38 protein-coding genes and 1 pseudogene (1 of these 39 cut by a window edge) are annotated in these 43,801 nt (G+C 63.5%); 23 read left to right on the forward strand and 16 right to left on the reverse strand.

Translation table 11 applies throughout. The features are described from left to right. On the reverse strand, window positions 1–167 hold the start of the coding sequence (locus tag AC0969_RS15890) for an electron transfer flavoprotein-ubiquinone oxidoreductase (RefSeq protein ID WP_479625120.1). The gene continues 1,531 nt to the left of window position 1, outside the view; only the first 167 of its 1,698 coding nucleotides appear in the window; the start codon lies at window positions 165–167; the stop codon falls past the left edge of the window. Between the two features lie 142 nt (window positions 168–309). On the opposite strand from AC0969_RS15890, the gene AC0969_RS15895 reads away from it, so the two are divergent. Next, window positions 310–1,095 (forward strand): SDR family oxidoreductase, encoded by a 786-nt coding sequence (locus AC0969_RS15895; RefSeq protein WP_479625121.1) that lies wholly within the window; start codon window positions 310–312, stop codon window positions 1,093–1,095. A 57-nt stretch (window positions 1,096–1,152) separates the two neighbouring features. On the opposite strand, the gene AC0969_RS15900 is transcribed toward AC0969_RS15895, so the two are convergent. Together AC0969_RS15900 and AC0969_RS15905 are read right to left on the reverse strand one after the other, a co-directional pair. Continuing rightward, entirely contained in the window at window positions 1,153–2,190 is a 1,038-nt protein-coding gene (locus tag AC0969_RS15900; RefSeq protein WP_479625122.1) for an FAD-dependent oxidoreductase, read from the reverse strand. Between the two features lie 2 nt (window positions 2,191–2,192). Continuing rightward, the gene (locus AC0969_RS15905; protein WP_479625123.1) at window positions 2,193–2,465 is read right to left on the reverse strand and encodes an oxidative damage protection protein; all 273 of its coding nucleotides are present in this window, start codon (window positions 2,463–2,465) and stop codon (window positions 2,193–2,195) included. A 159-nt stretch (window positions 2,466–2,624) separates the two neighbouring features. On the opposite strand from AC0969_RS15905, the gene AC0969_RS15910 reads away from it, so the two are divergent. Beyond that, window positions 2,625–2,861 carry a hypothetical protein gene (locus AC0969_RS15910; protein WP_479625124.1) on the forward strand — a complete coding sequence of 79 codons (237 nt, stop codon included), beginning with the start codon at window positions 2,625–2,627 and terminating at the stop codon, window positions 2,859–2,861. 151 nt (window positions 2,862–3,012) lie between these two features. On the opposite strand, the gene AC0969_RS15915 is transcribed toward AC0969_RS15910, so the two are convergent. Beyond that, complete coding sequence (locus AC0969_RS15915; RefSeq protein ID WP_479625125.1) at window positions 3,013–3,417, reverse strand: tautomerase family protein; 405 nt, start codon at window positions 3,415–3,417, stop codon at window positions 3,013–3,015. A gap of 112 nt (window positions 3,418–3,529) precedes the next feature. On the opposite strand from AC0969_RS15915, the gene AC0969_RS15920 reads away from it, so the two are divergent. From AC0969_RS15920 to AC0969_RS15955, 8 genes are all read left to right on the forward strand, one after another. Then, window positions 3,530–4,450 (forward strand): LysR family transcriptional regulator, encoded by a 921-nt coding sequence (locus AC0969_RS15920; RefSeq protein WP_479625126.1) that lies wholly within the window; start codon window positions 3,530–3,532, stop codon window positions 4,448–4,450. 80 nt (window positions 4,451–4,530) lie between these two features. Next, window positions 4,531–5,556 (forward strand): sulfate ABC transporter substrate-binding protein, encoded by a 1,026-nt coding sequence (locus AC0969_RS15925; RefSeq protein WP_479625127.1) that lies wholly within the window; start codon window positions 4,531–4,533, stop codon window positions 5,554–5,556. Then, a complete protein-coding gene (gene cysT, locus AC0969_RS15930; RefSeq protein ID WP_479625128.1) occupies window positions 5,553–6,422 on the forward strand; it encodes a sulfate ABC transporter permease subunit CysT in 870 nt (289 codons plus the stop codon). The genes AC0969_RS15925 and cysT overlap by 4 nt, the downstream gene beginning before the upstream one ends. After that, window positions 6,419–7,327 (forward strand): sulfate ABC transporter permease subunit CysW, encoded by a 909-nt coding sequence (gene cysW, locus AC0969_RS15935; RefSeq protein WP_479625129.1) that lies wholly within the window; start codon window positions 6,419–6,421, stop codon window positions 7,325–7,327. The genes cysT and cysW overlap by 4 nt, the downstream gene beginning before the upstream one ends. Continuing rightward, on the forward strand, window positions 7,324–8,445 hold the full coding sequence (locus AC0969_RS15940; RefSeq protein WP_479625130.1) for a sulfate/molybdate ABC transporter ATP-binding protein: 1,122 nt from the start codon (window positions 7,324–7,326) through the stop codon (window positions 8,443–8,445). The genes cysW and AC0969_RS15940 overlap by 4 nt, the downstream gene beginning before the upstream one ends. Before the next feature lie 40 nt (window positions 8,446–8,485). Beyond that, a complete protein-coding gene (locus AC0969_RS15945) occupies window positions 8,486–8,992 on the forward strand; it encodes a disulfide bond formation protein B (protein WP_479625131.1) in 507 nt (168 codons plus the stop codon). A 44-nt stretch (window positions 8,993–9,036) separates the two neighbouring features. Continuing rightward, window positions 9,037–9,636: a TetR/AcrR family transcriptional regulator gene (locus tag AC0969_RS15950; protein WP_479625132.1), complete on the forward strand. Its 600-nt coding sequence runs from the start codon at window positions 9,037–9,039 to the stop codon at window positions 9,634–9,636. 135 nt (window positions 9,637–9,771) lie between these two features. After that, window positions 9,772–10,692 carry an SDR family oxidoreductase gene (locus tag AC0969_RS15955; RefSeq protein ID WP_479625133.1) on the forward strand — a complete coding sequence of 307 codons (921 nt, stop codon included), beginning with the start codon at window positions 9,772–9,774 and terminating at the stop codon, window positions 10,690–10,692. Between the two features lie 100 nt (window positions 10,693–10,792). Here AC0969_RS15955 and AC0969_RS15960 read toward each other — a convergent pair whose 3' ends face one another. Together AC0969_RS15960 and AC0969_RS15965 are read right to left on the reverse strand one after the other, a co-directional pair. Beyond that, on the reverse strand, window positions 10,793–11,701 hold the full coding sequence (locus AC0969_RS15960; RefSeq protein ID WP_479625134.1) for an aldose 1-epimerase: 909 nt from the start codon (window positions 11,699–11,701) through the stop codon (window positions 10,793–10,795). Window positions 11,702–11,726: 25 nt separating this feature from the next. Beyond that, entirely contained in the window at window positions 11,727–13,982 is a 2,256-nt protein-coding gene (locus AC0969_RS15965; RefSeq protein WP_479625135.1) for a sensor domain-containing diguanylate cyclase, read from the reverse strand. Window positions 13,983–14,333: 351 nt separating this feature from the next. On the opposite strand from AC0969_RS15965, the gene AC0969_RS15970 reads away from it, so the two are divergent. Beyond that, the gene (locus AC0969_RS15970; protein WP_479625136.1) at window positions 14,334–15,965 is read left to right on the forward strand and encodes an HD domain-containing phosphohydrolase; all 1,632 of its coding nucleotides are present in this window, start codon (window positions 14,334–14,336) and stop codon (window positions 15,963–15,965) included. Here AC0969_RS15970 and argA read toward each other — a convergent pair. Continuing rightward, window positions 15,958–17,307 (reverse strand): amino-acid N-acetyltransferase, encoded by a 1,350-nt coding sequence (gene argA, locus AC0969_RS15975; RefSeq protein ID WP_479625137.1) that lies wholly within the window; start codon window positions 17,305–17,307, stop codon window positions 15,958–15,960. The genes AC0969_RS15970 and argA overlap by 8 nt on opposite strands. 169 nt (window positions 17,308–17,476) lie before the next feature. Here argA and AC0969_RS15980 point away from each other — a divergent pair, with 169 nt between their 5' ends. From AC0969_RS15980 to AC0969_RS16010, 7 genes are all read left to right on the forward strand, one after another. Continuing rightward, the gene (locus AC0969_RS15980) at window positions 17,477–18,538 is read left to right on the forward strand and encodes a LacI family DNA-binding transcriptional regulator (RefSeq protein ID WP_479625138.1); all 1,062 of its coding nucleotides are present in this window, start codon (window positions 17,477–17,479) and stop codon (window positions 18,536–18,538) included. A 78-nt stretch (window positions 18,539–18,616) separates the two neighbouring features. Beyond that, window positions 18,617–19,288 (forward strand): amino acid ABC transporter permease, encoded by a 672-nt coding sequence (locus tag AC0969_RS15985; RefSeq protein WP_479625139.1) that lies wholly within the window; start codon window positions 18,617–18,619, stop codon window positions 19,286–19,288. Continuing rightward, on the forward strand, window positions 19,288–19,941 hold the full coding sequence (locus AC0969_RS15990) for an amino acid ABC transporter permease (RefSeq protein WP_479625140.1): 654 nt from the start codon (window positions 19,288–19,290) through the stop codon (window positions 19,939–19,941). The genes AC0969_RS15985 and AC0969_RS15990 overlap by 1 nt, the downstream gene beginning before the upstream one ends. A gap of 43 nt (window positions 19,942–19,984) precedes the next feature. After that, window positions 19,985–20,791 (forward strand): transporter substrate-binding domain-containing protein, encoded by an 807-nt coding sequence (locus AC0969_RS15995; RefSeq protein WP_479625141.1) that lies wholly within the window; start codon window positions 19,985–19,987, stop codon window positions 20,789–20,791. A gap of 21 nt (window positions 20,792–20,812) precedes the next feature. Beyond that, entirely contained in the window at window positions 20,813–21,604 is a 792-nt protein-coding gene (locus AC0969_RS16000; protein WP_479625142.1) for an amino acid ABC transporter ATP-binding protein, read from the forward strand. A gap of 4 nt (window positions 21,605–21,608) precedes the next feature. Beyond that, the gene (locus AC0969_RS16005) at window positions 21,609–22,553 is read left to right on the forward strand and encodes a sugar kinase (protein ID WP_479625143.1); all 945 of its coding nucleotides are present in this window, start codon (window positions 21,609–21,611) and stop codon (window positions 22,551–22,553) included. Window positions 22,554–22,556: 3 nt separating this feature from the next. Beyond that, the gene (locus tag AC0969_RS16010; RefSeq protein WP_479625144.1) at window positions 22,557–23,549 is read left to right on the forward strand and encodes a 2-hydroxyacid dehydrogenase; all 993 of its coding nucleotides are present in this window, start codon (window positions 22,557–22,559) and stop codon (window positions 23,547–23,549) included. A gap of 51 nt (window positions 23,550–23,600) precedes the next feature. Here the strand turns inward: AC0969_RS16010 and mdoH are convergent, their stop codons facing one another. The 5 genes from mdoH to AC0969_RS16035 all read right to left on the reverse strand — a co-directional run bounded on the left by mdoH (window position 23,601) and on the right by AC0969_RS16035 (window position 30,600). Then, window positions 23,601–25,730 carry a glucans biosynthesis glucosyltransferase MdoH gene (mdoH, locus tag AC0969_RS16015; RefSeq protein ID WP_479625145.1) on the reverse strand — a complete coding sequence of 710 codons (2,130 nt, stop codon included), beginning with the start codon at window positions 25,728–25,730 and terminating at the stop codon, window positions 23,601–23,603. After that, the gene (locus AC0969_RS16020; protein ID WP_479625146.1) at window positions 25,727–27,244 is read right to left on the reverse strand and encodes a glucan biosynthesis protein G; all 1,518 of its coding nucleotides are present in this window, start codon (window positions 27,242–27,244) and stop codon (window positions 25,727–25,729) included. The genes mdoH and AC0969_RS16020 overlap by 4 nt, the downstream gene beginning before the upstream one ends. 176 nt (window positions 27,245–27,420) lie before the next feature. Then, the gene (locus AC0969_RS16025; protein ID WP_479625147.1) at window positions 27,421–28,809 is read right to left on the reverse strand and encodes a sigma 54-interacting transcriptional regulator; all 1,389 of its coding nucleotides are present in this window, start codon (window positions 28,807–28,809) and stop codon (window positions 27,421–27,423) included. Beyond that, complete coding sequence (locus tag AC0969_RS16030) at window positions 28,806–29,144, reverse strand: hypothetical protein (RefSeq protein WP_479625148.1); 339 nt, start codon at window positions 29,142–29,144, stop codon at window positions 28,806–28,808. The genes AC0969_RS16025 and AC0969_RS16030 overlap by 4 nt, the downstream gene beginning before the upstream one ends. After that, window positions 29,137–30,600, reverse strand: a complete 1,464-nt coding sequence (locus AC0969_RS16035) for a HAMP domain-containing sensor histidine kinase (RefSeq protein ID WP_479625149.1) — start codon at window positions 30,598–30,600, stop codon at window positions 29,137–29,139. Before AC0969_RS16035 ends, AC0969_RS16030 begins: the two co-directional genes overlap by 8 nt. Window positions 30,601–30,761: 161 nt before the next feature. Between AC0969_RS16035 and AC0969_RS16040 the strand changes: the two genes are divergently transcribed. After that, window positions 30,762–31,982 (forward strand): winged helix-turn-helix domain-containing protein, encoded by a 1,221-nt coding sequence (locus AC0969_RS16040; RefSeq protein ID WP_479625150.1) that lies wholly within the window; start codon window positions 30,762–30,764, stop codon window positions 31,980–31,982. Window positions 31,983–32,004: 22 nt separating this feature from the next. Here AC0969_RS16040 and AC0969_RS16045 read toward each other — a convergent pair whose 3' ends face one another. From AC0969_RS16045 to AC0969_RS16060, 4 genes are all read right to left on the reverse strand, one after another. Next, complete coding sequence (locus AC0969_RS16045) at window positions 32,005–32,364, reverse strand: excalibur calcium-binding domain-containing protein (RefSeq protein WP_479625151.1); 360 nt, start codon at window positions 32,362–32,364, stop codon at window positions 32,005–32,007. Between the two features lie 291 nt (window positions 32,365–32,655). Next, the gene (locus tag AC0969_RS16050) at window positions 32,656–34,200 is read right to left on the reverse strand and encodes a methyl-accepting chemotaxis protein (RefSeq protein ID WP_479625152.1); all 1,545 of its coding nucleotides are present in this window, start codon (window positions 34,198–34,200) and stop codon (window positions 32,656–32,658) included. Window positions 34,201–34,413: 213 nt separating this feature from the next. Next, complete coding sequence (locus tag AC0969_RS16055; RefSeq protein WP_479625153.1) at window positions 34,414–36,087, reverse strand: mechanosensitive ion channel family protein; 1,674 nt, start codon at window positions 36,085–36,087, stop codon at window positions 34,414–34,416. A gap of 3 nt (window positions 36,088–36,090) precedes the next feature. Next, the gene (locus AC0969_RS16060; protein ID WP_479625154.1) at window positions 36,091–36,996 is read right to left on the reverse strand and encodes a Tll0287-like domain-containing protein; all 906 of its coding nucleotides are present in this window, start codon (window positions 36,994–36,996) and stop codon (window positions 36,091–36,093) included. 163 nt (window positions 36,997–37,159) lie between these two features. On the opposite strand from AC0969_RS16060, the gene hrpA reads away from it, so the two are divergent. From hrpA to AC0969_RS16080, 4 genes and pseudogenes are all read left to right on the forward strand, one after another. Continuing rightward, window positions 37,160–41,086, forward strand: coding sequence for an ATP-dependent RNA helicase HrpA (gene hrpA, locus AC0969_RS16065; protein ID WP_479625155.1), 3,927 nt, complete (start codon window positions 37,160–37,162; stop codon window positions 41,084–41,086). A gap of 171 nt (window positions 41,087–41,257) precedes the next feature. Next, the gene (locus AC0969_RS16070; RefSeq protein WP_479625156.1) at window positions 41,258–41,893 is read left to right on the forward strand and encodes a DUF2239 family protein; all 636 of its coding nucleotides are present in this window, start codon (window positions 41,258–41,260) and stop codon (window positions 41,891–41,893) included. Window positions 41,894–41,981: 88 nt separating this feature from the next. Beyond that, a pseudogene (locus AC0969_RS16075) lies at window positions 41,982–42,563 on the forward strand (MATE family efflux transporter); the annotation flags it as partial. Between the two features lie 154 nt (window positions 42,564–42,717). Next, a complete protein-coding gene (locus AC0969_RS16080; RefSeq protein WP_479625157.1) occupies window positions 42,718–43,488 on the forward strand; it encodes a 3-hydroxybutyrate dehydrogenase in 771 nt (256 codons plus the stop codon). Window positions 43,489–43,801 lie beyond the last annotated feature (313 nt).

Genomic DNA, 43,801 nt, shown 5'->3' on the forward strand with positions numbered 1-43,801 from the left:
GAGCCTTTTTCCAGTACCACCACCGACACGTCCGTTCCTTTCTCGGCCGCCAGCTGTTTCAAGCGGATGGCGGTGGACAGGCCTGCGGGGCCGCCACCGACCACGACCACGTCGTATTCCATCGCTTCACGGGGGCCAAACTGGGCCAGGATGTCTTCGTTTGTCATGTCGTTCTTTTCGGGTGGGGAGCGTCTGCCGAGGCAGTTACAGCGCTGTTACAAGCGGGGCAAAATCGCCGCGATTTTATGCGGACTGCGCGAGGGGGCACTGTCACAATGGGCAATCAACTACCGCGTGGAGACTCACAGCATGGCATACAGCATGGATCTTTCGGGCCGGGTGGCCCTGGTTACGGGGGCATCGGGCGGCTTGGGTGCGCAGTTTGCCCGCACTTTGGCGCAGGCCGGGGCGGCGGTGGTGCTGGCCAGCCGCCGGGTAGAAAAGCTCAAAGAGCTGCGCGCCCAGATCATCGGCGACGGCGGCGATGCGCACGTGGTGGAGCTGGATGTAACCGACTTGGAGTCCATCCAGTCGGCCGTGGCGCACACCGAGACCGAGGTGGGTTCGATCGACATCCTGGTCAACAACTCGGGTGTCAGCGTGGCCCAGCGGCTGCAAGACGTGGGTGAAGACGAGTTCGACTTCATGTTCAACACCAATGTGCGCGGCGCGTTTTTTGTGGCCCAGGCGGTGGGCAAGCGCATGCTGGCCCGGGCCAACGGCTCGGCCCCCGGCAGCTTTACCGGCGGGCGCATCATCAACATTGCCAGCATGGCCGGGCTCAAGGTGCTGCCGCAGATCGGTGTGTACTGCATGAGCAAGGCCGCCGTGATCCAGATGACCAAGGCGATGGCGGTGGAGTGGGGCAAGTACGGCATCAACGTCAACGCCATTTGCCCCGGCTACATCGACACCGAGATCAACCACCACCACTGGGAAACCGAGCAAGGCCAGAAGCTGGTGCAAATGCTGCCGCGCAAACGCATCGGCAAGCCCGAAGACCTGGACGCGCTGCTGGTGCTGCTGGCCAGCGGGCAGAGTCACTTTTTGAACGGCGCAATCATCGCGGCGGACGATGGATTCGGTGCGGCCTGATTCTGGATTTATAGAAAATACCACTCTGGCGCATATGCCATATGCGAGAGTAGCTACTTATTTTGTAGCAAGTCGGCGTACGTTCAGCGCAGCGACCAGCTTGGCCTCCAGCGCCACCGGTTCACCATGCAACTGCGCAGCCAGCAGTTCCGCACACAGATAGGCAAACGTCAGCCCGCGCGAACCCATCGCCGTACTGACCCACAGGCCCGGCGCGACGCAGCCGACGATGGGCAGCCGGTCGCGGGCGGCGCAGCGCACACCGGCCCAGGCGCTCACCTTGCCCGCCGCAAACTGCGCTTGCAGGGCGGCAGCGGTGGCGGGCAGCAGCACTTGCAGGCGTTCTAAATTGGCCTGGTCGTCGGCAGCGGTGGTGTGCGTGTGCACGCTGTCGCGCTCAAAACTGGCGCCCAGCATCCAGCGGCGGCCTGCGGGGCCGGGGATGTTGGGGATAAAGCAGCCGTGGCCATTCACCGGGAAGGCCGGGAGTGCGGGCAGCTCTGCCGCACCGCGCTCGCCCATCGTTACCTGGCCGCGTATGGCTTGCAATGGCAATTGAATTCCGCTGGCGGCGCGCACCCAGGGCGCACTGGCCAGTCCGGCGGCAATCACCAGCAGGGGCGCTTGCGCCAAGCTTTGGCCGTCGGCATCCAGCACCCGCCAACCTTCGGGAGTGGGTTCGATGCCCGCCACGTGGGCGTTGCCTTGCCATTCAATGTGCGGGTGCTGTAACCAAGCTTGCACCAGCCGGGCAGGCTGTATCCACCCGGCATGGGCATGCCATAGAGGTGTTAACGGTGTTGGGCCGATGCGCTGCTCTTGCACGCCGCTGGGTTGCCAGTCGGCATCTTCTTGCAGGAGCAGACGGGCTTGTTGCAGGGTGGCTGCTACGCCGCTGCGGCACAGGCGCGAGACGATGTTGTCGTCTTTGGATACCAGCGGGGCCAGCAGCCCGGCGGGCAGGCTAGAGGCCCCGGCGGCCGGGTGTGCCGCCGCATCCAGCACCTGCACCTGCCAGCCGCGCCGGGCCAAGCTGGCCGCCACGGCGGCTCCGGCCAGGCCCGCGCCGATGACAGTGCAGCAGGTGCGACGCAAGATCAGGCCGCAGGCGGCACGTAGCCCTGGGCCGCATCGGCGCCGTTGCCGAAGAAGTGGTTTTCCATCTGGCGGGCCAGGTATTGGCGGGCGCGCAGGTCGGCCAGGTTCAGGCGGTTTTCATTCACCAGCATGGTTTGGTGCTTGAGCCAGGCGGCCCAGGCTTCCTTGCTGACGTTTTCCCACAGGCGTTTGCCCAGGTCGCCGGGGTAGGGGGCGAAGTCGAGACCCTCGGCTTCTTTGTCGAGTTTGATGCAGTGGACCATGCGTGCCATGTGGGAACCTTGTTGTGGTGAAAAAGACAGGGCGCGACTTTAGCAATGTTTGGCGGGCGCCTGGCTTGTGGGTGCTTTACAGAACTTCATACCCCGGCAGGTCGGCCAGAAAGGATCCCACCCGTTGTAAAGCGACTGTTTCTTTTCTGGAGTCTCTGCATGCAAGTTGCCAAATTGGCGGTTCCCACGGTGTTGTTGGCCTGCGCCGTGTCGGGCTGCGTCGTTGCACCCTACGGCCACCGCGACTATGGCCAACGCGTGTACGTGGAGCCTGCGGTGGTGGTCGCCCCTGCGCCGGTGCTGGTGGTGCCGCGCCCTTATGCCCAGCCCGACTGGCGCTATGGTAGGGGCGGCCCGCACTGGCGCGACCGCGAAGGGCGTGACTACCGGCGTTGATTTCGCCACACAACCCGCCACACGGCCCGTCCGGCGCGGGCCAGTGTTTTGCCTGTGCAGCGCCAAGCTTGGTCCATTGCTTCGCGCCGCAGGGCCTGGGCCCGCACTACGGCGAGCCGGTGGAGTGCCACCCATACGTCTGGGGGCGTACTCACTGTGCGGTGACCGGGTAGGCCGCACGCGCCGCCTGGGTCTGGCCTTGGTAACCCCATGCATCGGCGGGCACCTCTTGCACCACGGTGTAGCTGGCCGGGGCCAGCGGACCCACTATCCCTTCCAGTGCGGCAAACACTTCGGCAATGAAGCGGGCTTTTTGCGCTGCCGTATTCGTGCCGTCGGTCACCTTGGCTTCCAAATAAAAGCTGTTCAGCGGTAGGTCGCCCAGGCAACTGCCGCCTATGGTCCAGTGTTGCGGGTTGGCAAACTCCACGCGTACCGCCGTCAAGGCGCGGTTTTTCCCCAGGATGTCGGCGGTCAGGTCGGTCAGCCGCTGGGCGACTTGGAGGGCGGTTCTGTCAGATGCGGGTGTGTTGAGGACGATGTGCAGATAGGGCATGGGAGGATCTGGTGGAGTGGTAACCCACTGTATTGAGATAAGCAAAGGCCGGAAACCGAAAAATTCGGCTATTGGTTTTGCATTAATTGCAAAACAAACCACAATGGCCGCCATGCAACTCCAACTTGACGACCTGGCTCTGTTCATCCGCATTGCGGAGCTGGGCACGCTCTCGGCGGCGGCCCGCGAGCGTGGTGTGCCGGTCAGTCAGCTCACCCGGGCACTCACCCGGTTGGAGGCGGCTTGCCGCGTGCGGCTACTGCACCGCAGCACCCACGGCCTGAGCCTGACGGACGAGGGCGACACCTTTTTGGCCTACGCCCGGCGCATGCAGGACACCACCGCCGAGCTGGACAGCGCCCTCAGCGGCAAGATCAGCGGCCCCAGCGGCTGGGTGCGGGTGGGGGTGAGCGCCTTGATGGCGGCATCGGTCATTGCGCCCAGCTTGGCCGGGCTATACCAGCGCCACCCGAAGTTGCACCTGGACATTGCCGCCGACGACCGGGTGGTGGACCTGGCGCGGGACGGTATTGACGTGGCCATCCGCACCGGTAGCCCGGGCAGCGACGGCCTGGTGGCCCGCCAGATCGGCAGCCACAGCCGCACCTTGTATGCGGCCCCGGCCTATTTGGCGCAGTTCGGCACGCCGCAGCACCCCGATGATTTGAAGCACCACCACCTCATCACCAGCAGCGTCAGCCTGGCGGTCAACCAGTGGGCTCCAATGGGCAATGCTGCGCTTTGGCAGGCGCACAACCATACCCGCTCGAATAATTCGGCGGTGATGACGGCCTTGGTGCAGCACGGTGTGGGCATTGCGCGGCTCACCGACCTGATGGCCGCGCCCCTGGTGCGCAGCGGTGCACTGGTGCCGGTGCTGCAAGACCACTTTGTTGGGCCGCTGACCCCCATTTACGCGGTGATGCTGCAAGAGCGCCACCGCCTGCCCAAGATTCGGGCCTGCATCGACTACTGGGCCGAGTGGCTGGCTGCGCAGGGGCTGGCGGGTTCCTATATTCCTAAATCCAGCTAACCAAACAAAAAAACAGTCGTTTGATATGTAAGCGGAAAGCCAGACAATCGGATTTAACTTTTTTACTGTCTGGTGACCGCATGCCTACCTCTGTTTTTCGCTCGAAATCTTCCCTCCGTAGCCTGTTGGCCGGTGTGTTGCTAGCCGCTGGAGGCATCGCTTCCGCCCAGCAAACCACGCTGCTCAACGGCTCTTACGACGTAGCGCGCGAGTTCTACAAGGACTACAACGCCGCCTTCGTGGCCCACATCAAGAAGACCACCGGCAAAGACGTAAAAATCGACCAGTCGCATGCCGGCTCCAGCGCCATTGCGCGCTCGGTGGCCGAGGGGCTGGATGCCGATGTGGTGACCATGAACACCTCCACCGACATCGACTTCCTGGCCGACAAGGGCGTGGTCGCCAAAGACTGGAACAAGAAATTCCCTGGCAACGCCTCGCCCACCACCTCCACCATGCTGTTTCTGGTGCGCAACGGCAACCCGAAGGGCATCAAGGATTGGGACGATCTGGTCAAGCCCGGCATGCAGGTGATCGTGGTGAACCCCAAAACCGGCGGCAATGGCCGCTACGCCTATCTGGCCGCCTGGGGCTATGCCAAGAAGAAGGGCGGCAGCGACGCGCAGGCCGCCGAATTCGTCAACAAGCTGTACAAGAACGTGCCCGTGCTGGCCCAGGGCGGGCGTGCTGCCACCACCACCTTTTTGCAGCGCAACATCGGCGACGTGCTGGTGACGTTTGAATCCGAAGTGGTGTCCATCGACCGCGAATTCGGCGCGGGCAAGGTCGATGCCATCCACCCCAGCATCAGCGTGGTGGCCGAGAACCCGGTGGCCGTGGTGGAACGCACCGTGGCCAAAAAGGGCACACAGGTCCTGGCCAAGGAATACCTAGACTATTTGTACTCCGACGAAGCGCAAGAAATTGCCGCCAAGCACGCGCTGCGCCCCCGCAATGAAGCCATCCTGAAGAAGTACGCCAGCGTGTTCAAACCCGTGCAGCTGTTTACCGTGAACGAGCTGTTCGGCAGCCTGGGCGAGGCGCAAAAAGTGCATTTCAACGACGGCGGCCAGTTCGACAAAATCTACACGCCAGGCGCTAAATGAGTTCAGCGGTTTTCAACCCCCTGGCCCGTGTAAAAACCGGCCGGGCCAAACGGGTGTTGCCCGGTTTTGGGCTCACGCTGGGCTACACCCTGTTTTACCTGTGTGTGATCGTGCTGATTCCGCTCTCGACCCTGGTGTTCAACACCTTTAATTTGAGCTGGGACCAGTTTGTGGCCGCCGTGACCGGGCCCCGGGTGATGGCCTCGTACCGCCTGACCTTTGGCGCATCGCTGTTTGCCGCGCTGGTGAACTTGGTGTTTGGCCTGCTGGTGGCCTGGGTGCTGGTGCGCTACAGCTTTCCGGGCAAAAAGATCGTCGATGCGCTGGTGGATTTGCCGTTTGCGCTGCCCACCGCCGTGGCCGGGATCTCGCTCACCGCGCTGTTGGCCGGTAATGGCTGGATCGGCCAGTACCTGGAGCCGCTGGGCATCAAGCTGGCCTTTACCCCGGCGGGCATCGTCATCGCGCTGATCTTCATTGGCCTGCCCTTTGTGGTGCGCACGGTGCAGCCGGTGCTGGAAGACGCTGAGAAAGAGCTGGAAGAAGCCGCCACCTCGCTGGGCGCCACCCGCCTGCAAATCTTCACCCGCGTGATCCTGCCGCACATTGCGCCTGCATTGCTGACCGGCTTTGCGATGGCCTTTGCCCGGGCCATTGGCGAGTACGGCTCGGTGATCTTCATCGCGGGCAATATGCCGATGGTGTCGGAAATCACGCCGCTGATCATCGTCGGCAAGCTGGAGCAGTACGACTACGCGGGGGCCACCGCCGTGGCCTTGGTGATGCTGGTGATTTCATTCGTTTTGCTGCTGCTGATCAACGCCTTGCAGGCTTGGCAGCGCCGCCATGCAGGAGCCCCGGCATGAGTGCCTTGTCTAAACCCGTGCGCCGCGCCAAAGCGGGCACCACCGAAGCCGCCTGGGTGCGCTATACGCTGCTGGGCATTGCCTTGGTGTTCTTATTCTTGTTCCTGGTATTGCCACTGGCGGCGGTGTTTACCGAGGCCTTCCGCAAGGGCGCGGGTGCCTACTTTGAAGCCCTGCGAGAGCCCGATGCCTGGGATGCCATCAAGCTCACGCTGCTGGCTACAGCCATCGCCGTGCCACTGAACCTGGTGTTTGGCGTGTCGGCGGCCTGGGCGATTGCCAAGTACGAGTTCTGGGGCAAGTCGTTTTTGACCACGCTGGTGGACCTGCCGTTTTCGGTGTCGCCGGTAGTGGCCGGGCTGGTGTATGTGCTGCTGTTTGGGGCGCACGGCTGGTTTGGGCCGTGGCTGCAAGCGCACGACGTGAAGATCATTTTTGCCGTGCCCGGCATCGTGCTGGCCACCGTGTTTGTGACCTTTCCGTTCATCGCCCGCGAGCTGATTCCACTGATGCAGGCCCAGGGCAATGACGAAGAACAGGCGGCGATTGTGCTGGGCGCGACAGGCTGGCAGACCTTTTGGTATGTCACCCTGCCCAACATCAAATGGGGCCTGCTGTACGGCGTGATTTTGACCAACGCCCGGGCGATGGGCGAGTTTGGCGCGGTGTCGGTGGTTTCCGGCCACATCCGTGGCCAGACCAACACCTTGCCGCTGCACGTAGAGATTTTGTACAACGAATACCAGTCGGTGGCGGCGTTTGCCGTGGCCTCGTTGTTGGCTGTTCTTGCGCTGGTGACCCTGGTGATCAAGTCGGTATCCGAGTGGCGCATTGAACGCGAACTCAAAGCCATTGCCGAAGCCCCGCCTGAACCGCACACCTTAGTTTTGAAAGCTGCTGTATGAGCATTGAAATCCGCAACATCCACAAACAATTCGGCAGCTTTACCGCCTTGGGCGACGTGAGCCTGGACATCGAATCTGGCGAATTGGTCGCCTTGCTCGGCCCTTCGGGCTGCGGCAAAACCACTCTCTTACGCATCATTGCCGGGCTGGAAACGCCGGACGCGGGCAGTATCCATTTCTCGGGCGAAGACACCACCGACGTGCATGTGCGCGAGCGCCAGGTGGGCTTTGTGTTCCAGCATTACGCGCTGTTTCGCCACATGACGGTGTTTGAAAACGTGGCCTTTGGCCTGCGCGTCAAACCCCGCAACCAGCGCCCCAGCGAGGCTGTCATCAAGGCCAAGGTGCACGAGCTGCTGGGTCTGGTGCAACTCGACTGGCTGGCGAACCGCTACCCGTCGCAGCTGTCGGGTGGCCAGCGCCAGCGCATTGCCCTGGCCCGCGCCCTGGCGGTGGAGCCCAAGGTGCTGCTGCTCGACGAACCGTTTGGCGCACTGGATGCCAAGGTGCGCAAAGAGCTGCGCCGCTGGCTGCGCCGCCTGCACGACGAGCTGAACGTGACCAGCATCTTCGTCACCCACGACCAGGAAGAAGCGCTGGAGGTAGCCGACCGTGTGGTGGTAATGAACCAGGGCAAGGTCGAGCAAATTGGCTCGCCGCAACAGGTGTGGGACCACCCGGCCAGCCCGTTTGTGTATGGCTTTTTGGGCGACGTGAACTTGTTCCACGGCCGTGCCCACGCGGGCGAGGTGCAGCTGGAGGGTGTCAAGATCCAGGCCCCCGAGCACGGCGAGGCGCAGGATGCCAAAGCCTTTGCCTATGTGCGGCCCCACGACCTGGACGTGCAGCGCTACGCCAAGGGCGAGGGCCTGGACGATGCCGGGCAGCCACGCGGCATGGTGGTCACGCTGACCCGCGCTTTGGTGATTGGCCCCATCGCCCGGTTGGAACTTACGCCCGTGGATGCGAACCAAGCGGGTGATACTACCCACGACAACCTGGTCGAAGCGCAGCTGCCTGCGCAAGCGTTCCGGGACTTGGGTGTTAACGAGGGCGACACGCTGGTGGTAACACCGCGCCGCGCCAAGGTGTTTATTGAAGAGGCCGCTGGCGTGTGATGTGATTGCATCCATAGCGGCCATTTTTTGAAAGCTATGGATGTTGTTGAATTGGATAGATTCCGCCCCGCGCCGCGTGTGGCTGCTGGTGTGCCTGGGTTGTATCGGCCTGCTGGCCTTTGGTTTGTACTTGCAGCACGTGGTGGGGCTGGAGCCGTGCCCGATGTGCATCGTGCAGCGGTATGCTCTCGTTTTGGTAGCTATCAGCGCAGGTTTTGTAAGCGCTAGCGGCAGAAAAGGCTTGCAAACTGGCGGTGTGGTGGTGCTCTTGCTGATCGCGGGCTTCGGTGCCTTTGTAGCGGCCCGCCAAAGCTTTTTGCAGTGGTATCCGCCGGCAGTGGCCACCTGCGGTCGCGACCTGTACGGCATGATCGAAACCTTCCCCCTCAAGCGTGCCATTCCCATGATCTTCAAGGGCGGCGGCGACTGCACCGTGGTGGACTGGACCTTTCTGGGCGGCTCGATTGCCAACTGGTCGTTTGTCTGCTTTGCGCTGATCTTGGTACTGGCATTGGTGTTTTTAGCCCGCACACCGCAGCGCCGGTAAGCCTGCTTATAATTGAGTATTCACTCAATTAATATTTTGACCTTATGGCCCGACCCCGCAGCGAAGACAAGCACGCCGCCATCCTGGATGCCGCTATCCAGCTGATCGCGCAGCGCGGGCTGGCGGCTACGCCTACTTCGGCTATTTCCAAGGCGGCGGGGGTGGCCGAGGGCACGCTGTTCACCTATTTCAAAACCAAGGACGCGCTGGTCAACGCGCTGTACCTCCACATCAAACGCGAGATGGCCGACAACCTGCTGGGCGGCTTTCCGCACCATGCGGCCATCCGCCAGCAGTTGCAGTACATCTGGAACAGCCATGTCCGCTGGGGTATGGTCAACCGGACCAAAAAGCAGGTGATGGACCAACTGGTTACCGCCACCGCCATCACCGACGCGACGCGCGCCAGTGTGTCCGCCTTGTTTGTCTCCATTGAGCATGTCTGCTGCACCAGCATTGCCAACCAAGTGCTGCGCGACTACCCGGTCGACTTCATCTGGTCGTGCATGGCACGCCTGGGCGAAGTCACCATGGCCTTTATGGCCCGAGAACCGGATAGGGCAGAACACTACCAGCGCATCGGCTTCGAGATGTGGTGGAACGGCGTTGCCTGTGTACAGTCGCACGCCGTAGCGACGCAGTAATACCCCCGTAACTATCCATCCCCTAAGCTGTAGCGCTGCGCAGCTTTTTGGCGGGCATGCGTTCAGTTGGTAAGTTGTGGGTTGGATCATTTTTTGATTTTAGTTGCGTGATTACTCACGCATAAAGGAGCGCTTATGGATTGGACCGTGCAACACATGCCGCCACAAAACGGCAAGCGGGCGGTGGTCACCGGGGTGGGCGGGCTGGGATTCGAGGCCGCGCTGGCCCTGGCGGGGGCGGGGGCGGAAGTGATTTTGGCTGGGCGCAATGTAAAAAAAGGCGCCGATGCCGTGCGCCACATCCTGCGCATGCTGCCCCAGGCACGGGTGCGGTTTGAGCTGCTGGATTTGGCCAGCCTGGTGTCCATTTATACCTTTGCCGACCGGCTGCGGGCCGAGGCGCAGCCCCTCCACATCCTGGTCAACAACGCCGGGGTGATGATGCCGCCGCAGCGCCAGACCACGGTGGACGGCTTTGAATTGCAGTTCGGCACCAACTATCTGGGCCATTTCGCCTTGACGGCCCGGCTGCTGCCGCTGCTGTGCCAGGGTGCGGCGCGGGTGGTCAACCTCAGCAGCATTGCGCACCGCCGTGCGGCCATACAGTTTGGTGATTTGCAGTGGGAGGGGCGCTATAAAGCCTGGGCGGCGTATGGGCAGTCCAAGCTGGCGATGCTGCTGTTCAGCGGGGAGTTGCAGAGCCGCAGCCAGAGCGAGGGCTGGGGCCTGCATAGCTACGCGGCCCACCCGGGCTTTGCGCGCACCGCGCTGATTGCCAATGGGCCGAAGCTGGGTTCGGTGTTGTCTACCTTGAACCGGTGGGTGCAGCCCCTGGTCAGCCATTCAGCCGCGCAAGGCGCCTTGCCCACGCTGTTCGCCGCCGTGGACCCGCAAGCCCAGCCCGGTGCCTACTACGGGCCGCGTGGGTGGTCCGAACTCAAAGGCCCGCCGCACCGGGCCCAGGTGGCCCGGCCTGGGCAGGATGCCGACACAGCAGCCCGCTTATGGGATGTGTCGGAGGAGTTGACCGGGGCGCACTGGTTGCCAAGCCCATGAATCCTGCGATGAATATATTTATATAAAAACAGGCTCTAGCGCATATTTTATGTGCGCTAGTAGCTATTAAATAAATAGCAAAATAGGGGTCTGACCCCTATTAATTTTGGGGCCACAGGGGCTGCAACGCCATGCTGGTGTGCAGGGTGGCACCAGGGGGCAGCAGTTGGCCGCCTACATCGCTCTGGCCTTTTTGCGCCAGGTTCATCCAGTCGGTGCAGTTGCTCACGGGTTCGATGCAGAACATGTCGGCTCCTTTGGGGCAATACAGCACGAAGTAGTCGAAAGGGGCCTGTGCGGTCATCACCAGGGCGGTGCCGGTGTCGGGCCAATCGACGCGGGCGGTGTGCATCCAGCCGGTGAAGTTGTTGTCCAGGTCCAGCGTGTCCAGCGTGATGCCGCTGCGCAGGGTGTCCAAAAACGCCGGGGTTTGCAGTGTGGTGGGCATCACCTCCGCATCGCCGCCCCACATGGCTTGCACGCTGGTGGTCAGGCGCGTACCGGCCCGGTGCGGCAGGTAGGGGTGGTGGCCCAGGCCCACGGGCTGGTCCACCGTGTCGGTGTTGGTGACCGACAGCGCCACCGTCAAACCAGCCTGTGCATCCAGCGTGAAGCGCTGCTCTGCGCGGAAGGCGTAGGGCCAATGTCCGTTGCTGCCGGGCGGGCTGTCCAGCGCCAGGGTGGCATGGTCGGCACCCACCTCCACCACCTGCCAGGGCTGTTGCCAGGCTGTGCCGTGGATGGCGTGCTGCGAGTCGGGGTAGTTGGCCGCCAGGTTCAGCGGACGCGGGCCAAAACTGCTGCGGCCATCGCGGATGCGGTTGGCGTAGGGCACCAGCGGGAAGCTGGCCATCGCCCAGGGCATGGCCGGGTTGGGGGCGTTGTTGGGGCGCAGCCAGTGCTGTTGCTGGCTGCCGCGCTGGCTGTAGAAGCTGGCAATGGAGCCGCCCACGCTGGGGGCCAAGGTGGCGATGAGTTCACCGGTGTGTAATGTGAGGGTTGGGGTCATGGTTCGGCGGGTTGTGGGCCTGTGTTTATGGCTGTTGGGATGCGCACACATAGCGGGCGCGGCCTTGGTGTTTTGCTTGGTAAAGCGCGGTATCGGCCTGGGCGACCAGGTCTTCAGGCCGCGCTTCTGGGCTGGGGATGCTGCTGGCGACACCGATGCTGAGGCTAACGCAGCGGCTGACTGGGGAGGCGTTGTGCGGCAGGCCTGCGTGCTGGATGCTGTCCAGGCAGCGCTGCGCAACAACGCAGGCGCCAATGCTGTCGGTGTCCAGCAACAAAATCGCAAATTCTTCGCCACCGTAGCGCATTAGCAGTTCGCCGGGGCGGTAGACGCAGTTGTTTAGTAGCCGGGCAACCTCGCGCAGGCAGGCATCGCCGCCTTGGTGGCCGTAGCTGTCGTTGTAGAGCTTGAAGTGGTCAATGTCGATCATCAGCAGGGCCAGGGGCTGCTTTTGGCGCGCGCTGCGGATCCATTCGGAGAGCAGGCTTTGGTCGAATGAGCGCCGGTTGCCCACACCGGTCAGGCCGTCGGTGATGGTGAGCTGGGCGAGCTGCGCGTTGGCGCGTTGCAACTCGGCTAGAAACTGAATGCGCTCGGTGATGTCTTGCAGCGTACCCATGATGCGTACCGGCACGCCGTCTTGCAGCACGGCTTCGCCTTTCGAGCGGACCCACGCGTGGCGGCCCAGCGCGGTGGTCATTTCCAGCTCCAGCGTCCAGGCGGTTCCGTGTTCAATGGCGGCGCGGGTTGCGGCTTGCAGGGCAGCACGGGAGTGGGGGGCGAAGTCGTTCAGCACCTCGTCAAATGGCGGCGGCGTGCCCACGGCCATGTCGTGGATGTGGAACACCTCGGCGGTCCAGGTTTGTTGCAGGCTGGGCAGCTCGACCTGTATGCCACCGATTTTGGCGATTTCACCCGTGCGGCGCTGCAAGGCGGTGGCAGCGGCCAACTCGGCCTCGGCTTGTTTGCGCTCTGAAATGTCCAGGTGCGTGCCCAACATGCGCACCGCCTTGCCTTCTGCATTGCGTTCAATCACCATGGCGTGGCTCAGCACCCAGACCCAGTGGCCATCGCTGTGCTGCATGCGGTGCTCCACCTTGTAGACGGGGGCGTGGCCTTCGGTGTGGGATAAAAATGCCACGCGCACGGCGGACAGGTCTTGCGGGTGGATCAGGCTTTGCCAGAAAAGCGCCTTCAGCGGTTCGGTGCGCGGTGTCAATCCCATCATCTGCCATTCGCGCTCATTGATGGTGAGCGTGTCGTCTGGCAGGTGCCAGTCCCACAGGCCCAGATCGGCTCCTTTGAGCCCAAACTCGAAGCGGCGAGCGGTTTCTTGCAACGCTTTCTGGGCCGTGGCATGGGCTTGCTGGAGCGCCCGGCGGCGGTTGTGTACATAGGCCATGGCCAGGCTGGCACCGACACAGATCAACCCAAGCACACCGGCTGCCGTCTGCGCTTCGGTCCACCAGGGGGCATCGACCGCCGCCAGATCGCGGCTGACCGCGATGGTCAGTGGCTTGTTCATGCGCAATTCCGTCGGAATGATGTTGCGCATGGCAACCATGCGGGCCCTGCCGGAGCGCGTGGACGGGCCTACAAAATTGCTGCTTGCACTGCCGGAATCCACATGCGCGCGAAAAAAAGAGCCGGACAGGTTTTCGTCCTGGTCTTGCACATTCTGGCCGGGTGGGGTCACTAAAAACACCTTGCCATCACCGTGGGCAATGCTGACGGCCATGTCGGGTGCGTAAACCACCGAGCGCATCACGATGTCGAAATAGTCGGGGTCCAGAATGGCGGCAATCACCCCCGCAAATTGCCCGGCATCGTTGGATACCGCCTTGCTGACACCCAATACATAGATGTTCAGCACCGATAGGAACGGTTGCGATACATACAGCGTTGCGTAGTCGGGCTGCACCCGTGGCACCGTGAAGTACGGCCGGGTGCTGAAGTCGTTGCCCAGCAAGAAATTGCGGTTGCCGCCCACCACGATGCCGTTGTGGTCCAGCACGGTGATGGCCCGCACGCCCGGCATGGCATCGGCCAGCATTTGCAGGTGGCGCGTGGTGTGGCTGGAATCTGTTGCGTGGTCGCCGTAGAACATGTCATAGCGGATGCCGGTGATGGCACTGTTGACACCTTGCATCTGGCGGATCAGGTTTTCCTCGACCACGCGGGCCTGGTTTTGCAGCTGCGTTTGCTCGCGCATCCGGTTGTTGCCATGCTTGCGGTAAAGCTCCCAGCCCATAGCGCTGGCCAGCAGTGCCAGCGCCAGCAAGAGTACGCACCATTCACGGGTATGTCGGCTTGCCCGCCATGGCGGACGGTGCGGGGTACTGGTCTCTTGGTACCTCACTGCGCGCGGTCCTCGATGGTGTCTGGCGGGGCGTCGGGTGGCATCATGGATGATTTTTCATAGCAGCCAGACCAGTCTAACGCCAAAAATTGCATCGGCTGCCGACCCATGTTTACCATTATTGTGGGCAATTCTTGTGAACTTTATTCGGCAAATTTGGTGTTAATCTCGTCTGTTTACAAACGTGTACAAACTCCACCAGGACGGATGCCCAGTCTGCCTGTTCGCCCGGGGGTAACGTAAGTTCTACCCACTTTTCAGGACGGTGCAATTATGGCGAAGGACCTCGTCGGCGACCTGCTCAGCCGACTCGATCAGCTCAATACCATCGGTGTGGCGCTGTCCAAAGAGCGCAATCTCCCTAGCCTGCTGGAAGGCATCCTGATAGCGGCCAAAAACATCACCCATGCCGATGGCGGCACTGTGTACCGCATGACCGAAGACGGCAGCGCGCTGCGCTTTGAGACCATGCGCACCAAGTCCCTGAAACTGTTTTTGGGTGGCACCAGCGGCAAACCGATTGACTTTGCGCCACTGCAACTGATCAACGCCGAGGGCGCTTTCAACGACAGCATGGTGGCTACCTTTGCTGCTATCCACGACCGCACGGTAAACATTGCCGATGCCTACGTAGAGGCTGGTTTCGACTTCTCGGGCACCAAGGCTTTCGATGCCCGCACCGGCTACCGCTCGCAGTCCTTCCTGACCGTGCCGATGAAGAACTTCGAGGGCGAAGTCATCGGTGTGCTGCAACTCATCAACGCGTTGGAGCCGGGCATGGACCGGGTCGTCACCTTCTCCGAGGCCGACCAGCGCCTGGTGGAGTCGCTGGCCTCGCAGGCCGCCATTGCCCTGAGCAACCGGCAGCTGGTGAACCAGATGGAGACGTTGTTCGAGTCGTTTGTGCAGCTGATCAACACCGCCATCGACGAAAAATCGCCCTACGCCCGCGACCGTTTCAAGCGTGTACCTGCACTCGCCATGATGCTGGCCGCCGCCGTGGATGCCACCACCGACGGGCCGTACGCCAACTTCCACATGACCGAGCGCGACCGCTACGAGCTCAAAATCGCCGGCCTGCTGCACGACTGCGGCAAGCTCGCCACGCCTGTCCACGTGACCGACAAAGCCACCAAGCTGCAAACCCTGTTTGACCGCATTGAGCTTGTCAGCACCCGGTTTGAAGTGCTCAAGCGCGATGCCGAAATCGCCACCCTGCGCCAGCAGCTGGCCCTGCGCAGCTGCGTGGACCCCGCCGCCGAAGCCGCCGCCGCGCAGCTATGCCAAGAGGCCCTGGCCCGCATCGATGCCGACCGGGCGTTTTTGCGCGAAGTCAACCAATCCCAGCAGGTAATGGGCGATGCCCAACTGGCCCAGGTACGTGCCATCGGCACGCAGCGCGAATGGTGCAACCCTGACGGCGTGCAAGAGCCTTTTTTAAGCAGTAACGAACTGGAAAACCTGAGCATCCTGCGCGGCACCCTGACCGCCCAGGAGCGCAGCATCGTCAACCACCACGTGGTCGCCACCCACAGCATGCTGGGGCAAGTCCCCTGGCCTAAGCACTTGAAAAACGTGCCCGAATACGCCAGCGCGGGCCAGGAGCGCATGGATGGCAGCGGCTTCCCCAAGGGCCTGACGCGGCACCAGATGTCGCTGCAAGCCCGCATGCTGGCCCTGGCCGATCTGTTCGAGGCCCTGACCAGCGCCGACCGGCCCTACCGTCCGCGCATGAAGCTGTCCAAGGCGTTGGAGATTCTGGTGCGCCTGAACAAAAACGGCCACATCGACCCCGATCTGTTTGACGTATTTATGCGCCAGGGCGTGTACCGCCAATTTGCCGAGCAGTTCTTGAGCCCCGAGCAGATCGACTTGCCGGTGGATGCAGGGCAACGCCTCAGCTAAGCTTTTTCACCAGCACCTGGCTCTTCCGGTCCCAGTTGTACTTGCGCTTGCGGGCTTCGGGCAGCCACTCGGGGTCTACCTGCACGAAGCCGCGCTTGATAAACCAGTGCATGGTCCGCGTGGTCAGTACAAAAATGCTTTGCAGCCCGGCGGCACGGGCGCGCTGCTCGATGCGCTTGAGCACCTTTTCACCATCGCCCTGGCCCTGTACCTGGGGCGACACGGTCAGCGCTGCCATTTCGCCGGTGTGGGCCTCGGGGTAGGGGTAGAGCGCTGCGCAGGCGAAGATCACGCCGTCGTGCTCCACCACGGTGTACAGGTCGGCATCGCGCTCAATCTCGGTGCGGCTGCGCTTGACCAGGGTGCCGTCTTTCTCGAACGGCTCGATCAGTTGCAGGATGCCGCCCACGTCGTCCACCAGCGCCTCGCGCAGGCTCTCTAGTTTTTCGTCCACCACCATCGTGCCGATGCCGTCGTGCACATACACCTCTAGCAAAATCGCGCCGTCTACCGCAAACGGAATGATGTGGCTGCGTTCCACGCCCGATTTGCAGGCTTTTACGCAGTGCTGCAAATAAAACGCAGTGTCGGTGGGCAGATTGGCGGTGGGCAGCTCGGCCAGCAGCTTTTCGGCCACGGCCAGGGGCAGTTCGGTGTCGATAGGGTTGTCTTCGCTCTCGGGCTGGTCCGGGCGCATGCGGATGCCGGGCACCTCGGTCACAAAGATCAGCTTGTCGGCCTGCAAGGCGCTGGCCACTGAGGTGGCGACTTCTTCCATCGTCAGGTTGAAGGCCTCACCGGTGGGCGAAAAGCCAAACGGTGACAGCAGCAGCATGGCCCCCATGTCCAGCACGCGGGTGATGCCGCCGGTATCCACCTTGCGCACCACGCCCGAATGCTGAAAGTCGATGCCGTCCACAATGCCCACCGGCCGGGCGGTGATGAAGTTGCCCGAAATCACCCGGATGGTGGCCCCGGCCATCGGCGTGTTGGGCAGGCCCTGGCTGAACGCCGCCTCGATCTCGTAGCGCAGCTGGCCGGCGGCCTCTTGGGCGCAGTCCAGGGCTACCTCATCGGTAATACGGATGCCGTTCGCATATTTGGGCACATGGCCCTTGGCAAGTAGCTGCTCGTTCACCTGCGGCCGAAAGCCGTGCACCAGCACAATCTTGACTCCCATGCTCTGGATCATGGCCAGGTCTTGTGCCAGATGTGGCAGCTTGCCCGCCGCAATCGCCTCACCCGCAATCCCCACCACAAAGGTCTGGTTGCGGAACTTGTGGATGTACGGTGCGACCGAGCGGAACCAGGGCACAAAGGTGAAGTTGAAAACGGAGGTCATGGGCGCGTAGCCGGTGCGGGGCTATGGGTGGATGTAAGGTGGATGTTGGAAAAGTGTAGCAGCCACTAGGGTTTTTCCTTGTACTCTTCCAACGGGGGGTGTCATGGTTTGAAACCGATTTCATTGGTATGCTGTTGGCTTTTCTAAAACTGCGATTTATTGCATTGAAATGCCTGCCAAATCCGCCTCTAAAAATACTGCTGCGCGCGCCACGATTGCCGATGTGGCCCGCGCAGCCGGGGTCTCCAAGGCCACCGTTTCCCGGTTTCTAAACCACCGCGACACCCTGCTGAGCAAAGACATTGCCACCCGCGTCGAAGTGGCCATCGCCGCGCTTGCCTACAGCCCCAGCCCTATGGCGCAAGCCCTCAAACGCGGCCGCTCACGGCTGATTGGGCTGGTGGTGGCGGATGTCACCAACCCCTTTTCGGTGGCGGTGCTGCGCGGTGCTGAAAAAGCCTGCCAGCAAGCCGGTTACCTGCTGATGCTGTTCAACCTGGGTAATGACGGTGGGCGCGAAAAAGAAGCCATCGAGACGCTGACCGCCTACCAGGTGGAGGGTTTCATTCTGAACACCCTGGGGCGGGATGCAACGGCCTCCATCGAAGCGGCAGGCCTCGGCAAACCCGTGGTGCTGGTGGACCGCCGCCACCCGGGCATGCAGTCGGATTTTGTGTCGCTGGACAACGCCGGGGCCGTGCGTTTGGGGGTGGAGCATTTGGTGGCTGCCGGGTACCGGGAGCTGCTGTTTGTGTCCGAGCCCATCAAAGAAGTGAGCTCCCGCGAGGAGCGTGCGAGGGCTTTTCGCAACTGCATGGCTGAGTCTGCCGATACCTGCGATGGGCTGCACGGCAGCACATTTGAAGCCGTGGCCGATGACCCGGATGGCCTGGACCAGGCTCTGCGCAGCTTGCGTGCACGGGCGGACCTGCGCCTGGCCGGCGTGGTCTCCAGCAACGCGGTGGTCACCTTGCGGGTGGTGGCGGCCTTGGCCCGACTGGGCTGGCGGTTAGGTTCAGATATCGGCCTGGTGGGCTTCGACGAGACCGAATGGTCGCCCTACGTGGGGCCGGGTTTGAGCACCATTGCCCAGCCCACCGATGAGCTGGGGCGGATTGCTGCCGACTGCCTGATCGAGCGCCTGAAAGGCGTAGCACTGCCACCGCGCCAGATTTTGCTGTCGGGCCGCCTGGTGCCACGCGGCTCCTCCGTGCCTTTGATTCAAGCCTAGGGTTTCCCATAGTTACGGTAGCTGCAAGCCCATTTTTATAATCCACTGAAACCGGTTTCAGTAAAACTCTAAAAACGCATGCAATACACCTTTCAATTCAGTGATGTACTTAAAGCCTGGCCGCTGCTGGTCAAAGGCAGCCTGAGCACCATCCAGCTGTCCATCCTGTCCATGTTGCTGGGTTTGCTGCTGGCCATCGTGTGCGCCTGGGGCAAAACCGCCGGGCCGCGCCCTTTGCGCTGGCTCATCAATATCTACATTGAGCTGATCCGCAACACCCCGTTTCTGGTGCAGCTGTTCTTTTTCTTTTTTGCCCTGCCCGCGCTGGGCCTGCGGTGGTCGGCCTATACCGCCGCGTTGACCGCGATGGTGGTCAACCTGGGGGCTTACGCCACGGAAATCATCCGCGCCGGTATCGAATCCATCCCCAAGGGGCAGATTGAGGCCGGCCTGGCATTGAGTCTCAAGCGCAGCGAAATCTTCCGCTTTGTGATTTTGAAACCCGCGCTGCGCACGGTGTACCCGGCGCTGACCAGCCAGTTCATCTTGCTAATGCTGAGTTCCAGCGTGGTGTCGGCGATTTCGGCGGACGACCTGACCTCGGTGGCGGCCAACCTGCAATCGCAGACCTTCCGCAGCTTTGAGATCTACATCGTCGTGGCGGGCATTTACCTGGCGCTGGCGCTGGCGTTTTCCGCCTTGTTTCGGCTGGTGTACCGGCTCACCCTTAACTACCCCGTAGGCCGTTAATGCGTACTTTTGGCTGGTCCGAGTTTTTGTTCATTCTGGAAGCCGCCAAGTGGACCGTGGCGCTCTCGATGATGGCCTTTGTGGGCGGTGGCATCGGCGGCCTGGTGGTGGCGCTGGGCCGGACCAGCCAGAGCCCGGTGGCGCGTGGGCTATCGGGGCTTTTCATCCAGATTTTCCAGGGTACGCCGCTGCTGTTGCAGCTGTTTTTGGTGTTTTTTGGGGCTCCGGTGCTGGGTGTGGACATCAACCCCTGGGTCGCGGCGGGCGTCGCTCTGACGCTGAACAGCAGTGCCTTTCTGGGCGAAATCTGGCGCGGTTGCATCCAGGCCATTCCGGGCGGGCAATGGGAGGCGGCGCAGGCCTTGAGCCTGCCCTACCTGTCGCGCATGCGGGATGTCATCTTGCCGCAGGCCAGCCGGATTGCACTGGCCCCCACCGTGGGCTACATGGTGCAAATCATCAAGGGCACATCGCTGGCGGCCATCATTGGCTTCACCGAGATCACGCGCTCCGGCCAGATCATCAACAACGCCACCTTTCAGCCGCTCATCGTTTTCAGCGCCGTGGCGGGCATTTACTTTGTGCTGTGCTGGCCCTTGTCGCTCTGGGCCGCGCAATTAGAGCGTCGCCACGCAGCCGCACGGGCGCGCTGATTCTTCCCGTTCCTTCTACCCAGCAACCACCGGAGATTTCACTATGCTTAAACATCTGCAACGCCGCAGCTTCACCGCCGCCGCACTGACCCTGGCAATGGCCGCCACCCTGTCGGCGTGGGCTCCACAGGCCAGCGCACAGACCCTGGCCGAGGTCAAGAAAAAAGGCGAGCTAACCATTGGCATGCTGGTGGACTTTCCGCCCTACGGCACCATGAACAGCAGCAACCAGCCCGACGGCTATGACGCCGACGTGGCCCGCCTGCTGGGCAAAGACCTGGGGGTGAAGGTCACCCTGGTGCCCGTTACCGGCCCCAACCGCATTCCCTTTTTGCTCACCAACAAGGTAGACCTGCTGGTCGCCTCGCTGGCCGTCACCCCGGAACGCGCCAAGCAGGTGCAGTTCTCCGCACCCTATGCGGCGGCCAGCATCGTGCTGTATGGCGACAAGAAAGCCAGCATCAAGGCCGCCGCAGATTTGAAGGGCAAACGTGTCGGTGTGGCCCGCGCCAGCACGCAAGACGTGGCCCTGACCGCCGTGGCCCCCGAGGGCGCCGAAATCCGCCGCTTTGACGACGATGCCTCGGCCATGCAGGCCCTGATGTCGGGCCAGGTGGATGCCATCGGCTGCTCCACCACGGTGGCCGCACAGATCGACAAGCGGGCCCCCGCCAATACTTTTGAGAACAAGTTTTTGCTGCGCCAGCAGGTCATGGCCGTGGCCATGCGCCCCGGCCAGGCGGAGCTGCTGAAAACCGTGGACGACTTTGTAGCCAAGAACACCGCCAACGGCGAGCTCAACAAGCTGTACCGCAAATGGCTGGAAACCGACCTGCCCAAGCTCCAATAAACCAGCGAGAAACGCGCTTCCATGACCGACACCCTGCACACGCCCAGCCCGGATGCCACCGGCGCAGAGCCCATCATCCGCATCGAAGCCATGAACAAATGGTATGGCCAGTTCCAGGTGCTTACCGACATCCACCTCCAGGTGCGGGCCGGGGAACGGATTGTGATTTGCGGCCCCTCGGGCTCGGGTAAGTCCACCCTGATCCGCTGCATCAACCGGCTGGAGACGGTGCAGCAGGGCCGCATCGTGGTGGACGGTATCGACCTCACGGCGGGCGGTAAAAACGTGGAATCGGTGCGGCAGGAAGTGGGCATGGTGTTCCAGCAGTTCAACCTGTTTCCACACCTGACCATTCTGCAAAACTGCACCCTGGCGCCGATGCGCTCACGCGGCTTGGGGCGGGAAGAGGCCGAAACCATCGCCATGAAGTACCTGACGCGGGTGCGCATCCCCGAGCAGGCCCACAAATACCCCAGCCAGCTCTCGGGCGGGCAGCAGCAGCGGGTGGCGATTGCCCGTGCCCTGTGCATGACCCCCAAGATCATGCTGTTTGACGAACCCACCTCGGCACTCGACCCCGAGATGGTGAAAGAGGTGCTGGACACCATGATCGGCCTGGCCGAAGACGGCATGACCATGCTGTGCGTGACCCACGAAATGGGTTTTGCGCGCAGCGTGGCCGACCGCGTCATCTTTATGGCGAACGGAAAAATCGTGGAACAGGCCCCGCCGCAGCAATTTTTTAACCACCCGCAACACGAGATCACCCGCAACTTCCTCGGGCAAATTCTCAACACGGCGCAGACGCACTAAAGCTATGGACCACGCACTCGACGTAATCACTTTTGGCGAAGCCATGCTGCTGTTGGTGGCCGACCAGCCCGGCCCGCTGGAGCAGGTGGCGGCCTTCCACAAGCGCACTGCCGGGGCCGAAACCAATGTCGCCATTGGCCTGGCGCGCCTGGGCTTCAAGGTCGGCTGGGCCAGCCGCCTGGGCACCGACTCGATGGGCCGCTATCTGCTGGCCGCCCTGTCGTCTGAGGGCATCGACTGCTCGCATGTGGTCCTTGACGCGTCGCAGCGCACCGGCATCCAGTTCAAGGAACGGGTGGTAGATGGCCGCGACCCCTTGGTGGAATCGCACCGCAAAGGCTCCGCCGCCAGCCATATGGGTGTGGCCGATATTGATGAAGCTTGGCTGCTTAGCGCCCGGCACTTGCACGCCACGGGGGTGTTTGCCGGGGTCTCGGCCAGCACCTTGCCCGCAGCGGTTAAAAGCATGGACTTGATGCGCACTGCGGGCCGCACGGTGTCGTTCGACCCCAATCTGCGCCCCGGGCTCTGGGCCTCCACCGAGCACATGCGCGCCGCCATCAACGACCTGGCCACGCGTGCCGACTGGGTGCTGCCCGGACTGGAGGAGGGGCGGTTGCTGACCCACACCACCCGCCCCGAAGACATCGCCCACTTCTACCGCCAGCGCGGCGCCCAACGGGTGGTGGTCAAGTTGGGCAGCGAGGGTGCTTACTTTGACGACGCTGCGGGTTGCGGCTATGTGGCGGGCTTCCCCGTCGCCCAGGTGGTGGACACCGTGGGCGCGGGCGATGGCTTTGCGGTGGGCGTGGTCAGTGCGCTGCTCGATGGCCTGGGCCTGCCCGAGGCGGTGCGGCGCGGTGCCTGGATTGGCGCACGGGCGGTGCAGGTGCTGGGCGACAGCGAAGGCTTGCCCACCCGGGCTGAACTCACTTTGGCAGGAATGTGAACCATGAAGAAGGTACTGGTTTTTAGAGAGCTGCCGCCCGACCAGTTGGCGCGCCTGCAAGCCCTGCACGATGTAACGGTGGCCAACCCGCGCCTGCCGGAGCAAGCCGCCGCCTTCCACGCCGCGCTGGCCGATACCGACGGGATGATCGGCTCTAGTTACCCGGTGGACCCGGCCTTGCTGGCCCACGCCCCCCGGCTGCAGGTCATCTCCAGCATCTCGGTGGGCGTGGATAACTACGACCTGCCCGCCCTGGCGGCGCGGGGCATTGTGCTGTGCCACACCCCGGGCGTACTGACCGCAACCACGGCCGACACCCTTTTTTCACTCATCATGGCCAGCAGCCGCCGCACGGTGGAATTGGCCAACCATGTGCGCAACGGCCACTGGACGCGCAACATCGGTGAAGACCTGTTTGGCTGGGATGTGCACGGCAAAACCTTGGGTATCTTGGGTTTTGGCCGCATCGGCCAGGCCCTGGCGCGGCGTGCGGCGCTGGGCTTTGGCATGCCCGTGCTGTACCACAGCCGCAGCCCGGTCGATGTGGCCAGCAAAGAGCCGGCACTGCTGGGCAAAGTGGCCCACACCCCGCTGGACGCATTGCTGCGCGGCTCCGACATCGTGGCCGCCGTGCTCCCCTTGTCGGCTGAGACCCGTGGGCTGATGGGAGCGCGTGAGTTTGGTTTGATGCGGGCCGGGGCGATTTTCATCAACGGCGCGCGGGGTGCCATCGTGCAAGAAGACGCTTTGCTGCACGCACTCGACCACGGCACGCTGCGTGCCGCCGGGCTGGATGTGTTTGCCACCGAACCCCTGCCGCTGGATTCGCCCCTGCGCACCCACCCCAAGGTGACCGCGTTGCCCCACACCGGCTCGGCCACCTTTGAAACCCGGCACGCTATGGCCGTGTTGGCGACCACAAATCTGCTACAGGCTCTGGCCGGGCAACAGCCTGAATTTGTATACCCCCAGGTTATAGGTTTACATGCTTTTTAGGCCGCTAGCGCACACTAAATATGCGCTAGTAGCTATTAAAAATATAGCAATCTAGCGCATCCTATCCCCGGCCAGCGCGGCGTGCAGTAGGCGCAGGCTGTGGGGTTCGCTGAGGAAACGCATCTGCTCGGCCGGGCTGGTGACTGCGCCGTGCATGCGGCTGAGTTGCAGCACACGCTGGCGGCGCTGTTCGCCGCGCAGGCCCAGACCGGTGTGGCGCGGGCCCAGGGCCTGGCGGGCCAGGGCGGCCAGGCGGGGCAGGTCGGCCAGCCAAGGGGTGGCGTTGGCGCGGGGAGTCTGGGCGGCAAGGGCATAGCGCCAAGCCTGTTTCAGCACCGTGGGCGAACGGCTTTCTTCCGGCACCAGCAGCCAACCGGCATTTTGCAGGCGCTGGCCCAGGCCTACCCGGCTGCTCAGCACGGTAAACGGCACGGCCAGCAGCAGCGGCAGGCCCATAGGCAGCAGCCACAGCAACGAGTCGGGGGCGAACCAGGCCACCGCGCCCAACAGGCTGGCCACGGCGATACCCAGCGGGCCGAAGCGCTGGGCGGCATCGCCCCAGGGCAGGTCGCTGGCTTCGCGCGGGGGCGAGGTCCATTCCAGCCGCCAGCCTGTCAGGGCCCCCAGCACAAACAGGCTGTGCGCGGCCATGCGCAGGGGGGCTTGCAGCATGGACATCAGTGCCTCCAGCACCGTGCTGCCCAGCAGTTTCAGGCTGCCACCAAAGGCTGCTTGCTCACCGCGCAGCAGCACCGCCGCCAGGCCCAGCACGCGGGGCAGGGCCAGCATCAGCGCAGTGGAGGCCCACAGCGTGGCCACGCTGCGGCTGGACCACAGCGGGATCTGGCTGTCGTGCAGCCACAGCGCGGCGCCCAGCACCACGTACAGCAGCCACAGCGGGGCCGACACGTAGGACATGGCTCCGGTGGCCAGCATGGCGCGGTGGACAGGGCGCAGGCCGGGTTCGGTCAGCAGGCGGGCGTTTTGCAGATTGCCCTGGCACCAGCGGCGGTCGCGTTGCAGCTCGGCCAGCAGGTGGGGCGGTTGCTGCTCGTAGCTGCCTTCCAGGTCGTTGACCAGCCAGACTTCATAGCCCGCACGGCGCATCAGCGCGGCTTCGACAAAGTCGTGCGACAGGATTTCGCCCGCCAGCGCGCCCTTGCCCGGCAAGGTGGCCAGGGCGCAGTGCTGCATGAAGGGCGCGATGCGGAGGATGGCGTTGTGGCCCCAGTAGTGGGCCTCGCCCAGCTGCCAGAACTGCATGCCCGCCGTGAACAGCCGCCCGGTGACGCGGCTGCCAAACTGCTGGGCGCGGGCGTGCAAGGTGGCGTGGCCGCAGGCGCGGGGGGCGGTTTGCAAGATACCGGCGCGGGGGTGGGCTTCCATCAGCCGGGCCAGGGTGACCAGGGTGTCGCCGCCCATCACGCTGTCGGCATCCATCACCACCATGTAGCGGTAGTTGCGGCCCCAGCGGCGGCAAAAATCGGCCACGTTACCGGCCTTGCGGCGGGTGCGGTGCTGGCGCCAGCGGTAGTACACGCGCAGCGTGCTGCCCGTACCCGCGAGCTGCTCGCGCAGGGCCTGCCAGGCGGTGAGCTCGGCGGCGCGCAAGGCGGGGTCGCTGCTGTCCGACAGCACAAACACATCAAACAAGCGCTCGGCGCCCGCGCTGCTGAGCGACTCGCAGGTGGCGCGCAGCCCGGCAAACACCGTGGCCACGTCTTCATTGCAGATCGGCATGATGACGGCCGTGCGGGCATCCGGCGGCAGCACGGTGTGCGCCGCACTGTGGGCCGACAGCGCATGCGGGTCGCCACGCAGGGTGACCCAAAAGCCCATCACCGCCGTGACGGTACCGGCCGACACCCAGGCGAACAGCAGCGCAAACAAACCCAGTTGCGCGGCCAGCAGCACATCGCTGCCCGCCCCCGGCTGGGCCCGCCACAGCAGGGCGGTGGCAAACACGGTGGCGCTGGCGATCCAGAACAGCAGCCAATGGCGGCGCTGCTGGGCTGCCGCCTCCCAGGCGGGCGGTGGCTGCTGGGCGGCGCTGGTGCGCCAGGGCGCATCGGCCGGGGCCTGCTGGCCGCGCAGGCGACCGACCAGGCCGAGCCAAGCTTGCGCCCGCATGGAGCCGCGCTGGATGGGGGGCATGCCGGAGGGGGTGTGGGTGTGGTTCATGGTGCTGCCTGGATGTAGGTCCATGTTTCGCTGACCGTGTTGGGCCCAGCGGTGGTCGGGGCGGTCAGAAAGGCGCGCAATTCCACCGGTTGCGCCGGGTTCAGCGTTTGCACGCGCAGGGCCATGCGCCAGGCTCCGGTGGACTCGATGCGGTAGACGTTTTGTTCGGTGATGCGGCCGTTGCTGTTGGCGCTGGCCACGGCTTTCAATTCACCCGTGCTGGGCAGGGCCGGGCCGGTGAAATCGACGATGTACTGCTGCTCGTTTTTCGCCAGCGTGGCAAAGCTGTGGCCGACGCGGGTTTGCGCCACCCAGGCTTGCGGCGGGCGTTGCTGGGCATCGCCTTGCCAGTCCACGCGCCAGGCAATGTCCAGCGGCTGGCCGGGGGCGGGCAGGGCGGCGGGCACCCAGTAGGCGACGATGTTGTCGTGGGTCTCATCCGGCGTGGGCAGTTGCACCAGCTCGACCCGGCCCGCGCCCCAGTCGCCCAGCGGCGTGACCCAGGCCGAGGGGCGGCGCTCGTAGCTCGCCTCGGTGTCTTCATAGCTGGCGAAGCTGCGGTCGCGCTGCATCAGGCCAAAGCCTTTGGGTGCGCGGGTGGTGAAGGACGTGACCAGCGGGCGGCGCGGGTTTTGCAGTGGCCGCCACAGCCATTCGCCCTCGCCGCTGGCCAGCATCAGGCCGTCGGAGTCGTGCACTTCGGGGCGAAAGTCGCTGCGGCTGGGCTGGTTTTCGCCAAAGCTGAACATGCTGGTCAGCGGGGCTAGCCCCAAGGTGCGGATAGGGTTGTTGGGGGCATCGCGCAGGTACAGGCGGGCTTTGACGGTCATGCGCGTCGTGCTGCCGGGTTCGATCTCGAAGCGGTAGACACCGGAGACGCGGGGCGAGTCCAGCAGGACCAGCACGGTCATCGCCGTGGCTCCAGTCTTCGGGCGCTCAATCCAGAAGTCGGTGAAGCGGGGGAATTCCTCCGCCCCGCCGCCCGCCGTGTCTACCGCCAAACCGCGTGCCGACAAGCCGTAGTGCAGCCCGGCGCTGAGGGCGCGGAAGTAGCTGGCGCCCTGGAACACCACCAGCTCGTCTTTGTAGGCCGGGTTGTTCAGCGGGTAGTGCACGCGGAAACCTGCGTGGCCGATGTCGCCCCAGGTGGCGGGCTGTAGCGTGTTGGCCCCGTAGCTGAAATCTTGCGGGTTGAAGGTGAAGGGGCGCTCACCTTCCGGCGTGGTTTCATGCAGGCGCACCGGCTCGGTTTGGTACTTGCCCAGGTGGAAAAACATCAGCTCGAACGGCAGTTGCTCGGCCCGCCAAGCCGCCTGCTCGGGCTTGAAGCGGATGTCGCGCATCTGGTCGTAGGTGAGCTTGCGCAGCACCTCCGGCGTGCGGCTGGGCACGGGGCGGTAGGGCTGGGCTGCCAGCGTGCGGGCGCGTTCGCCCAAGGTATCGAAGTCGGTAGCCAACACCAGCAGCGGGGCGGCCAGCGTAAGCACGGTGAGGGTACGGATGAAGCGTTGCATGCCCGTACTCAGTGCAAACCCTAGGCCATCACGGAAAACCCATACAGATCAAACGCTTAGCGGTTTTAGGGCCTGTGCGGCGGGCGCTGGCGGCCGCCAAAGCGTCGCTGATCCGCGACGGCCCCCGCTCGCGGGGCGCGGGTGGAGTCGCTAACTGCTTGATGTGTAAAGAAAAATCAACTGTCGCTGGCTGGCGACTCGGGGCCGCTGGGGCCGCTGTCGCCCCGGAACAGCCCCGGCGTGAGCCCGTGCTTTTGCAGCAGCCGGTAGAACTCGGTGCGGTTGCGCTCGGCCAGCCGGGCCGCATCGGCCACCTGGCCATCGGTGAGTTTGAGCAGGCCCACCAGGTAGTCGCGCTCGAAGCGGTTGCGGGCCTCGGTAAAGCCCAGCACCTCTACCGTGGGCACGCGCAGCGCCCGCTGCACCAGGGCCAGTGGCACCAGCGGCGTGGTGCATAGCGCGCAGACCTGCTCCACCACGTTGTGCAGCTGCCGCACATTGCCCGGCCAGGCGGCGGTAGACAGCTGGCCCAGGGCATCGGGCGCAAAGCCTTTCAGTGGCTTGTGGTACTTGCTGGCCAGGCGCTGCAAAAAGTGCTGGGCCAGCAGGGCGATGTCTTCGCGCCGCTCGGCCAGCGGCGGCAGGGTCAGGGTGACCACGTTGAGGCGGTAGTACAGGTCTTCGCGGAAGTCGCCACTGGCCAGCGCGGCCTCTAAATCGCGGTGGGTGGCCGAGACGATGCGCACATCCACATCCACCGACTGCTGCGCCCCCACCGGCCGCACCTGGCGCTCTTGCAGCACGCGCAGCAGCTTGACCTGCAAGGCGGGCGGCATGTCGCCAATTTCGTCCAGAAACAGGCTGCCGCCGTGGGCGCTCTGGAACAGGCCCCGGTGGTGCGCCACCGCGCCGGTGAACGCGCCCTTGACGTGGCCAAACAGCTCGGACTCCAGCAGCGCCTCGGGGATGGCGCTGCAATTTACCGCCACAAACGGGCCGTGGGCGCGCGGGCTGGCGCGGTGGATGGCGCGGGCCAGCAGCTCTTTGCCGCTGCCGCTTTCGCCCCGGATCAGCACCGACGCATCGCTGGGCGCGACCAGTCGGGCCTCGGCCAGCACCTCGTCCATCACGGCAGAGCGGCTGACGATGTCCTCCCGCCATGCCTCGCCCGCCGAGCCCGGCAGCGGCCGCGCCGTGGCCGACACCGCCAGCGCCCGGCCCACCGCCGCCAGCAGCGCCTGCCCGTCAAACGGCTTGGTCAGGTAGCTGAAGACCCCGCGCACGGTGGCATCCACCGCGTCGGGGATGCTGCCGTGGGCGGTCAGCAGAATCACCGGCAGGCCGGGCAGTCGGGCCTGCACCGCGTCGAACAGGGCCAGGCCATCCATGCCGGGCAGGCGCACATCGCTCAGCACCAGTTGCGGCCGCAGCACTTCCAGCCGGGTCAGTGCGGTTTCGGCACTGGCCACGGCGGTGACCTGGTGGCCCGCCGCGCCCAGGCGCAGCGACAGCAGGCGCAGCATGTCGGCATCGTCGTCCACCACCAGAATCGTGGCGCGGCTCATGGTGTTTTGCTGCGCGGGGTCAGGCTGCGTTCAATCGCCACCAGGGCTTCGAGCTTTTCATTGAGCAAGTCGATGCGGCGCTGGCTGTCGCGCAGCTGTTGGGCTTGGCGGGCCACCAGTTCTTCCAGCCGCTTGGGGTCGGGGCAACGCGGCGGGGTGGGGTCTTCGGCGGGCGGCAGCAGTGGGGGCGGTGGTGTGGGTAGCGGCTCCGGTGGGGGAGGCGGCGGTGGTGCCGCGATCGGCTGCGGTTCGGGCGGTCGGCTGGTCGGCGGTGGCGGCGTGGTGCAACCGACCAGCACGGCCAGGCACAGAAGGAGCACAGAGTAGTTAGGCATGGGCGGTGTTCAGGGGGAAAACTAGGCGAAAGCAGGCGCCATTGGCATGGGCCAGCAGCCGCACCTGCCCACCGTGGGCGGCGACTTGCTCGCGCACGATGGCCAGGCCGATGCCGCTGCCACGGGGTGGGTTGGCCGGGCTGTCGGATGGGGGGGGCGGCGGCTGGTGGCTGCCCCGGTAAAACGGGTCGAAGATGTGTTCGCGGTCGGCGGCGGCAATGCCGGGGCCGTCGTCGTCGATTTGCAGGGCGATGTGCTGGTCTTCGCCACGGCCTAGCAGACCCACCCACCAGCGGATGCGCCCACCCGCCGGGCTGAACCGGATGGCGTTGGACAGCAGATTGCCCAGCGCCATGCCCAGCCGCTCCGGGTCTACCGGGTGGCATAGCGTGGCATCGCCCTCGACCACCACCGCCAGGCCGCGTGCCTGCCAGCTCAGGCGCTGGGCCTGCACCACGTCTTGCACCAGCCCGTGCAGCAGGGTAGGGCGGCGCTGTAACTGGCGGGCATCGAAGGCGGCGGCGTTGTAGCGCAGCAGGTCTTCAATCTGCTGCTGCAATACGCCGGTGTTGTGCTGCAAGATGCCGACGATCTCGGCCTGCTCCGCGCCCAGTGCACCGCCCACGCCCTCGCTTAGCAGGGCCACGCCTTCGCGCAGTGCGGCCAGCGGGGTTTTGAGCTCGTGCGAGGTGTGGCGCAGAAAGCGTGCCTTGTCTTCGTCCAGCTCGGTCAGGCGCAGGCGCAACCCGTCGAGCTGGCGGCCCAAGCTGGCCAGGTCAGACGGGCCGCGAATCACCACCGGCGCGTTCAACCGCCCTTCGCCCAGCGCCACGATGGCCCGGCCCAGGCGGCGCAGCGGCTGGGTCAGCCACAGCCCAAAAGCCAGCGCCGCCACGGCCGCCGCCACGATGGCCACCAGCACCTGCTGCACCTGGCGGTTGCGCTGCGTCTCCAATGCGTTTTGCACCTCTTGGTTGTGCTCGGCAATGCTTTGCTGCACCTGCAAGGCCAGCCCGCGCGAAATGCTGTCTAGCGTGCGGAACTCGGCCGCCACCGCCTCGCCCCGGGTGGCCACGGCCAGCCGCCCGTCGGCCAGTTGGCTGCGCACCCGCACCACCGAGGCCAGCCACTGCTGGGCCAGCGCGGCCGTGGGCGGGTACTGGCCCAACGGCAGCAGCAGCGCCTGCGCCTGGTTGGCAGCATCGTCAAAGCGCTGGCGCAAAGCGTCGTCACCCAGCACCAGATACTGGCGTGCCGCCCGCTCCATGTCGGTACTGCGCTCGGCCAGGCCCCGGGTGGACAGGTTCAGCTGCACGCTTTGCTGCCCGGCCTCGCGGCTTTGGGCCAGCACGCCTTGCAGCGCCTGCAAGCCGCTGAGCGACACCGCGCCCAGCAGCAGCGCCATCAGTACGAAGGCGAGCAGCAGCAGTTGGCGAAAGGAGAATCGTAAGGGCATAAGCAAGGGTTTTCCGCAGTATAAAAGGGCTTGTTGCAGTGCAGCAATGGAAGGGGTAAGCAGGTGTTTCTGCGCGTGAAAATTTAAGCTTTTTAGGGTTCTAGTGCATATTCCATATGCGCAAGTAGCTACTAAATGAATAGCATACTAGACTGTTCGCCATGCTGACCCTCACCCAAGCCCGCAACCTGCACCTGGCCGCCCAGGGCCTGCTCACCCCGCCGCGCCGCCAAGCCACGCCGCACGACCTGCGCCAGTGCATCCAGCGCATGCAGCTCTTGCAGATCGACACCATCCACGTGGTGGCGCGTAGCCCGTATCTGGTGTTGTTCTCGCGGCTGGGGACGTATCCGCAGGCTTGGCTGGACGCGGCCCTGGCCAGCGGCCAACTGTTTGAAACCTGGGCCCACGAGGCCTGCTTTGCCCCGGTGGAAGACCTGCTGCTGCACCGCAGCTACAACCAGCACACCCGCCGCCATTGGGGTCTGCTGCACGGCCTGGCCACCCAGGCCCGCCAGCGTACCGATCTGGACGCGCTGCTGGCCCACATCGGCACAAACGGCCCGGTCAAGTCCTCCGAATTCGCCCGCAAAGACGGCAAAACCGGCAACGGCTGGTGGGACCGCAAGGACGAAAAACGCTGGTTAGAGGCCCTGTTTGCCAGCGGCGAGCTGATGGTGGCCCGGCGCGACAGCTTCCAGCGCGTCTACGACCTGGCGCACCGCGTGCATCCGCATCTAACCGATGCGCCACTGCCCGCTGCCGCCGAGGTCCACACCGGTTTTGTAGAAAAAGCCATCCTCGCCCTGGGCATCTCCCAGGCCCGCTGGGTCAACGACTACTTCCGCCAAAAGCCGCGCCTCAAGGATGCCGACCTGGATGCGCTGGTGCTATCGGGCGTGGTGCAGCGGGTAGCAGTGCAAGGCTGGGCTGCCCCCGGCTATGTACACCACCAGCACGCAGAGTTGTTGCAAAAAGCCGCAGACGGCCAGCTGCGCGCCACCCACACCACGCTGCTGTCGCCCTTCGATCCGCTGGTCTGGGACCGCGAACGCGCCTCCACCCTGTGGGGTTTTGACTACCGCATCGAGTGCTACACGCCTGAGGCCAAACGCACCTACGGCTACTTCGTGCTGCCCATCCTGCACCGGGGCGCGCTGGTCGGGCGGCTGGACGCCAAGGCGCACCGGGCGCAGGGGGTGTTTGAGGTGAAGGGGCTGTTTGTGGAGCCGGGCGCGCAGCTGAATGCTGCGGCCGTGCGGGCCATCGCTAAAGCCATTCAGCAGTGCGCGGATTGGCATGGCACACCGGAAGTGCGGGTGGGGCGTACGGTGCCAGAGGGGGTGGGCGAGCAGTTGCGCGTGGCGTTAACCGATTGCTAACGATGGAGCTCAGGGGGTTAACTCAGCGGCTGCACCACTGCATTTCACACGGAATGCCATCGTGGTTTCCATCCATCTTGACACCCGGGCAGTTGGCCAAGAAGTATTTAGCCTCCACGCATGAAGTCATCTGGGAGCACATGGTTCGACCGTCGCATTTGGAAGGTGGAGCGGGTTGTGGCGAGGCACCCGGTTGCGTGGACTCTTTGGGCGCGGCCAATTTTTTCCGCCGCTCGGCATTTAGTTCGTCCACCGTGGGTGGCTTTCGTACCGCATGCGACGGGCATGGACTCTGCTGGTATTGGATAGCCCCGTTGGTTTCGCACTTGTAAACCGGTGCTGCCGCCTGCACAGCAGAATAGAGCAGCGCTGCAAGCGCCATGCATGCAGGTAGGCGTAGGGTGGGGGCTATTGGTTTCCCCTATGAAAGTCTGCTTAAGCTGCGCCTGGACGGCCCGTCGCAGGCCGCTGTGCCGCGTCTCTAATGCGCGCCAGCAGCCGCTGGCGGATCAGCCCACTCACAGGCCGGATCAACCACCAGTAGGGCGTAAATCGCCGCAAAGAGGCTTGGTTGTTGCAAAACACGCGGGTTACGGCGCTAGGAATTGCACTGTACGCCCAGAAACCTCGCCCACCCCCGCCCAAGCGCAATGCGATGGCGGGGCGGCCCGGACTAGGCCAGTTTGAACACGGCCACGGCATCCACCAGCAGTTGCGCCTGGCCTTTGAGGCTGTCGGCTGCTGCGGCGCTTTCTTCGACCAGGGCGGCATTTTGCTGTGTCGCCTGGTCCATTTGGGTAACGGCTTCGCCCACCTGGCTGATACCTGCCGATTGCTCTGAACTGGCGGCACTGATTTCACCCATGATGTCGGTCACGCGGCGGATGGAGGTGACCACTTCTTGCATGGTGACACCGGCCTGGTCGACCAGGGCGGTGCCTTGGTCGACCCGCTCGACGCTGGCGGAGATCAGGTTTTTGATTTCCTTGGCGGCTTCGGCGCTGCGCTGCGCCAGGCTGCGCACTTCGCTGGCCACCACCGCAAAGCCCCGGCCTTGCTCACCGGCCCGGGCCGCTTCTACAGCTGCGTTTAGCGCCAGAATATTGGTCTGGAAGGCAATGCCGTCGATCACGCCGATGATGTTGGCGATTCTTTTGCTGCTGTCGTTGATGTCCTTCATGGTCTGCACCACCTGGCCCACCACGTCACCGCCGCGAATCGCCACGGTAGATGCACTTTGTGCCAGCTGGTTGGCTTGGCGGGCGTTGTCGGCGTTTTGCTGGACGGTGCTGGAGAGTTCTTCCATCGAGGCAGCGGTTTCTTCCAGCGCGCTGGCCTGTTGCTCGGTGCGTGCCGACAGGTCGTTGTTGCCCTGCGAAATCTGGGCGCTGGCCGTGGCCACGCCTTCGGCGTTCTGGCGCACGTTGCCAACCACCGAGACCAGGCTGTCCTGCATGGCCTTCAGGGCTTGTAGCAGTTGGGCGGTTTCGTTGTGGCCCGCAGCATCAAATTGCAGGCTCAGATCGCCCGCTGCCACGGCCCGTGATACCGCTACGGCCTGCTTCAGTGGCCGGGTGATGGAGCGCACCAGTAGCCAGCCCAAAACACTCAGTAGCGCAACAGCGGCAATGCCCAGGCCGATCAGCCGGGTAATGGCTGCGTTGTAGTCTTCTTGGGCTTGGGCTTGTGCGGCTTGTCCATTTTGAATCAGGATATTGACCAGTTCATCGGCGGCTGTGAGGGCGGCGGTTTGCAGCGGGGCCACGACGTTCAGCAGCACATCGGTGGCTTCGCTGTTGCTGTTGGCGGTGCCGAGTTCAACTACCTTGTCGCCCGGTGCGCGCAGTGCAGCCACTGCGTCTTCCAGCTTGGTGAGTGCGGCTTTTCCCTGAGCGCTGTCGATGGTGTCCTTCAGCTGCTTGTCGAGCTTTTCGTAATTCGCCCGCACCTCGGTCAAGCGGTCGCTGTTTTTCTGGATGGCGGCGACATCCTCCAAAAGCACGATATTGCGTGTCAAGATGGCCCGTTCGCGCAAATTGTCTTTGATGTTCTTGCCAGCAATGATCTTGGGCGTACGGTCGTTGGTCGATTCGTCCAGAGCGACCTTGATGCTGCCCATGCTCGATGCGCCGACCCAGACCATGGCGGCTATCAGGCCCGCAGACAGGGCAATGCCAGTACCCAGACGGGCACCAATTTTCATGTCGTTGAGTTGCATATTATGTTTTTCATTGAAGATGGCCGAGAGCGTGGCAGGTGCATTGATCTTATTGTAATTTGTATCAATTTGTAAATCTCTCGCCAGTACGGTAAAACCCTTGTGGCTAGGCGGTTGCTGCCCCGCTGGCGCCCCCGCATGCGCGCTCCGCAGCTGTGCATCCCAAGCAGGCTGCTGCGCGGCGTCAAAAAGACTCTGAATATGTTCTAAGGTCTATGCGACCCAGGCGTGGAGATGCTGGCTGAACAGGGCTTGGCAGCCGACGCTACGTTCTTGCAAAAACACGGTGAAGGCCTGAACGTCTTGCGCAGAGGCTTGCACCAAAATCTGCCGCAGGGCGGCCTCGGTCCAGACAAAAACCGCGCTTTCCTCTGCGGCGTGGCATCTATGTGTTTTTTCTTCCAGCGCGAGCATGCTGGACCAGCCAAACCACGCGCCTTCTTCCAGGCGTATCTTGGCCTGTGGAGGGGCTTGTTCCATGAAGGTTTTTTTGCGCTCGCTATTTTGGATGGCATCGGCAAAGATTTCATGCGCCAGACTGAGGTCGTCGGTGCATGCGGCGATGCGCAGACACAGGCTGTGCGCCAAAGGGCCCATAGCGAGTGCGCCACGGTGTACAAACAGGTCGAAGTTCTCCGGGGACATGCGGACCGACTCGGATGCCGACACCGGGCCGGATGCCATGTGTGCGCGCAATACAGCCAGGTCCCGCATACGGTGGCTGGGGTCGGGCAAGCGGTCTTCGATAAGCGCCGCTTGGACTACGCAGCCCGCCAATCCGCGTTTGCAAAGCTCGCCGGGGCCATAAAGCTCCATGCGGCCACCGGCCAAGAGGGCGTCTTGGAGAGCCGCTGGAAGTTCTGCCATGTGCCGCCGTACATGCTGCTGCAAGGCTAAGCCGCTTTCGGGGCGTAAGCCCCATGGGGTGGCCTGTGTACCGCCCGGCGCGGTGTTGTTACCGATGGCCGATGCGCCTTTTGGCTCGCTGTTTCGCAAGGTGGAGTGGCCCGTGGAGTTTTCTGTGGTCCATTCGAGCAGGGGGCGTTGCGGGAACACGAGTCCTTCCCGAGAAAGGGCAAACCACAGGCGTTCCATGAACAGAGACCCAATGCGGGCGCGGTCAAAAAAGTTGCGGGTAAAGAACCGCGCTGCAAACCGCAGGGTTCCCGTGGCCGGGTCGGTGCCCAGAATGATCACGCTGGGCACGGGTGTTTGCACAATGCCGAAGAGGTCGCTGCGCAATACTTCCATGGCAATTTTGTGCACCTGGCTAGGCGAGTAATTGCTGTCCATATGGAAAATGATCTGGTGCCGTGAAGCTTGGCTGGCGCGAATGATCTCGACCGACCGGCTCGTGAACTCTGCATTGGGCATGATCAAGAAAGTGCCTCGGTCGGTTTCCAGTGAAACCGACCGCCAGCTGAGCGACACGACACGGCCTTCCAGCTCATCCCGGCGCACGTAATCACCCACCCGCAAAGGCCGCTCCAGTTCAATCGACAAGCCAGAGAACAGGTGGCCCAAGGTGGGTTGCAGTGCCAATCCCATGATGACGGTCAGTAGTGCCGAAGTGGCCAGCACATTGGTCACGTCTTGGCCCAGCCCGTAGCGCAAAAACAGCATGCCTGTGACGAGGTAGAGCGTGGCATTCATGACAGATCGGATCAAATCCGAGCTAACCTGACCGCGCCCAGACTGTGAGTTGAACAACACATAACTCAGCAGGCGCTGTAGCAGCTGTGCAGAAACCAGCGCGGTCAAGCCTGTGGCGACAAGTCGTACCGTGGTGATACTGAATGCATCGGGCATCGACCCGGACCCTGGACCTGCGGTAAACACCACCAGCCATAAGATGGAGGCGAGCGCCATCACAATCAATGTCCACATGGCTTACTTGCCCGCAGTGTCGTCTGGCTTGCTGAAGGCCGCTATGCGTTTCAACGCCGAGTCAATACTGGCTTTGAGCCGGAAGATGGCTTCATGGAGTTCGGAGAACTGCCCTCCCTCTGCCAATCCGAACGGCTCGGTGTTCTGTCCATCGACGCTGATCGCGTTGGCCGTTTGTGTCAAACGCTCAAGGGGGTGGGTCACATGGCGGCGAAGCAGCAGCAGGAAGACGGCCGCAGAAAGCACAAATACACAGGCGAGTGAGCCCACGGTTGCCAATACGCTGCGCAGCGCCTTGTCTTTGGCGGGCTGGCTTGGAACTTCCACCACCTGGAGTGCCGCCACATCGCCCAGCTTCCAGCCGAACCCATTCACGGGTCCGTACTTGGCCACCATCGCGGCGGGCGCCGCTGCCGGTGTGCTATGGCATTGCAGGCAAGCCGGGTTGTTGAGCCGAATGGGGCGTGCAACGTAAAAACGTTTGTCGCGGCCTTCGCCGATTTCTCCGCTCAATTCGGTCAGCGTGTCTTTCGACTGAAACTCGCGGACCAGGCTCACCTCCCAATCGTTGGCGCGATCTTTGACATTGGTGGGGTTGAGTGACGGCTCGCGGTATTGGTAATCGGGGTATTTTTTGGCCAGCCGGTGGATGGCATTTTGGGCAGAAAAAGACGGCACCTGCTGCACATTGAATCCGGCGTCGCCTTGCAGCCGCAGCAGCGTGGGGGCGATTTCGTCCGTGGTGTAAGCCCGGATGGCCAAGCCTGTTTCCAGCAGCATGTCGGCTTTTTGCTGAACTTCTTCTTTGGCCTGCCGAGACTCCAGCTGGAAAGAAATGTATGCAGAGATGGCCAAGCCAAGGCAGAGGCAAAACGCCAATGAAAGGGATAAACGCGTTTCGATCCGCATGCAGGCAGCTTTCTTATTTTGCTAACTCCCCTCAAGCTATTTCCATATACCTAAGGCCCAAGGCATGGATGCTAGGGACTATGGGTGTCAATTTTGTGACTTGTCATATGGGAATCTGTCTTGGTGAGGCGGCCGCCACAGCGCACCCGGATAATCCCCCCCTATGTTGAAAATCGAGTTCCCTGAATCCCTGCCCGTCTCCGCCAAGCGCGACGAGATCATGGCGGCCATTGCGGCCCACCAAGTGGTTATCGTCTGCGGTGAAACCGGCTCCGGCAAAACCACCCAACTGCCCAAAATCGCCCTAGCGATGGGGCGCGGCAAGCTGAACCACCCCGGCGCACGTGGGCATTTGATCGGCCACACCCAGCCACGCCGGATAGCGGCCAGTTCGGTGGCCAAGCGGATTGCGGAGGAGCTCAAAACCCCGCTGGGCGACGTGGTGGGTTTCAAGGTGCGCTTCCAGGACCGGCTGGGGCGCGATGCTTCCGTCAAGCTGATGACCGACGGCATTTTGCTGGCCGAAACCCAGACCGACCCGCTGCTGCAGGCCTACGACACGCTGATCATCGACGAGGCGCACGAGCGCAGCCTGAATATCGACTTTCTGCTGGGCTACCTGCGCCAGATTTTGCCGCGCCGGCCGGATTTGAAGGTGATCGTCACCTCCGCCACGATTGACGCAGACCGGTTCTCCAAGCACTTTGAATCGCGCAACGGCCCTGCGCCGGTGATCATGGTGTCGGGGCGGATGTTCCCGGTGGAGCAGCGCTACCGCCCGTTTGAAGAAAGCCGCGAATACGGGGTGAACGAGGCGATTGCCGACGGCGTGGACGAGCTGTGGCGCGACCCGCACAACGCGGGCGACATCCTGATCTTTTTGCCTGGCGAGCGCGAAATCCGCGAGGCCGCCGACCACCTGCGCAAGCATGTAAGCCACCAGCCGCTGTACCGCAGCGCTGAGGTGCTGCCGTTGTTTGCCCGCCTGAGCCCGGCCGAGCAGGACCGCATTTTTGACACCCACGGCGACCGCCGCATCGTGCTGGCCACCAACGTGGCCGAAACTTCGCTGACCGTTCCAGGCACCCGGTACGTGATCGACGCAGGTACAGCGCGCATCAAACGCTATTCATTCCGTAGCAAGGTGGAACAGCTGCTGGTGGAGCCGGTCAGCCAAAGTTCTGCCAACCAGCGCGCCGGGCGCTGCGGGCGGGTGGCCAACGGCATTTGCATCCGGCTGTATGACGAGCAAGACTTCAACGGCCGCCCGCGCTTTACCGACCCCGAAATTTTGCGCAGCTCGCTCGCTGGCGTGATCTTGCGCATGAAGTCGCTGCACCTGGGCGTGGTGGACGACTTTCCGTTTCTGGAGCGCCCCTCCAGCCGCGCCATTGCCGACGGCTACCAACTGCTGGCCGAGCTGGGCGCGGTGGACGATGCCAACGAGCTGACGGCGATGGGCATGGAGCTCGCCAAGCTGCCGCTCGACCCCCGCGTGGGCCGCATGATTCTGGAAGCCCGCGACCGGCAGGCGCTGGACGAGGTGCTGGTGATTGCATCGGCCCTGAGCGTGCAAGACGTGCGCGATCGCCCGATGGACATGCAGGCCCAGGCCGACCAGGCGCACGCCAAGTTCGACGACGACCGCAGTGAATTCAGCGGGTATTTGAATTTGTGGAAGTGGATTAACGACGCACGGGGCGAAAGAATAGGGGTCAGAACCCCATTAAACAATGGGGTTCTGACCCCTATTAATCCCCCTTCACACAAGCTGAGCAACCGCCAGTACGAGCAGTTGCTACGGCAAAACTTCGTCAACATCCGCCGCGTGCGCGAGTGGCGCGACATCTACAGCCAGCTGCACACCGTGGTGGCCGAGCACAAATGGCGCTTGAACGCGGCCCCGGCCAGCTACGAGCAAATCCACCTCTCCATGCTGTCCGGCCTGCTGGGCAATATCGGCTGGAAGACCGAGGGCGACGAGGTGGCACAGACCGAGTACCTGGGCGCGCGCGGCATCAAGTTCCATCGCCACCCCGGCGCGCACCTGCGCAAGAAACCGGGCCGCTGGATCGTGGTGGCCGAGCTGGTGGAAACCACGCGCCTGTTTGGCCGCGGCATTGCCGCCATCGAGCCGCAGTGGGTGGAGCAGGTGGCCGGCCATTTGCTCAAGAAGCAACTGCTCGACCCGCACTGGGAAAAGAAGGCTGGCGAGGTCACCGCGCTGGAGCGGGCCACGCTGTACGGCATCGTCATCTACAGCGGCCGCCGCACCAACTTTGGCCGCTTTGACCCGGTGGGCGCACGCGAGGTGTTTATCCGCGAAGCCCTGGTGGGCGGGCAGTGGGACTGCAAATATCCGTTCCTGGAGGCCAACCTCAAGCTCATCAAGCTGGTGGAAGACCTGGAGCACAAGGCCCGCCGCCAGGACGTGCTGGTGGACGATGAGCTGATCTACGCCTTCTACGACCAGCAGTTGCCTGCCGAGGTGTACGGCGGTGCCAGCTTCGAGCGCTGGTACAAAGACGCGCAGCAGGCCAACCCCAAACTCTTGCTGCTGACCCGCGAGGAGCTGATGCGCCACGAGGCCGCAGGCATCACCACCCAGTCGTTCCCCAAAACCATCCGCCTGGGCGGCGTGGACTGTGCCGCCACCTACCTGCACGAGCTGGGCGATGCCAAAGACGGCCTGACCGTCACCGTGCCGCTGTTTGTGCTGAACCAGGTAAACGACGAGCGCTGCGAATGGCTGGTGCCCGGCATGCTGAAAGACAAGGTGCAGGCGCTCATCAAAACCCTGCACCAGCGCCCGCGCTCGCGCCTGGTGCCGCTGCCCGAAACCGCCCGTACGATGGCCGAGACGCTGAACACGCCCGAGATATTCGGCCACGGCACACTGGTCGATGCGGTGCTGAAGCTGGTCCGCGCCGCCACCTCGTTGGACATCGCCCGCGCCGATATCAAGGCCGACATGCTGAGTCCGCACATGTTCATGCACTTCCGCGTGGTGGACGAGCATGGCCGCCAGTTGGGCACGGGCCGGAATCTGGGCGCGCTGAAGGCCGAGCTGGGCGCGCAGGCACGCGGGGCCTTCCAGGCGCTGGCGGGTTTGAAGATGGCCAGCAACGCCGCTGCACAACCAGTTCTTACGGAAAATAAGCCTCTAGCGCAGGTAGCACCTGCGCAAGCAGCTATTAAAAATGTAGTAAACCCGGTGGGCCAGCGCTATACCGCCTGGACGTTTGGTGAGCTGCCCGAGCTGCTGGAAATCCAGAAGGGCGGCCAGACGCTGATCGGCTACCCGGGCCTGATCGACGCGGGGGATGCCGTCACCATCGAGGTCTTCGACGAGCCAGAAGTAGCGGCCGCCAAGCACCGTGCGGGCCTGCGCCGCCTGTTTTCGCTGCAAATCAAGGACGCGCTGAAGTACCTGGAAAAGAACATCCCCGACCTGCAAAAAATGGCCGTGACCTTTATGCAGGTGGGTAAAAACGCCGACGGCTCGGGCGGCGGCACGGTAGAGGAGCTGCGGGCGCAAATCATCGACGTGGCGCTGGACCGGGCCTTTCTGCTCGACCCGCTGCCCACCGATGAATTCGCCTTCAAGCGCCGCATCGACGAAGGCCGGGGCCGCCTGACCCTGATCGCCGTTGAAGTCGCCCGCCTGGCGCTGACGGTGCTGACCGAGTACGGCACCGCTGCCCGCAAGATCAAGGACACCAAGAACGCCCCCGAGGCCACGGCCGATGCGGCCCAGCAACTCGCCCGGTTGATGCCCAAGCGCTTCCTCGCCACCACCCCGTGGCCCGCGTTGCAGCACACCGCCCGCTACCTCAAGGCCATCACCGCCCGGCTGGACAAATACCGCGCCGACCCGGCCCGCGATGCCGCCCGTATGCTGGAACTGCGCCCGCAAGAGCAGCGCTACTGGCGGCTGGTGGCCGAACGCAAGGGCGTGGCGGATGCAAGGATGCAAGAGTTCCGCTGGCTGCTGGAAGAGTTGCGCGTCAGCTTCTTCGCGCAGGAGCTGAAGACGCCGCAGCCCATCAGCGTCAAAAGGCTGGACAAAGCCTGGGGGCAACTGGGCTAGTTGCTACTGTTTTGAGAGCGACTTGCGCTGGAATCGTAAGCGTTAGCGGCTTATTTCTTATAAATAGCACCAGTCCGGCGTGAAAAGTAGGTATATTTTTACCCGGATTTAATGATGGGCCACTTTATACCCGGGTAGAATTCGTCTATTCTTTTTAACCCGGATAAAATTATGGCTTGGTTGGACACCTTCTGTACCGCCTTTGAAGGCGAGCGCTGTATCGCCACAGGCACGCTGCGCGATGTGGCACCGCGTGCCAAAGCGGTGGCCGACCTGGCCGCAGACAGCCCGGCACCGCAGCCCTTGCTGGTCTTTGCGGATGCCAGCAGCGACACCATTGAGCTGGACTGGCGCGGCACGCTGGAGGTGTTTACGGCCCGGCTGGAACGGCAGGCGCAAGCGCTGGATGCCCTGGCCCCGCCCGATGCCGTGGACGCACCTTCACCCGACACCGACGCACCCCGTGGCCCCGGCCGACCCAAGCTGGGCGTGGTGGCGCGCGAGGTCACTCTGCTGCCGCGCCACTGGGAATGGCTGGCCACCCAGCCCGGCGGCGCATCGGTGGCATTGCGCAAATTGGTCGAGCTGGCGCAGCGCCAGTCGCAAGCCCAGGACCAGTTGCGACGCACTACCGAGGTGGCGTACAAATTTATGTCCACCATGGCGGGCCACTTGCCGGGCTTTGAAGAGGCCAGCCGGGCGCTGTTTGCCCATGACCTAGCCGGGCTCGTTGCACGGATCGCCGACTGGCCGGTCGACGTGCAAGCCCATTTGCACAAGATCCTGGCCGAGGCGTGGCAGGCATGAGCCGCACGCTTTCTGCAACCTCCGCCCCTGGGCCCAAGCCGCTATGGAAGGTGTACCTGGCGTTTCTGGTGCCGATGATTGCCAGTAACTTGCCGAAATCGCCGTGCTGTTTCTGGTAAACCGCTTTGGTTCGCAGGCCACGGCGGCCTATGGCGCGGTGAACCAGATCGTCTCGTACGTGCAGTTCCCGGCCATCTCGATCGCCATCACCGCGTCGATCCTGGGTGCCCAGGCGATTGGTGCGGGGCGCGGCCATACGCTGGGGCAGATTGCCCGCACCGGCATCTGGCTGAACCTGCTGCTGACCGGCGCGCTGGTGCTGCTGGGCTATGTGTTTTCGCGCAGCATTCTGGGGTTGTTCATCACCGATGGGCAGGTGGTGGATAGGGCGCAGACCCTGCTGCACACCATGCTGTGGAGCAGTGTGGTGATGGGCATGTCGATGGTGCTGTCGGGCCTGATGCGGGCCAGCGGCACGGTGCTGGTGCCCACGCTGCTGACCATGCTGGCGATAGCCGGGGTGGAGATTCCGGTGGCCTGGGTGTTGAGCGGCATCTACGGTCTGCACGGCATTTGGGCCGCCTATCCGGTAGCGTTTGTGGCCATGCTGGCCATGCAAACCGCGTACTACCGGTTGGTGTGGCGCAACAAGCCGATCCGGGCGCTGTGATGGGGGAGCCCCTGAAAAAAACTGCAATAGTCCCCAAGACACTCGCCATGCGGTGCGCGAAGTAATGCAAAGCAATGCTTTGTATGCAGCCTGGCGAGGCGCATGGCGCTATAGTTTTCCCAGTTTCATTTTTCTCAACCATAGGATTACGCTCATGCTGAACGGAAAAACTGCACTCGTCACCGGCTCCACCAGCGGTATTGGCTTGGGTATTGCGCTAGAGCTGGCCAAGCAGGGTGCCAACATCATCCTGAACGGTTTTGGCGACCACACCGGCCCCCAGGCCGAGGTAGCGGCGCTAGGTGTCAAAGTGGGCTACAGCGGTGCGGACATGAGCAAGCCCGCCGAGATCGCCGCCATGGTGGCCTACGCCGATGCCGAATTCGGCGGCGTGGACATTCTGGTCAACAACGCGGGCATCCAGCATGTGGCCCCGATTGAAGATTTCCCGATCGAGAAGTGGGATTCCATCATCGCGATCAACCTGAGTGCCGCCTTCCACGCCACGCGGCTGGTGATTCCCGGTATGCGGGCCAAAAACTGGGGCCGGGTGATCAGCGTGGCCTCGGCCCACGGCCTGGTGGCCTCTGCCAACAAGTCGGCCTATGTGGCCGCTAAGCACGGCATTGTGGGCCTGACCAAGGCCGTGGCGCTGGAGACGGCCACCACCGGCATCACCGTCAACGCCATCTGCCCCGGCTGGGTGCTGACTCCGCTGGTGCAAAAGCAGATCGACGACCGCTCTGCCAAAGAGGGCATTACCGTGGCCCAGGCCACCAAAGACCTGCTGGGCGAGAAGGAGCCGTCGCTGCAATTCACCACGCCCGCGCAACTCGGCGGCATGGCCGTGTTCATGTGCTCGCCCGCTGCCGACAATGTGCGCGGCGTGGCCTGGGCTAACGACGGGGGCTGGACGGCGCAGTGACTGGCTCACCCCCAGGCTACAGCGCAAGCGCTTTTCGCCAACCCCCTTGCAGGGGGCAATAGCAGCAGTCTGGCGGAGCCAGTCCTGCGCTGTTCAAGAGGGGGCATCGCTTCGCTTGCCTTGGGGCGGGTGGGGTGGGTTTCTTGTGTTTTAGGGCGCTGGCGCATATGTTAATTGCGCAGGCAGCTATTAAATAGAGCCACTTGCACAATTCTGCGGATGACCAAGCGGCCAATGTGCCAGCGACAAAAATCAAGACGAAGCGAAGGGATTTAGCGGGTTGCGTGGTTGAGGTGCATCGAAAGCCATGTAT

Source organism: Rhodoferax sp. LB1P47, from assembly GCF_056521445.1.

Coding starts and splice junctions, on each gene's coding strand:
- AC0969_RS16030 (WP_479625148.1), bottom strand. CDS start 29,144: ATGCCTAACTACTCTGTGCTCCTTCTGTGCCTGGCCGTGCTGGTCGGT.
- AC0969_RS16010 (WP_479625144.1), top strand. CDS start 22,557: ATGAAGAAGGTACTGGTTTTTAGAGAGCTGCCGCCCGACCAGTTGGCG.
- AC0969_RS16025 (WP_479625147.1), bottom strand. CDS start 28,809: ATGAGCCGCGCCACGATTCTGGTGGTGGACGACGATGCCGACATGCTG.
- AC0969_RS15920 (WP_479625126.1), top strand. CDS start 3,530: ATGCAACTCCAACTTGACGACCTGGCTCTGTTCATCCGCATTGCGGAG.
- AC0969_RS16080 (WP_479625157.1), top strand. CDS start 42,718: ATGCTGAACGGAAAAACTGCACTCGTCACCGGCTCCACCAGCGGTATT.
- AC0969_RS16005 (WP_479625143.1), top strand. CDS start 21,609: ATGGACCACGCACTCGACGTAATCACTTTTGGCGAAGCCATGCTGCTG.
- AC0969_RS15950 (WP_479625132.1), top strand. CDS start 9,037: ATGGCCCGACCCCGCAGCGAAGACAAGCACGCCGCCATCCTGGATGCC.
- AC0969_RS15995 (WP_479625141.1), top strand. CDS start 19,985: ATGCTTAAACATCTGCAACGCCGCAGCTTCACCGCCGCCGCACTGACC.
- AC0969_RS15955 (WP_479625133.1), top strand. CDS start 9,772: ATGGATTGGACCGTGCAACACATGCCGCCACAAAACGGCAAGCGGGCG.
- AC0969_RS15980 (WP_479625138.1), top strand. CDS start 17,477: ATGCCTGCCAAATCCGCCTCTAAAAATACTGCTGCGCGCGCCACGATT.
- AC0969_RS16020 (WP_479625146.1), bottom strand. CDS start 27,244: ATGCAACGCTTCATCCGTACCCTCACCGTGCTTACGCTGGCCGCCCCG.
- cysT (WP_479625128.1), top strand. CDS start 5,553: ATGAGTTCAGCGGTTTTCAACCCCCTGGCCCGTGTAAAAACCGGCCGG.
- AC0969_RS16050 (WP_479625152.1), bottom strand. CDS start 34,200: ATGCAACTCAACGACATGAAAATTGGTGCCCGTCTGGGTACTGGCATT.
- AC0969_RS15945 (WP_479625131.1), top strand. CDS start 8,486: ATGTTGTTGAATTGGATAGATTCCGCCCCGCGCCGCGTGTGGCTGCTG.
- AC0969_RS16000 (WP_479625142.1), top strand. CDS start 20,813: ATGACCGACACCCTGCACACGCCCAGCCCGGATGCCACCGGCGCAGAG.
- cysW (WP_479625129.1), top strand. CDS start 6,419: ATGAGTGCCTTGTCTAAACCCGTGCGCCGCGCCAAAGCGGGCACCACC.
- AC0969_RS15905 (WP_479625123.1), bottom strand. CDS start 2,465: ATGGCACGCATGGTCCACTGCATCAAACTCGACAAAGAAGCCGAGGGT.
- AC0969_RS16070 (WP_479625156.1), top strand. CDS start 41,258: ATGGCTTGGTTGGACACCTTCTGTACCGCCTTTGAAGGCGAGCGCTGT.
- AC0969_RS15970 (WP_479625136.1), top strand. CDS start 14,334: ATGGCGAAGGACCTCGTCGGCGACCTGCTCAGCCGACTCGATCAGCTC.
- AC0969_RS16040 (WP_479625150.1), top strand. CDS start 30,762: ATGCTGACCCTCACCCAAGCCCGCAACCTGCACCTGGCCGCCCAGGGC.
- AC0969_RS15895 (WP_479625121.1), top strand. CDS start 310: ATGGCATACAGCATGGATCTTTCGGGCCGGGTGGCCCTGGTTACGGGG.
- AC0969_RS15910 (WP_479625124.1), top strand. CDS start 2,625: ATGCAAGTTGCCAAATTGGCGGTTCCCACGGTGTTGTTGGCCTGCGCC.
- AC0969_RS15985 (WP_479625139.1), top strand. CDS start 18,617: ATGCAATACACCTTTCAATTCAGTGATGTACTTAAAGCCTGGCCGCTG.
- AC0969_RS15960 (WP_479625134.1), bottom strand. CDS start 11,701: ATGACCCCAACCCTCACATTACACACCGGTGAACTCATCGCCACCTTG.
- AC0969_RS16060 (WP_479625154.1), bottom strand. CDS start 36,996: ATGCGGATCGAAACGCGTTTATCCCTTTCATTGGCGTTTTGCCTCTGC.
- AC0969_RS16055 (WP_479625153.1), bottom strand. CDS start 36,087: ATGTGGACATTGATTGTGATGGCGCTCGCCTCCATCTTATGGCTGGTG.
- hrpA (WP_479625155.1), top strand. CDS start 37,160: ATGTTGAAAATCGAGTTCCCTGAATCCCTGCCCGTCTCCGCCAAGCGC.
- AC0969_RS15940 (WP_479625130.1), top strand. CDS start 7,324: ATGAGCATTGAAATCCGCAACATCCACAAACAATTCGGCAGCTTTACC.
- AC0969_RS16035 (WP_479625149.1), bottom strand. CDS start 30,600: ATGCCCTTACGATTCTCCTTTCGCCAACTGCTGCTGCTCGCCTTCGTA.
- AC0969_RS15990 (WP_479625140.1), top strand. CDS start 19,288: ATGCGTACTTTTGGCTGGTCCGAGTTTTTGTTCATTCTGGAAGCCGCC.
- AC0969_RS15925 (WP_479625127.1), top strand. CDS start 4,531: ATGCCTACCTCTGTTTTTCGCTCGAAATCTTCCCTCCGTAGCCTGTTG.
- argA (WP_479625137.1), bottom strand. CDS start 17,307: ATGACCTCCGTTTTCAACTTCACCTTTGTGCCCTGGTTCCGCTCGGTC.
- AC0969_RS15915 (WP_479625125.1), bottom strand. CDS start 3,417: ATGCCCTATCTGCACATCGTCCTCAACACACCCGCATCTGACAGAACC.
- mdoH (WP_479625145.1), bottom strand. CDS start 25,730: ATGAACCACACCCACACCCCCTCCGGCATGCCCCCCATCCAGCGCGGC.
- AC0969_RS16045 (WP_479625151.1), bottom strand. CDS start 32,364: ATGGCGCTTGCAGCGCTGCTCTATTCTGCTGTGCAGGCGGCAGCACCG.